Here is a 57,671-nt window from a genome sequence, read left to right on the forward strand (position 1 = left end):
ATGAAAAAAAGCACGTTAGCCGTCGCCCTCTCTGCAATATTCCTTTCCACATCCGTCCGGGCCGATCCCAGCATGAGCAGCATCGAAGCCCGCCTTGCGGCGATGGAGCAGCGCCTGCAGGCTGCCGAGCAGCGGGCGAATGCCGCGGAAAGCCGCGCAGAGGTCGCTGAAAAAAAGGCTCAGATGGCTGAAAGACAGGCTCAGCAGCTGGCAGCGGTGCAGCACCAGACCCAGACCTCTGCCGCTGAGGTCGCTCAGCGCACCGCGAAACCGGAACTAAAATCTGCCGATGAAGGTAGCTTTGAGTTCCACGGTTATGCCCGCTCGGGATTATTGATGAACAGCTCCGCCGCCAGAACACAGGGTGGCCCGACCGTAACACCGGCTGGAGAAACCGGCGGTCACGTCGGGCGTCTGGGTAATGAGCCGGATACCTACGTTGAGCTCAACCTTGAACATAAGCAGACGCTGGACAATGGTGCCACCACCCGCTTCAAAGCGATGCTGGCCGATGGACAGCGCACTTATAACGACTGGACGGCCGCCAGCAGCGATCTCAACCTGCGTCAGGCGTTTGTCGAGCTGGGACAGCTTCCCACCTTCAGTGGTGCGTTCGATAACGCAACGGTCTGGGCCGGTAAGCGTTTTGATCGTGATAACTTCGATATTCACTGGATCGACTCCGATGTGGTCTTCCTTGCCGGAACCGGTGCCGGTATCTACGACATGACATGGAGCGATCAGGCGCGCAGCAACATCTCGCTGTATGGCCGTACCTTTGGTGACATCGAAAACAATGAAAACACCGCGCAGAACTACATCCTGTCGCTGAATAACTTTGTCGGCCCGGTGCAGATGATGGTCAGCGGTATGCGGGCGAAAGATAACGACGATCGCCGGGATATCGACGGCCTCCGTGTCAAAAGCGATGCGGCAGAAACCGGCGTCCATGCGCTGCTGGGCCTGCATAACGACAGTTTTTATGGGCTGACAGAAGGCTCGTCGAAAACAGCCCTGCTCTATGGTCATGGCCTGGGCGCTGAGGTGAAGTCGATTGGTTCTGACGGCGCACTGCTACCGGAAGCGGATACCTGGCGGCTGGCGAGTTACGGTACAACGCCTCTTGGCGGTGGCTGGCACATTGCGCCCGCCTTACTGGCACAGCGCAGTGACGATCGCTATGTCAAAGGTGACAGTTACGACTGGGCGACAGTCAACCTCCGGCTGATTCAGGAGATCACGCAGAACTTCGAGATGCAGTATGAAGGCTCTTATCAGTACATGGATCTGCGTCCGGAAGGCTACAACAACCGTAACGCGGTCAGCGGCAGCTTCACCAAACTTACCGTTGCACCAACCCTGAAAGCCGGTGATGTCGGCGACTTCCTTAAACGTCCGGAGATTCGTCTGTTTGCCACCTGGATGAACTGGGATCACCGGCTGGATAACTATGCCAGTGACGACGCGTTCGGTAGCAAAGGCTTCGATGCCGGCGGCGAATGGAACTTCGGCGTGCAGATGGAAACCTGGTTCTGATCGGGCGGCCCCGGCTGCCGGGGCCTGAACGTCACGCGGATAAAAACATAACAAGAGTGAGGTATGTATGGACTATGTAAAAATATCGCGGGCCCTGCTGCCCCTGCTGGGTGGAAAAGAGAACATTGCCAGCGCGGCTCACTGCGCCACCCGACTGCGGCTGGTGCTGGCAGATGATGAGAAAGCGGACACCAACGCGATTGGCCAGATTGAAGGCGTTAAAGGCTGCTTCCGCAACGCCGGACAGCTTCAGGTTATCTTCGGCACCGGCGTGGTGAATAAGGTCTACGCCGCTTTTATCGCCGAGGCGGGCATCAGCGAATCAAGCAAGTCTGAGGCTGCTGATATTGCCGCCCGCAAGCTCAATCCTTTCCAGCGCATCGCTCGCCTGCTGTCGAACATCTTTGTGCCGATCATTCCGGCGATTGTGGCGTCAGGTCTGCTGATGGGCCTGCTGGGGATGGTTAAAACCTACGGCTGGGTCAATCCGGAAAATGCGCTCTACATCATGCTGGATATGTGCAGCTCAGCGGCCTTTATTATCCTGCCGATCCTGATTGGCTTTACGGCGGCCCGCGAGTTTGGCGGTAACCCGTTTCTGGGCGCGACGCTGGGCGGCATTCTGACGCACCCGGCGCTGACTAATGCCTGGGGCGTCGCCGCCGGTTTCCACACCATGAACTTCTTTGGCATTGAAGTGGCGATGATTGGCTATCAGGGTACGGTATTCCCGGTACTGCTGGCGGTGTGGTTTATGAGCATGCTGGAAAAGCAGCTGCGTCGGGTGATCCCGGATGCGCTCGATCTGATTCTGACCCCGTTCCTGACGGTGATTATCTCAGGCTTCATTGCGCTGCTGATTATCGGTCCGGCGGGCCGTATGCTGGGCGATGGGATCTCTTTTGTGCTCAGCACCCTGATTGCTCACGCTGGCTGGCTGGCGGGACTGGTATTTGGCGGGCTCTACTCGGTGATTGTTATTACCGGCGTGCATCACAGCTTCCATGCGATTGAGGCGGGACTGCTGGGTAACCCGTCTATCGGGGTTAATTTCCTGCTGCCTATCTGGGCAATGGCGAACGTAGCTCAGGGCGGGGCCTGTCTGGCGGTGTGGTTTAAAACCCGCGATGCGAAGATCAAAGCAATTTCGCTGCCCTCGGCGTTTTCAGCACTGCTGGGGATCACCGAGGCGGCTATCTTTGGTATCAACCTGCGGTTTATGAAACCCTTTATCGCGGGTCTGGTGGGCGGCGCGCTGGGCGGTGCCTGGGTGGTATCGGTCCATGTCTATATGACGGCGGTCGGACTGACCGGCCTGCCGGGCATGGCGATTGTTAAGGCGGGTTCTCTGCTCAATTATGTCATCGGCGTCGCCATCGCGTTCACCACCGCGTTTGTGATCTCTTATCTGCTCAAATACAAAACGGACTCTGAATAATGGCCTCATCAACACGTCTTGCCGCCATTCTGCAGGCGGTGATGCAGGGTATGCCAAAAGCGCTCAGCGACAGCCACTATCCCGGCTGGCATCTGGCACCGGTTACCGGACTGCTTAACGATCCCAACGGCTTCATCCATTTCGACGGTCACTATCATCTCTTCTACCAGTGGAACGCGCTGGGCTGTGCGCATCAGCATAAATGCTGGGGGCACTGGCGCTCAGCCGATCTGCTGCACTGGGAGCATCAGCCCATCGCGCTGATGCCGGATGAGGAGTATGACCGCAGTGGCTGCTACTCCGGCAGCGCGGTCGACGATAACGGCGTATTGACACTGATCTACACCGGCAACGTAAAATTCGATGATGGCTCACGCACGGCGTGGCAGTGCCTGGCGCAGCAGAACAGTACGGGCGGTTTTGACAAGCTCGGCCCGGTCATCGCCTTACCGGAGGGCTACACCGGCCACGTTCGCGATCCCAAAGTGTGGCGTTACGACGATCGCTGGTACATGGTGCTGGCGGCGCAGAATACGCAGCGGCAGGGCAGGGTGCTGCTGCTGCATTCTGACAATCTGCGGGAGTGGCAGAATCCCGGCGAGATCGCGGGCAGCGGACTGGGCGGGCTGGATGCCGCGGGTTATATGTGGGAGTGCCCGGACATGTTCACGCTCGGAGACAGCACCTATCTGATCTGCTGTCCTCAGGGTGTTGCGCCCGAAGAGAAGCGCTTTCTGAACAGTCACGCCTGTGCCTGGCTGAGTGGCGAGCTGAATTATCAGCAGCCTGCATATCAGCATGGCCCGCTGAACGAAATGGATGCCGGCTTTGAATTTTATGCTCCGCAAACCACGCTGACCGCGGATGGCCGGCGGCTGCTGGTGGGCTGGATGGGGACGCCGGACGGTGAAGAGATGGCCCAGCCAACCGTGGCGCAGGGCTGGATCCATCAGATGACCTGTCTGCGCGAACTGAGCTCACGTAACGGGCGGCTCTGTCAGCAGCCCATCGCGGAACTGCAGGCGTTGCGCGAGCACGAGCAGCACTATCAGGGCCACGCCGATGATGCGCCGCCGATTGCCGCCCAGCGGCTGGAGCTTGAGCTTGAGAGCCAGGGCGACATCGAGCTCAATTTCGCCGATACCCTGATCCTGACGTGGCAGCACAACGAACTGCGGCTTGCCCGTCGCAGCCTGGTGTCGGGTGAATGGACGTATCGTTACTGGACCGGGGCAGCCCGCCGGTTACAGATTCTGTGTGACCACTCCAGCGTTGAGATCTTCATCAACGACGGTGAAGGGGTGATGAGCAGCCGCTATTTTCCGGACCAGCCGGCGCTGCTGACTCTGCGCGGGCGCGCAGAACTGCAGGCCCGCTACTGGTCGTTACGTCGCTGCATGGTAGAATAAGCCCTTGTTTCACTAACCGATGTCTTGCCGTGAGAAAAACAAAACGCGTTACCATCAGTGATATCGCCGGGCTGGCCGGGGTTTCAAAAGCCACTGCCAGCCTGGTGCTCAACGGCCGTGGCGAAGAGTTGCGGGTCGCGAAGGAGACGCGTGAGCGGGTGCTGACGCTGGCCCGTGAACACCATTATCAGCCCAGTATCCATGCGCGGATGTTGCACGACGCCCGCAGTCATACGCTGGGGCTGGTGGTACCGGAGATCACCAACCACGGTTTTGCCGCTTTCTCTCATGCGCTGGAAAATCTCTGCCGTGCGGCGGGTCTGCAGTTGCTGATCGCCTGTACCGACGAAAATGCCGGTCAGGAACAGGTCGTGGTCAACAATCTGGTGGCGCGTCAGGTCGACGGCCTGATTGTTGCCTCCAGTATGCTGACTGACAGCGACTATGTCAGCCTCAGCGAACAGCTGCCTGTGCTGCTGTTTGACCGCCACATGAACAACACGACGCTGCCCTGGGTCATCACCGACTCCGTGACGCCCACCGCTGAGCTGGTTGAAAAGCTAGCGCGCGCCTGTCCGGAGGAGATCTACTTTATGGGCGGACAGTCCGATCTCTCTCCGACTCAGGATCGTCTGGCGGGATTCAGAGAGGGGCTGGCGCGGGCCGGTGTGAGGCTGCAGCCGGAGTGGATAATCCAGGGGAACTACCATCCCGGCAGCGGTTACGAAATGTTTGCCGCGCTATGTCAGCGGCTGGGGCGTCCTCCTAAAGCAATGTTCACTGCCGCCTGCGGCCTGCTGGAAGGGGTACTGCGCTACATGAGCGAACATCACCTGCTGACCAGCGATATCCGCATCGCCAGTTTTGATGACCACTATCTCTATGATTCACTCTCGATTCCTGTCGACACCGTAGAGCAGAATGTTCCGGCGCTCGCGCAGGCCTGTTTTTCTATGCTGACCACGATGATCGCCGGAAATGATCCAGCAGACAGCCAGCTGGTGCTGCCCGCCACGCTGCGCCTGCGCGGCTAATCGCCGGGCGCTTCTGGCCCTGGCGGCTTCACCACTCGACCGGCAGGGCGCTGACACCACGCAGGTTGGCTCTGTGATTGCGGCGAACCCCGGCGGTTACCGGCCGCATCGCTGGCAGGCGGGTCAGCAATACCTCCAGCGCCACCTCCATTTCCGCCAGTGCCAGCCGGTAGCCCATACAGTGATGTATCCCGCCACCGAATGCCAGGCAGCGTCCCTCATGTCGCCGGATATTGACCCGCTCCGGCGAGGTAAAGACAAGCGGGTCGTGATTGGCTGCGCCCAGACTCAGAAAGAAGCGCGTTCCGGGCGAAATGAGCTGGCCTGCCACCTCAATTTCTTCCAGCGTCGTGCGGTACAGCATCTGGACCGAACTGTCGTAACGCAGACACTCCTGAATGGCATCAGGTATCAGCGCATGATGATGTTTCAGGCAAGCCAGTTCCTGCGGATGGTCATGCAGGGCCAGGAGAGTATTGCAGAGCATATTTGAGGTGGTCTCATGACCGGCAATAAACAGCAGTATCACATTGGCGATGATCTCATCATGACTTAGCCGGTCGCCATCGCTGCTGCTGCGCAGAAAAAGGGACACCAGATCGCTGGCCGTGCTGTCACGGCGGGCGACGATCATTGCGCTGAAGTAACGCTCCAGGACGGCAAACGCATCGGCGGCTTCCAGCAGATCCGACTGGCTGATTTGCGGATCGAAAACTTTGACCAGTACTGACGTGAGGCGACCCAGTTCAGGCGCGTCAGACTCAGCGAGATCCAGCATCCTGCAGATAATGCGTACCGGTAACGGAAAGGCGAATGCCTGGGCCAGATCGCAGTCGCGGCGACCTGCCAGCGCATCAACCAGGTCATGAGCGACACTCAGCGCCATCTCCCGGAGTGGTTTAATTTCCCGGGCGCTGAATGCCTTCATAACCAGTCCTCTTAACCGGTTGTGATCCGGCGGATTCAGCACCAGAAACATTCTGCTGATGCCCTGAAACAGCGGCATGTCGGCGGCGGCATCACCAAATCTTAGCCTGACACTTTCCATATAATTCTTACCGACCCGCCGATCGTTCAGCAGTGCTTCCACCACCGCGTGGCTCCCGCTGATGATGATCTTATCCCCGGCTGGAATAAGCGGGCCCTGCCGATGCAGTTTTCGATAAAGGGGAAACGGATTGTCAGCGTAGTCGGGGTTCATCAGTTCATGAAGCTGCATAGCTCACTCCACAGCTTAAGGATTAATGTGAGCGCTGAATGCGTGCGAGAGAAGCGAAAAGGTTGTTTTTATCACTTCCGCTGAGGTGGGACGCCGTGAGCTGTGACATCAGATACGCTTTATCCTCCTGCGAGAAGCTGCCGGTCATCAGGCGCTGGCTGATCGCAGCCAGGAGCTGGGTATCCAGCCGTTCAATCTGCTGCCGGGTCCCGGCCAGATCGGTGACGGGTACGTCACTCTCCGGTGCTGAAAGCCAGTCAGCCCGATAGCGATACTGAATCGCTTTGCTGGCGTTCATCAGAGCATGGACAAAAGGCTCAACCGATTGAGGTTCAAGTCCTGCCTGCTGCGCGTTTTGCAGCATCTTTTCCAGAACAACCTGCTCACGAGGCAGATCCTCAACGGGTAAATGATGCTGCGCTTTATAACCCGCCACAGCCTTCATGACCTGCATGCGTTCATTCAATGCGGTGGAAAGAGCCTCGAGAGATACGGAAGAAACCGAACCTGCGAAAACGTTGCTGCACATGAACAGTGAAGAGAGAAAAACTGCCACATATTGCGTCATTGGTCTGCTCCATAAATGAAAACTGGCACTAATTTACACATGAAAAAATAACTAAGTGTGATTATTTTGTTTTCAAAATGTGAACAGGCAGGGGTATCCGCTTAGCGTTTTCAGGGAACTGATTCTGATGTGTTTTTTAACTTTTCGTTCATAAAAAATTCATATCAGCATGGAATTATGGCGGGTTAATTCAGGTTCAGCTTTGCGATGGCAGGCGCTTATCATCTGTCTTTCAGCGTCCGGGAATAAGTGGGATTTTGCCAGGATTCAGGAAGGGTCCCGCCGGGCGGCAGTGCCGCCCGAATCGGTTTATGTGTTTTCAGGGCACGAACACGGCGCGAACGCAGCCATCTTCTTTATGTTTAAACATCTCATAGCCTCGCGGGGCCTCTTCCAGTGGAAAACGATGTGTCGCCATAAAAGCCGGGTTCAGCTCATTTCTGGCAACATGCTCCAGCAGACGATGCATGTAGCGTTGCCCATGCTGCTGGGCGGTACGGATGGTCAGGCTCTTATTAATCATCAGCCCCAGCGGGAACTTATCCATCACGCCATACACGCCCAGAATCGCGATGTTGCCGCCTTTACGGCAGGCATATAACGCCTGGCGCAAGGCTGCACCGACATCCGTTTCCAGATGCAGCATCTGTTTGGTCTTGTCATAGACCTGACTCAATCCTTCACCGCGGGCTTCCATGCCGACAGCATCAATACAGCTGTCCGGGCCGCGCCCGCCGGTTAACTCCAGCAGCGCTTCGTTGACATCCACCTCGGTGTAATCCAGCGTTATGCTGCCTGCGAAGTCGCGTGCCATGGCCAGCCGTTCAGGATAGCGATCGATACCGATGACCTGATGTGCGCCCATCAGCCAGGCACTTTGCTGTGCCATCAGTCCGACACCGCCACAGCCCCAGACCACCACGGTGTCACCGGGATGAATATTACAGAAGTCGGCACCCATATAACCGGTCGGCGTCGCATCGGAGAGGAACAGCGCCTGCTCATCGGTTACGCCTTCGGGCACGACGAAGCAATCATTGTCGGCAAAGGGCACGCGAACATACTCTGCATGTGAGCCTGCATAACCGCCAAACGCATGACTGTAAGCGTAAATGCCGCCCGTGGCATGACCGAGCACCGTTTCACCTTTCTCCCACTGCGGATGCGTATTGTCACAGCAGGAGGGCAACTGATGCTGGCAATACCAGCAGGAACCACAGGAGATGAAAGAGGGCACTACGACCCGATCGCCACGCCGGATATTTTTTACCGCAGGGCCAACTTCAACCACCTCGCCCATAAATTCATGACCCAGGATATCGCCTTCCCGCATACTCGGGATCAGGCCGTCAATGACGTGCAGATCGGAGCCGCAGGTGGTGGTGAGCCTGACGCGAATAATGGCATCATGAGGATTGAGCAGACCGGGGTCGGCCACGGTTTCAACACTTAAATCGTTGACGCCATTCCAGCAGAGTGCGCGCATTTATTTCTCCTTATCCTGACGTCCGGCATGACGACCCGCAGGCTGCCCGTGCAGGGTAGGAATCTCACCGGTTTCAGCCAGACTTTTAAAGCGATGTAACGCTTTACTGGCCACCTCTTTTGGCAGCAGATCAAATAACGTCGTTACCTTTTTTCCCAGTGCGCCACCCGGCGGCGTGAACTGCAGAGTCAGAGCCAGCTCGGTGCCCCATTCCCCCGGTGCCGGGCGAAGGCGCAGTTCACCTTCGTTAGGAATGTCTGCATCCTCAAGCGAGCGCCAGGCAATCACTTCGCCTGGTTGTGCTTCGACAATGCGGGTATCCCAGCGATAGTGCTTACCCAGTGGGCCCTCAATCTGCCAGTGTGCATCGCTTTTATTGACCGGCGTCACGCTGGCAAAGTGGCTCATAATGCGGGGCAGGGTATCGGGCTCAAGCCACAGGTCAAAAAGCTCGGTAGCGGGAAGGCCCACAGTAATCCAGCGCCGTAGCGTGAGGGTATTGTCACTGGCGGTAGTCAGAGATGTTGTCGTCAAAACGTCCTCCGATAGTTCTCTCAGTGGAACAAAATCACTGATTCTGAGTTAAGAACAGCTGGCGGAATTTTGCGAGCGAAGCCGCGCCCTGCAGGTCATCTCTGCAAGGCTATAAAGCTTCTGCGATGCATGCCGGGTTATGCGCACAGTAAGGCGTCATGCCTGTCGGATAATCGGTATAATACGTGCCGCCGGTTTCATCATTTTTAGCAGCAAAAAGAGGCAGATATGTCTGTAACTGAAACGTCAGCCAGTGGTAAAAATGTCGCGGAACTCGTCGGGATCCTGGAAAAACAGGCGGCAAACCGTGCGGATGCCAACTGGCACAATGGTCTGAAAAGCAGCACCAGAATCGCACTGGAAAAAATTAATCATGCGGTTGAGGCAAAGTGGATCGGCGCAGAAGAGGGTCTGAACCTGAAGCAGCGCGTTTACAGCATTCAGGATGAATTGATAGAGCTGGCGCTGTGGTGATTTAAATTGCCCGGCGATCCGCCCGTAAATCAGCGGGGGTAAAAAAGTGATATTTCAGCACGCAGCGCCGTCCGGCATTTTGCGCGCTTCGCAGAGACGGCGTATTGCCGGGCAGAATGGTGCCGGTCAGCATCGCATCATGACCGCAGTAATGGTGAAGCTGCTGCAGCAAACGCTGCTGAGCGCGTGCAGCGAGTCCACGGCCCTGATACGCCGGCAAAATCACCTCATCCATGATCTGAAATCCCTCAATAAAGGCCAGTCGTCGTGGCACACAAATCATCAGCCCCGCCACCATGCCCTGCCAGAGGATCAGAAACACATGCCCCCCGGCAATATCGTCCCGTAATTCCTGCCTGCTGGTGGCCATCAGCTGATCCCGCAGATGCGGCAGCGTGTGCCAGCTTGCACGATAAGCACGGTTAATGGCGGAGCTACAGAGGGGATAATCTTTCCGGCAGGCGGTAATCAGCGAAATCTCGTCATCGTCAGACGCGGAGTGTGAGCCCGGAACGCTGAGGTAAATCAGCTGATCGGTTATACCAATATCAGGATCCGTGGCCGGCAGCAAAATACGCATCTTCAGCGGCCTGATCGTTTGCCACTCATGCATGATGGCGGCTGCAGCTGCGTAATCCAGTACGCCATCACGGGCCACGATCTCAATAAAAGGCTGAGCGGGGTCGCCCCCCAGATAGCGCGGGCCGGTGAGAAAACGCTGGCCGTTAATCGTCAGTTCGCGCTGCAAAAACGTGTGCTGGGGCAGGCCGGTTTCACGCCAGGGAAAGGCGGCAGAGAAGTGATGATCGTGGCACCGGGCCTGCTGCTGCGCCAGCCAGCGGGTAAGCCAGTCGCTGAGACATTCAGATGAGACGGGCACATTACGGTAGAGCGATACCATATAATTCAGCATAAGATTCCTTATTGCCCGCCGTCAGTAATCTCCTGCCTCTCTGCGTACACGACAGAACCATGCCGATAAGGCTGCTGAGAGTGTAAACGATGCGTTCGCTTTATGACCATCATCATCGCATCGGTCAGCACGAATATTTTGGCATTTCATAACGGTTCCGGTGCTGCCGCGCGCACGTTCTCATGCCTCAAATGCAGTCAGATAATCGTCATCCTCCTGTGCGCTTATTATCACCGCCGGCTTGCTGATTAAAAAAACAAAGAGCATTTTCCCGGCTTTTGGCACGTTACGCAAACATGGTCAAATTAATTGATGCAATAGGGCTAAGTTGCCCCAAAATTAAATGAAAAATAAAATATTCGTTTTTTACGAAAATATTACGGAATCAGATAATCGGCGGCCGGTAAATGTATTATGCTAAACAGGCTGTTCAATAATTATAAAATGCACGATCTTTTTAACACCCGGGGGTCACATGGTCCATATTGATTTATGTACCAAAGAGGGCGTGATGAAGGCTTATGCTTTCCAGACGCCCATGCAGGCGATGAGCCTGCTGGATAAAATTAAAGATGACGAATTTCAGTGGTTTAATCTGGAATGGGAAGGGTGTCGCTTTACCTGCCCGCATCAGTTTATTAAAAGACTCAGCAGCCGTTCTTATATTAAGTCGTTCTGGCGTTAATCCGACCGCAATGATTAATCCTGTGCCTGACTGCGTATTCATAACGCGGATTTAATTTAACTGTTTTACGGGCATTTCATTCATAATGATAAACGGGGCAGATTCTGCCCCGTTATTTTCTGTGTCTGCAGCACCTCATGCTGGCGCTCAGCGATAATAAGGCGTCTCACCTGAGCCGGTCACGGCTTAATCCGTTTCATTATTACGGCTTAATTATTTTCGGATGCTGTTTATCAGTGCCTGAGAAATGCTCAACAAGGCCTTATGCAAGCCCATAAGGATTTGTCCTGCTACCGGCAATGCAGTGTGATCCACTGTAAATCCTCTTCTGTTCTTCCCTTGACGTTAAGCATCAACTGTTACACTCAGGTGATACTTCATCCGGATCCCGACTGCAATGTTCCATGAAAAAATGCGCCTTCGTTCGCTGCTGACTTTGCTTTCCATTGGGGGCGTCATTCTGACCTCCGGTCTGCTGCTGAGTGCGCTGCTGCTGTTTCAGAAGGCCAATATTGAAGACAGCCTGCTTGAAGGAAACATTGCCTATGCCCGCAAACTGGCCGATACCACCGATCGTTACCTGACGACAGCACAACGGGAGCTGGCCTGGAGCGCATCGCAGATCAAGGGCCTTAGCGATCTGAAACAGCTAAAATCAGAAACCGATCGTCTGCGCATGCAGTCTGGCTTTTTCAACTCGGTGGTGGTGGTTAACCACGATGCCATTATTGCGGCAACTTCTCCGGATAGCCTGAATCTGATAGGCGTGAAACTTCACTCAGCAGCCAGTCTGCAGGCTATTGCCACCCGTAAGCCCTTTATCTCCGCGCCCTTTACCTCTGCCGCCGGAAACTATGTGGTGTTTTTATCTCAGCCGCTGTTCAGCGAAGAAGGGGGCTATCTGGGCTATATCGGCGGCACCATTTATCTTAAAAAACAGAGCATGCTGAGCGAAATCCTGAGCCAGCATTTTTATACCAAAGGCTCGACGGTCAGCGTGGTCAGCAATGAGGGGCTGATTATTTTCAGTCACGATCCGGCGCTCGTCGGAACGAAGATGCTGCTGAGCCTGGCGCTGCAGAAGCGTCTGTCCACTACGGAAAGTGGACATTTTACCCTGGAAAATGGGGGTCAAAACTTTCTGACCGGCTATGGCACGCTGCATAAAACCGGCTGGAATGTGTTTATTACCGGCACCTCTGAAACGGTCAGGCATATTCTGCTGCGCACGGCAGAAAGCGCCATCTGGTTCGTTCTGGGCATTATTCTCGTAACGGCCGGCGTGATTGCTTTTATGGCTGGACGGATTGCTTCGCCACTGGAAAAGCTGGCGGACAGGGTTCGGGATGGCGGCAGCGAAGCACAGGCGGAGTCACTCGCCACCGTCAAAACCTGGTATTACGAGGCTGACCGGCTCAAAGAAGCGGTGCAGGAGCATCGCCATGCCGTGGCAGGCCATCTGGCTGCGCTTAACGATGAAGCGATGACCGATCCGCTGACCGGGCTCTGCAACCGTCGCGGATTTTCGGCGCTGGCGGCGCAGGCAGATAGTGAGCATGAACAGTGTATCATCGCGATTGATATTGACCATTTCAAGAAGATCAATGACTGGTATGGGCATGACGCGGGCGATGCGGTTCTGGTGAGCCTGGCGGCGTTGCTCCGTCAGGCCTGCCGCACCGGCGATATCGTCAGCCGGTTTGGTGGCGAGGAGTTTATACTGCTGCTGCCGGACACGACGCTGGCCGATGCTGCCCGCACCGCGGAACGCATCCGCGAGACCGTCTGCGCCACCACCTTCCCGTTCGCCGGGACGATGACCATATCCGCAGGCGTGGCTTCACGGGATGACCAGAATCGCGATCGCGAGGCGCTGTTGCGCCGGGCGGATGAAGCGCTTTACGAGGCGAAAGCGGCCGGGCGCAATACGGTTATCATTGCCGGGCCGGACGGATTCAGTACGCCTGAGTCTGCCAGATAAGATTGCGGGGCAGGGAAGACAGAATCAGCACTTACTGCGTAATCGCCAGCCGAGCCACTCATCCAGCGCCGCTTCCGGCAGCGGCCTTGAGTAGAAAAATCCCTGAGCCTGGTCGCAGCCGAACTCGGTCAGCGCTGTAACGGTTTCCGCATTCTCCACGCCTTCAGCCAGCACCATGTAATCAAGGTCCTTGAGCATCGCAATGATACTGCGGGCAATGACGCGCGATGCGGTGTCAGACGAAATTTCACTGATCAGCGAGCGGTCCAGCTTTATCACATCCAGCGGCATGCGCCGCAGATAACTGATATTACTGTAGCCGGTCCCGAAGTCATCCAGTGAAATACCAAATCCCCGTAGCTTCAGCATCTCAAGCCCCTGCATCGCGGTGGGGCTTTCCAGAATCCGTTCTGTTTCCAGACACTCAATGCCCAGCAGCGAAACCGGCAGCTTCGCTCTTAGCATCTGTTCTTCCAGTTCATCAGCAAAACCGTCACGGGAAAAATCGCTGCTGCTGACGTTAATGGTGATGGGCAGTTGAATATAGCTGTCGCGAAGACGGGAGAGACGGGCGATGGCGTGCTCTGTGACCCAGGCGGTCAGCTCGGTAAGCAGTTGGGTTTGCCCGGCAACGGGCAAAAACTGCGCAGGTGAAAGCTCGCCGCGCTGCGGATGCTGCCAGCGGATCAGCGCTTCAAGTCCTATCGGCTTACCGCTGTGAAGGCAGATTTTCGGCTGCCAGGCGAGCCATAACCCTTTATCCTGGCGTATTGCAGTGGCCAGGTCATGCATCAGGGTGAAATCCTGAGTATGGCGCGTATCAGTGGCTTCACTGAACGGCATTGAGGCAACGTCGCGGGTAATGGCTTCGTGCAGCGCGCTGACTGCCCGCCGCAGAATCTCCTGAGCAGGCATCTCACCCGTGTTGAAACTTGCCTCACCGGTATGGGTCGTCAGCGCAACCGACAGCCCATCACCCAGATCGGCGCTGATCCCGGCCAGCTTATTGGCCACCCAGTTGGCAGTGAGCCTGCTCTCCTGCCGTGTCAGCAGGGCAAAGCGTCCGGTTGCTACGGTGTAAAGCATTTCTCCCGGGGCAGGGCGCAGACGCAGCGGCAGCAGTGTTGCCACATCCTTAAGCAGACTTTCAACCGGCCCCATGCCCATTGAGCGCGCCAGTTCGTAAGCACGCGGCATATCGATACAGTCAATCAGCACCAGCCGCCGTGGCGTGGTGTCTCCGGAGGCGGCAAGGAACTGCAGATCGCGGATCAGACGCTGACGATTGGGCAGGCCGGTTACCGGGTCGGCAAAGCCAGCTGAGTACCAGGCGTCAAGAAAGGACATCACCAGCGCGGCCAGCATTTTCAGCATCGCCACCTGATCGTCACTGAAGCGATGAGGTGCCGTGTCGGTCACGCAGAGCGTACCCAGAATCAGACCGGTACTGCTTTTAAGCGGTACGCCAGCATAGAAACGGATAAAAGGCGCGCCTGTAATCAGCTTATGGGCAGCAAAACGGCTATCCAGCAGGGTATCGGGCACCACTACCGTACTGTCGCTGTCCACGGCGTGCCGGCAGAGCGAGTCCTGTCGCGTGGATTGAGTCAGTGTGAAATTGTGCGCCGCTTTGACGTGCTGCATCTCATCATCCAGAACGGAGATAAAGCTGCCGGGAATGCCAATGGCCTGGCTGGCCAGCCGGACGAACTGTCGCAACACATCGTCACGACTCTCGTCGTTACTGCGCAGCGCGTGCAGGGTTCGCGTACGGCAATCTTCGCCGCCGCTAAGGCTCATAAGCATGGGTTCCTCCGCACCGGCTGGTTACGGAGCGAAACTAAACAGAAAAATTGAAGAGAATAGCGTCATGACTACAGGCTATTTCTGTAAAAAGAAAGAGCCATGACGATTTATTTTTTATTACATTGCCTGCCAGGCCTGAGCAGAATAGCAAATCCTTTTTCTTTAACGAAATATTTTATGAATGACGATTCTATTATTTTGTCGTTAAAAACTTTTAATTTCTGGAATACCCTGCCAGGATAGTAAGCATAAACATAGTACGCTATATAATAACGCATTAAAGTAGATGGCATAACTTATTTTTGTTTAATTTTAACTACACCAATGACAACACCGGGGAAAACCTCATGAACTCACTCAGGCATTTCACTATTCGCCGCGTTGTGCTGTGGATAATGATCGTCTCACTGGGCGTGGTCGCGCTCGCAGGTGGCTACAGCACTCAGATTGTGCGGGATATTTATCGTCAGACCGATGGCTCAGCTGTTCTGACGCAGCAGCTGAGTTTTCTTATGCACAGCGCTCTTGTTATGCAGGGCGGAACAGCCGCAGACAAAAACGCCCTGTTCGCCTCAACGCCAGCCAGTGCTGACTGGGATAGCTTTCGCGCAGCGCTTACGACCTCACCCTCAGAGTATTCAACGGTTACCCGTGCGAAGCTGGATAGCGTGACGCAGCAGCTGGCGCAAAGTCAGGCCGCTCTCAGCGCTGACCGGCGCCAGCTCGGGCACGTACTGCTGGCGGCACTGCTAGCAGCCTTCGCGTTGCTGCTATTTTGCGACCGCTATCTGGTCGTCCATCTGGTGCGTCCGGTGGGTAAAATTCGCGGGCATTTAAAAATTATTGCCGGAGGTGACCTGACGCGCGAGCCGGAAGATCTGGGTCGCAACTGCGTCGGGCAGCTGGTGCCGCTGGTTAAAGAGATGCAGCACAGTCTGTTGCAGACGGTCAGCGCTATCCACGACAACGCAGCCATTCTTCATCGTGAGGCTGGCGACATCGCGGCGGGTAACGCCGATCTCTCCGACCGGACCTCCACTCAGGCCGCTGCGCTGGAGCAGACCGCCGCCAGCATGGAAGAGATCACGGTTACCGTGCGTCACAATGCACAGAATGCCCGCGAAGCGCGTGAACTGGCCGCCAGCACCACGGATACGACCCATCAGGGCGTGGAGCTGGTTCAGCGGGTGTCGGCAGCCATCACCAGCATCGCGCAGGGATCAGAGAAAATCCGGCAGTTCACTGCTACCATCAATGGCATCGCATTTCAGACCAATATTCTGGCGCTCAACGCCGCCGTAGAAGCCGCGCGTGCGGGCGAGCAGGGCCGCGGTTTCGCGGTGGTTGCCAGTGAGGTACGTTCACTGGCCCAGCGAAGTGCTGCGGCCTCCAGAGAGATCGAAGAGCTGATAGCCGATACCGTGGCACGCGTGGATGATGGCCGGCGGGCGGCAGAGAGTGCCGGAACGACTATGGAAGCCGTGCTGCGCGGTGTCGGCGGCGTCAATGAACTGATTGGACAGATTGCGCTGGCCTCGGATGAGCAGAGCAAAGGAATTGCCCAGGTCACCGTGGCAGTGGCTGAACTTGACCGCGTTACGCAGCAGAACGCGACGCTGGTCCAGCAGGTTTCGGCGACGGCAGGCAGCCTTAGCGGACAGACTGAAACGCTGGGCAGCGTCATTACCCGCTTCACCCTGCCACCGCAGGTTGTCGGGATAGTGAACTGACATTTGTATCGATTAGACACACGTGGCCGTGTGGATTCCGGTCAGGCATAGCCTGACCGGATATTTTATTCATCTGCAGATAACGGCTCTGTAAAGTAAAATAACGGTTAATAATTACGCTCTTTTATTTCTGAATGAAAAAAGTCATCTTTTTCAGGCGGTGATGAATCTTAATCATTACCTGATCATTATCACTATTCAGAAGGGCGACGGTTATTTTCATCGGCGCAATAATTATCCGGTTCACGAATTAAATATAATTACAGTTAATCTCTGTGGTTTTACCTGAGCTTTACGCTTTCCTGACGATTACGGATCGCTGCGCATTTAAAACTTAACTCAAATTTATGTGTTGGCCACAGCGGATTCGGTTGTCCGGCCATCTCACCGGGGCACCGTATGCGGAGCGTTTCATATGGGAAATCAGATTTTACAGCGGCCTGTTGCCGTCCAGCGTAATGTACGTGAGCTGCGCCTTGCGGCGGGTCTTTCGCAGGAGATTGCAGCCGAACGTTTCGACCTTAGCCAGCGCGTCTGGCAGACCAAAGAAGCATCCAAAAATCCTGCGCTGCTCAGCCAGGGCGAATATGAACTGCTGATGCTGCTGGCGGGAGAGCATCCGCACTACGTACTGGTTCCAAAGCTTAAAAAGTAAGGCGTTCTGCCGCTATTTTCCCTGAAGTTAACATATTTCAGGCCGATATAAAGAGCTAAGCGAAGCGCATTAATTCGCGCGTCTTATCTGCTCTGGCAGGATTGTCCTGGCATGGTCCGCTATTAACCGCCGAACCGTCACGACCGCACTGCCCGACATAACGTATTAACCGGCATCCCGCTGTCTGCGATGCCGGCTTTATCGGGCTCGTTGCGGCTGGTTTTTGCTGCAGAGTTCACTGACGGGCCTTTCTTCCGGCAGCGGGTCGGCAGCCAGTTCTGCGCGTCCTGTCTGATTGAACGTGTCCTCTTCATGCTGCGTCATGCCGGCCACAGCAGATAACATCAGAGGGGATTTACGCTGAAACGTCCAGTTTATCATGATGCCGAGGCGGCTCGCCTTGATGCACTTAAGCAGTATCATCTGATGGATTCACCGCCGACCGATGCGCTGGATCGCCTTACCACGCTTGCCGCGCGACTGTTCCGCGTACCGGTGGCGTTTGTATCGCTTATCGATGAAAAGCGACAGTTTTTCGCTTCCCGCTACGGTCTGAACATTTCCGGTACGTCGCGCAACGTCGCCTTCTGCCACCATACGTTGGCGCAGGGCGATATCCTCTGCGTGCCCGATACGCTGAAAGATCCCCGCTTCCGCGACAGTCCGCTGGTTCATGGCTACCCCTTTATCCGCTTTTATGCCGGGATCCCGCTCTCGACGCCGGATGGTCATCACATTGGCACCGTCTGCCTGACCGACAGTCATCCGCGCGAGCCGCTGACTGCAGAAGATCGGAAGCATCTGACCGATATTGCTGCACTGGTGATGGATCGCATGGAGATGCATCGTCTGGAGTTACTGCGCTACACCAGTCAGCAGCGTCTTCAGGCAATCTCATCCACCTCACCCGACGCCATTGTCTGTACCGACCTGCAACGCGGCATCACCTTCTGGAATCCGGCAGCCACTGCTCTCTTCGGCTACAGCGCAGAGGAGATGAGAGGTCAGTATGTCAGCGAGCTGATCCCGGCGCGCTGCCAGACTGACTACCGTAACGAGCTGGCCCGGATTACCTCAGACGAAGCGGCTATCTCTCACCCTCGTTCGCTGCAGATATGGGGTGTGACGCGCGATGGCCGTGAATTCCCGGCAGAAGTCTCATTTTCGGGCTGGCGTGAAGAGGGCGAGCGGCTGGTGGGCATGATCATCCGCGACGTCACGGCACGCTATGAAAGTGAGGCGCGGCTCTGTGAGCTGGCTTCTCTGGATATGCTGACGCGACTCGCCAGCCGTAGCGCGTTCATGGATCAGGTCGGGCAGCTGACCAAAGCGGGCGTTCCCTACACCTTACTGATGACCGATCTCGATGGTTTTAAAGAGGTGAACGATACGCTGGGACATGCAGCTGGCGATGCGCTGCTGTGTCACGTGGCCGAGCAGATTCGTGCGGTGTGTGCCGGTGCCGTAACGGCTGCGCGGCTGGGCGGCGATGAATTTGTGATCCTGCTGGCGGGCGGCAGCGCTGAGGCAGCGATTACGGCGGAAAAACTGATTGTGGCCGTACAGACGCCGTTCCGCTATCACGACTCGCCGGTTGTGGTCGGTGCCAGTACCGGCATCGCTTCCTACCCGGAACACGGTCGCGACCCCTCTGCGGTGATGTCCGCTGCTGATCTGGCACTCTACCGTGCTAAAGCTTCAGGCAAAGGCTGCAGTATCCTGTTTATGCCTGCGTTTCGTGAAGCGGAGCAGCAGCGTCGCCGTTTTGAACGCGAACTGGAAACGGCGGTGCGGCAGCAGCAGTTCACGCTTTACTATCAGCCCCGCTTCGACGTGGAAAGCGGAAAACTGACTGGCTGCGAGACGCTGGTACGCTGGCAGCACCCGACACGCGGATTGCTGTTGCCTGCCGACTTCATCGGCATGCTGGTTAAAAGCCCGCTTTCCGTAACGCTGGGCGAATGGATCATCCGCAGTGCTCTGGCACAGGTCCGGCAGTGGCAGGTGCGATCGCCTGAGCTTCGTGTCAGCATCAATCTGTTTCCGCGTCAGCTGACAGGGAACAGCCTGGAAACCGTTATACGCGAGAGTGCTGGCGGCGATGCGGGTTTTGTTGAGCTGGAAGTGGATGAGCCTCTGCTGGCTGTGCTGGTGCAGGATATGCCGGTTCAGGTTGAAGCGGTGCGCCGGACCGGTGCCTCATTCATCATCGATCATTACGGACGCACGCTGGGGGCGATTAATCTGCTGCGCCACAGCTTTGTAGCAGGTTTTAAAATCGACAAGTCGCTGACGCACGAGCTGAACTCCAGCATGCGGGTGCGAATGATGTACCGATCTATCACGGCACTCGGCAAAAGTCTGGGTATTCGGGTAGCTGCTGAAGGGGTTGAAGACAAAGAGCAGATCGCTTTTGTCACGTCAGCCGGATGTCACATTATGCAGGGCAATGGCCTGTGCCGGCCACTGACACCAGCGGACTTTGAAGCAATGCTGTGCGGCGAGGAGCATTCTGCGCCCGCTGTTGCCAGCGGTTACGATGTCACATCACCCTGAACACTCTGACCCTGGCAGCCGAAGAGAGGGGACGATCGACGCCCGTCAGTCTGGCTGTCCGGGTCGGTAATCCTGTTTCAGCAATCCGAAAATCCAGTCATCCTGCCATTGACCATCGAGGAAAAAATTCTGCCGCAGAGTGCCTTCCTGAATAAATCCGGCGGAGAGCAGCGTGCGGCATGAGGCGACATTGCCTGCCGTCACCGTTGCGGTCATTTTGCGGTAACCCTGTTGCTCAAAGCAGAAGGCGATAATGGCATGCAGCGACTCGCTGCCGTAGCCTTTGCCCTGTGCGTGGGCAGCCAGAATAAAACCAAATTCCGCAATGCCCTCTCCGCGATCGATAAACCCGCAGAAGCCAGCCGGCAGACCCGTCGCTTTTTCCTCAATGACCAGGCACAGCCAGTGTGTGCAGCCTTTGTCCCAGGCTGGCAGGCGCACGTCGAATGACCGGGTTCGGATCTCTTCAGCGCTGCGCGGATTGCTGATGTACTTCATCACCGATCTGTCCTGACTGACCGCAAGATAAAAAGGCCAGTCTTCCTGACTCAGTGGCCGATAGGTCAGGCGCGGCGAGGTGACTTTAACGGGCATTTCTGGCCGGACTTCAGCGGGCTTCACATCAGACATAGTGCCATTCCCTGCGGATAAAACGGTAAGGTGATGGCGCAAAAATAGCACAGAGCGGCAGACTGGCGGGACACGCGTTCGCGACTTTGCGAGGCGTTCCGCAATCCCGCGGCTATCGTACTCTTCCGCGGTATCGCCCGGCGAGTCGCGGGTCATATTGTCCTGCCAGAGCGGGGCGGACAGGCCATCTGCTCACATCATTGCTACGCTTTTAGCCAGATGGCTGACATTGTCCCTGATGAGAGTAATTTCCAATGGATCTGAAAACCTTTGAAACAGCCAGCTGGGCAGCACTGGCAGAGGCTGCCGCCGATCCGCAGGCCGGATTTCGTTATCTGACGCTCGCTACCGTGGATGCTGCACAACGGCCTCAGGCGCGCACGGTGGTACTGCGCGAGTGCCATGACGTCCGCCGGATGCTGACCTTTCATACCGATGTGCGTAGTCCGAAGTGGCTGGAGATGGCGGCGAACCCCCAGGTTACCGTGCTGGGATATTGCCATGAGCGTCGCCTGCAGCTCCGGCTGGTGGGACAGGCTGAATGTTATGCCGCGGGAAGTGCAGTTGCCCGTGACGCCTGGCGCACTTTACCGCAGCACACGCGCCAGACGTACATCGGCGGGCCGCCGGGAGAAGCACTGGCCCCCGCTCACGAGACACCGGACGCGACGGCAACAGAAGCGGGCGAATCGCGTTTTGGCGTAGTGATTGTGCAGGTCAGCGTGCTGGATGCGTATCAGCTTCAGCGCAATGAGAATCAGCGTGCGCTGTTTCACTATTCCGCCCATGGCGAACGACAGGAAAGCGGATGGATCAATCCCTGAGATGAGGCACGTCAGGCGTGCTCACTGCCCGATCCCTTCTCTTTGGCTCACCTGAAAACAGAGATTTCACTGCTATTCACCCTGAGATCCTCTTTTTATCTGCCGCATCGCTTATCCGATTTTAGCGCCATGTTATCTTCACATCGCGGCATATTTCTGCTTTTTTCTTTCCTTTGTCATTGTTTGTGCCAGGCTTTAACTAACCCAAAAGCAGTCACTTATGCTCAAGGCCAGGGAAAGTACAAATGATCGCTCTGTATCACAGGCAGGTTAATCATGAACAATCAACCTCCTGAAAAACCAGGGTCAGAGGGTAGCGAGCAGGTCTTAAGTCTGGCGGAGGAAACCGTTGAGGTCTCGAAACAGCGGGTCATCGACGGTCATGTCAGGGTTACCCGCCAGGTCACAGAACATCAGCAGCAAATTGCGCTGATGCTCCGACAGCAGACGGCGGATATTCAACGCATTTCTAAATCGGAGCGGCTGACTGAGATGCCGGCGATTCGTGAAGAAAATGGCGTCCTGATTATTCCGATTGTCGAAGAAGAGGTCGAGATCGTCCGTCATCTGGTACTGAAAGAGGAGTGGCACATTCGCAAAGTGGTCAGCGAGGTAGAGACAGAACAGATTGTTTCCCTGCGCCGACAGCAGGCTCATCTGACCCGAATACCTTATTCAGAGCCGTCCGAATCCATCACCGAGGAACACAACATGGCGCGTGAAACAATCGTAACAATGTTCAGCAATATCTCACTGGCAGAAGGTGCAAAGCGTAACCTGATCAAGGCCGGGTTCCTGGATGATGACATTGATATCATCTCCGGTGAACGGCTGCGTACTGAAGGTCATGAAGCCCGTCATCCTGGTTTCTGGCAGCGCCTGTTTGGCAACACGCTGGAAGAGGATCAGGCCGAAGTTTATGAAGATGCGATGCGTACCGGCGGTGTGGTGCTGTCGCTGCGGGCCGATGAGGATGAGTTGCCGCGCGCACTGGGCATTCTGGATGCACATGAAGAGCTGACTGAGCGCAGTGCCGCGCTACCTGATGACTATGCGCCCGATGATGGCCTGACAGCACCCGCCAGCGGCACGCTTCAGGAAAACGGTGCCATCGATCCGCTGCAAACCGATTCTGCCCATCGCGGCACGGCGCGTACTGCGCTGACCGGTGATGAGAGTGACGAAGATGTGCTGCGTCTGGCCGAAGAGCGACTGGAAGTGGGTAAACGACTGGTCAGCGAAGGCTCAACCCGCGTGCGCCGCTACACTGTCACGGATCGGGTGTCTGAAAATGTTTCTCTGCATGAGCAGCATGCTGAAATTTTCCGTCGTCCGGTGAACGAAACGGGCTCACCGGACCAGGTTGACTGGTCCGAGAAAACGGTTGAAGTGGAAGAGACGCATGAGCAGCCGGTGGTCAATAAGACTGCGCAGATCATCGAAGAAGTGGTGCTCCGCAAAGAGGCCAGCGATCGGGTCGAAACCATCAATGACTCGGTGCGTCGTCAGGAAGTGGATATTGACCATGCCCGTGCCGACCATCTCAATGCAGATCCGGTGACCGGTAATCCTGCCGCGACCGACCCGCTGCTGGAAAGTACGCGTCAGGCGCGCGCTGACCACGACAGCCGTCCGGTAACGCCAGGCAGCGAACCCGCGCATAAAGAGGGTTTCGTGGAAAAAGCCGGGGATAAAATTGCTGAAGCTAAAGATAAGGTCGAAGACAAGTTTAAAAAGCCGTAACGCTGACTTTCATCTTTCAGGCCTGAAAAAACCCGTCGCTGACGGGTTTTTTTTGCGTGCAGAGCACGTTTTGAATGAAATCTGCGGCGCGGGATCGCCTTTCGGTTTTTTCGCCCGGAATGGCACTTATCTGTGCCGACCTGCCAGCGTAACGTTCATAACTGGATCTGAACACATGTACGCCATTCTTATGCTCATGTACTTTGTTTCTGCTGAGCGCTGACTCAGCCATCATCTTAAGGTAAAACGACGAGCGATTTCCCGTGCAGAGCACGGTTTCGATAAGATGCGTAAAAATGGCTAGCCTCCGCCAGCGCGAACATCGCAATGTCTGTGGTTAATAACACTTTACTCATAAACTATTTCTGAAAACAAAACATCTTGTCCTTGAAGTCCCATATCGGGACCGCTATATTAGTCCCAGTATGGGACAACAAGGAATGTCAGTGCGAATTATATCGATCGCGTCTCTCAAACGATTCTGGGAAGCCCATAATCAGGCGGAACAGCCGTTGAAAGCATGGGTAGATGAAGTGAGTAAGGCTCAGTGGAAAACGCCGCAGGACATTAAGGACAAGTACAGAACGGCAGATTTTCTGAGCAACAATCGGGTGGTGTTTGATATTAAAGGCAATCATTGCCGTTTGATCGTTGCGGTGGCTTACAGGTTTCAGGCGGTCTACATAAAGTTTGTAGGAACGCATGCTGAATACGACAGGGTAAATGCAAATACGGTGGAAATGTGATGACTTATAAAATCAAACCGATTCACAGTGAAGCAGATTATCAAGCCGCCCTGGCCGCCGTATCTCCCCTGTTCGACAATGAGCCAGAACCGGGAAGTGAAGCCGGTGACTTTCTGGAGGTCATGATCCTGCTTATTGAAAAATATGAACAGGAACATTATCCGATTGAGGCACCTGACCCGGTGGAGGCGATTAAATTCCGCATGGAACAGATGGGGCTGACACCGAAAGACCTGGTGCCGGCAATTGGACGCCCGAACCGCGTCTATGAGGTACTGAATCATAAGCGTGCGCTGACGCTGCCCATGATTCGGAACCTGCATAAAATGTTCAATATTCCGCTCGCATCACTCATAGGCGCAGCTCAATCCGAAAGGATAAGCGTCCGGTAACTAAAGCCCGCCTTGTGTGGGCTTTTTTATGTGCTGTTCTTTTTACTGTCCTGAATCAGCCGCCCCCGCGTTGTGCAGACTAAAATCCCTGACTACCCTTGCTGGTGTTTCTGTCCCGTAATGGGCCGGATAGCCCGAAAGCCGGGTCAGCCTCTGCAATTTTCAGTCATTAACGGCAGCTGATCGTTAATCTGCCGTGCATCATCAAACAGGGACATCATGACAGAACAAGATAACGCCCATACTTATCGCGCTGATGAGCACATCGATCCTTATGTGTCGGTGCAGGGTGCAAGAACACATAATCTCAAAGATGTATCACTGCGGTTTCCCCGTAATGCCATGGTGGTGTTCACCGGGGTTTCAGGCTCCGGGAAATCCTCACTCGCCTTTGATACGCTTTATGCAGAAGCCCAGCGCCGGTTTATCGAGTCGGTTTCACCCCATGCCCGTCGCCTGATCGATCAGGCCGCTGCGCCGGATGTGGATAACATTGACGGACTGCCGCCTGCGGTAGCACTTCAGCAGAGCCGGGCTGGCGTGCAGGAGCGTTCAACGGTAGGCAGCCTGACCCGAATTTCCGTCACGCTGCGCCTGCTGTTTTCCCGTGCGGGCACAAGGCCTGACGGTGTGCCGTTTATGACCGCCGATTATTTCTCGCCTAACAATCCTGAAGGTGCCTGTCCGCATTGCCAGGGGCTGGGACGGGTTCATACCGTCAGAACCGAGGCGATGGTGCCGGACAGGTCACTGAGCATCCGGCAGGGTGCCATAGCTTCATGGCCGCGGGGCTGGCATAACAAAAATCTGCGCAGCATCCTTGAGACGCTCGGCTACGATGTCGATGCCCCCTGGGATACGCTTTCAGCCCGCGACCAGCAGTGGATACTGCTGACTGACGAGCAGCCATCAGTGCCGATTTTTATGGGTCTGAACGCTGAACAGCGTGAAAAAGCACTGGCGGCTGGCGAAGAACCCGCTTATACCGGCACCTACACCAGCGCCGCAAAAATCGTATTGCAGAGCTATTCCGGTGGCAGCGAGACGACGAAAAAACGGCTGGCGCGCTTTGTCACGGTCACGCCCTGTTCAGTGTGTCATGGCAAAAGGTTAAACCGGAACGCACTGTCCGTGACCTTTGCCGGTTATGACATTGCCAGTCTGAGTGAGCTGTCGGTTTCTGAACTTACTGAACGGCTGAGGCCTTATGCAGACGGTTCATCATCAGATCTGCCTGCCGAGGCGGCGCTGCGGGAAGCCGTCATCCGGATGGCGTCAGATATCTGCATGCGGCTTGAACAGCTTGAGACGCTGGGACTTGGGCATCTGGCACCGGGACGCCGCACCACGCTGCTCTCCTCCGGCGAGTTGCAGCGCGTACGTCTGGCTACCCAGCTGATATCGCGGCTGTTTGGCGTGCTTTACGTGCTGGATGAGCCTTCAGCTGGTCTGCATCCTGAGGATGTCAAAGCGCTGCTCGCATCCCTCAAGAATCTTGTGCGTGCAGGTAACTCGCTGGTGGTCGTCGAACATAACCTCGACCTCATCGCCGAGGCTGACTGGCTCATCGAAGTCGGTCCCGGCCCGGGAACGCATGGCGGTGAGATCGTCTATAACGGTGAACCGGCAGGCCTTAAAGACGTCAGTGCCTCACCGACATCAGGCTATCTCTTCTCCCGCAGCTATACCGGGCTGCGCCAGCGCAGGCCCGCGGAGAGCTGGCTCAGGCTTGAACAGGTCCATTGCAACAATATTACCGGCGTGGATATCGCCATCCCGCTGGCGAGAATGACGGCAGTTACCGGTGTTTCCGGCTCCGGCAAATCGACGCTGCTGAATCGCGTACTTCCGGAAATGCTCGGACGTTTTGACAAAACATCTGACAGTGAAGAGGGTGAAGAAGAGGACCTGGTGCCGGACGTTAAGGGTCAGGTTATCAGCGGAAATGACGCCATTGGCCGTCTGGTCAGAATCGATCAGCGTCCTATCGGGCGGACGCCACGCTCCAATCTGGCCACCTATACCGGCTTTTTCGATATCGTCCGCCGGCTGTTTGCAGAGACCCCCGAGGCGAAAGCCCGAGGTTTCAGCGCCAGCCGGTTTTCCTTCAATCTGCCCGCGGGTCGCTGTCCTGCGTGCGAAGGTCAGGGACAGATTTCGATTGAGCTGCTCTTTATGCCCAGCGCCACCGCAACCTGCTCGGTCTGTGCGGGAAGCCGTTACAACCCCGAAACGCTGGAGGTGAAGTGGAACGACCTGACCATAGCGGATGTGCTTGCTCTTACCGTAGACGATGCCACCAGGGTGTTTGACGGGTACGACGGGATCCAGCGTTCACTGTCGGCACTGCGATCTCTGGGGCTGGGATACCTGACGCTGGGTCAGCCCGCCACGGAACTCTCTGGCGGTGAGTGTCAGCGCGTCAAGCTCGCCTGGGAGCTGCAACGCGTCCAGCGCACAGCCACGCTCTATCTGCTTGATGAACCGTCAACCGGGTTGCACCCATCCGACATGGACAAACTGCTGATTGTGCTGAATGAACTGGTGACGCGCGGTCACACCGTCGTGATGGCGGAACATACAATGCGCATTGTGGCAGAGGCGGACTGGGTGATTGACCTGGGGCCCGGTTCGGGGCTGAAGGGCGGAAGGATTGTCTCGTCCGGTACGCCGGAAGCGGTCAGCACATCCGCAGAGAGTCTGACTGCGCCATGGCTTTCCGCACAGCTTGAAAAGAGGGCGGGCGATCCGGCGTAACAGGATTGCGGTGGATGACGACGCCGCTGAAACAGGCGCACGATAAGGGCTCAGGGGTAAACTCCTGAGCCCGTCAATAATGATAGCGGCATGAGGCGATTAATAAAGCGTCTTCACTGACTGCATAAACCAGCCGATGTTCTGCCGTAATTCTGCGTGACCAGAATCTTGCAAGATTATGCTTTAATGGCTCGGGTTTTCCCTTGCCTTCAAAGGGCGTCCTGCTGGCCTCTTTTAGCAACGCATTAATCTTTTTGACCGTTTTTTTATCGGTATCCTGCCAGTAGAGATAATCTTCCCAGGCTTCTTCGGACCAGGTCAGCTTCACTCAATAATATCCCTTTCAGTACCGTTACCGCTTTGCAGACTTTCGATGGAATCCATTAACCTGCGAGCATTCTTAGGTGACCGCAGCAGGTAGGCTGTCTCTTCCAGTGAGTTATATTCTTCAAGCGACATCAGCACGCAGGATTCACCGTTCTGGCGGGTGATTAGTACCGGCGCTTTATCTTCAACCGTCTGAACCATAGTGGCAGACAGATTTTGTCGGGCTTCGCTGTAACTGATTGCTCTCATAGAACCTCCACAGAGTAAGTAATACAAATCATTGTACAATGATAAGCTTTGACAGGGAAGCCTGGTGAAAAGACCGGAGATACCATCATCGACGTGTTTTCTTTTGAGAAACTGATGGTACGGTGTTTCTCGTAGAGAAACAGGCAGTCAGATATCCCATCAGCGCAGCGGCGTATTAACCTGCAACGCATCCAGCTCGCGCGCATCGTGACTGCAGAAAAAGGTGATTTCGCCGCCGCGCTGGCAGGAGAGCTCACGCAGTCGCTGCTGGTTGTGCCGTCTGGCTTCGTTATCCATGCCCATCATCCACTGGTAAAAGCGCAGTCCCGGCGTGCAGTGGCGCGTCGGCTGCCGCATTTCGCCGCGGTAGAACCAGGCGTCGCCGCCGTGCAGCAGCCAGCCATCGGGCTGCTGAATCGCAATGCCCGCGTGACCCGGCGTATGGCCCGCCAGCGGCACCAGCAGAATCTCCGGCGGTAAGTCACGCAGGCGATTAACCGCCTCAAAACCAAACCACGTTTCCCCCTGCGGCTGATAGGTTTCCCAGTTGCCGATCCCGCCCCATTGTCCGGGACGATAGCGCTCACGCGACAGCCAGCTATGACGCTGGTGGGCGGTATCGACCTCCTGCTGCAACAGATGGATGCGCGCCTGCGGAAAATCGGTCAGTCCGCCAGCATGATCAAAATCGAGATGGGTCAGAATAATATGCCGCACATCGTCAGCCCGAAAGCCCAGCGCCTTCACCTGTGACAAGGCGGTGAGATCGTCACGCCGCTGAATATTGTTTAAGGCGCGGAAAAAGCCCGAGAGGCGACTGCCGGGCGTATGGATATCCTGACGACCAAAGCCGGTATCAACCAGCACCAGCCCGTCGCGGTCTGTTTCAATCAGCAGGCAGTGACAGACCAGGTGCGCCTTCAGGCCTTTACTGAATCCATCATAGAACGCGCCGCCCAGCGGGCACATACAGCCACAGTTAAGGTGGTGAATTTTCATCGGGCCTCCATAGGGTCATCGGCAAAACTCTGAGAGACTACGGCCTGTCCGGCGCGCAGCACATCAGCCTGGCTATAGAGTGTAGAGCGGGTTGCAACAACAGGCGGAGCGATGAAGCGGATAACCGGGCAAAAAAAGCCGGTTATCCGCCAGAAAGCAGAGAATTAACTGTGGAACAGCGGGAAAGCACCGGTCAGCAGACCGCCCGCCATCAATACCAGACTGACCAGAATGCCCCACTTGATGGCAAAACGCTGGTGGTCGCCGATATCGACTTTCGCCAGGCCCACCAGCAGGTAGACTGACGGCACCAGCGGGCTCAGCAGGTGGAACGGCTGACCGACAATGGAAGCACGGGCAATCTCTTCTGCGGTAATGCCGTAGCTGGCCGCCGTCTGTGCGATAACCGGCAGGATGCCGAAGTAAAACGCATCATTCGACATAAAGAAGGTGAACGGCAGGCTGACCAGCGCGGTAAACACCGCCAGGTAAGGTCCGAAGCTGGTTGGGATCACGGCCAGCAGACTCTTCGCCATGGCATCCACCATGCCGGTGCCGGAGAGAATACCGGTGAAGATACCGGCGGCAAAAATCAGCGCGGTCACCGCCAGCACGTTACCGGCATGCGAGCTGATACGCGCTTTCTGCTCCTCCAGCGTGGGATAGTTGAGCATCACCGCAATGGCAAACGCCAGCATAAACAGGATCTGAATCGGCATTAAACCAATTACCAGCAGCACCAGCAGCACGGTGGTCAGGATAAAGTTAGGCCAGAACATCTTCGGACGGCGGTTGGCAGCGCACTCTTCGGCATCGCCCAGACCCAGCTCGATGTTGTCGAGATGATGATCTTTCATGGTCATCACGCCTAACCGTTTACGCTCACGCAGGCCAAACAGGACCGCCATCGCGACCAGACTGACGCAGGCGAGCAGCATCGCTGGCAGCATAGGAATAAAGATGTCGAGCGCATCAATGCGCAGTGCCGCAGCGGCACGTGCCGTCGGGCCACCCCAGGGAGAGAGGTTCATGATGCCGCTGGCGAGGTTGACCAGACAGGTCATCATCAGCACGTTCATGCCCAGCCGATGGTAGAGCGGCAGAAACGCGGCGATAGCAATCATGTAAGTGGTGGAGCTGTCACCATCCAGCGAAACCAGCAGCGTCAGCACCGCGGTGCCGACCAGTACTTTCAGGGGATCGCCACGCACCAGCCGGAGAATAAAGCGTACCAGCGGGTCAAACAGCCCGGCATCGATCATCAGACCAAAATAGAGAATGGAGAAGGTCAGCATCACACCGGTCGGAGCCAGCTTTTTGACGCCATCCAGCATCATGGCACCCAGTCCGGCATAAAATCCGCCAATCAGCGCAAATATGGTTGGTATCAGGATCAGCGCAATTAAGGCTGACATGCGTTTGGTCATGATCAGATACATGAAGCAAACAACCATGGAAAAACCCAGTATCGTCAGCAAAATAGCAGCCCTCACATTGGCGTAAAAGTAATGAAAAAGTTACATGAAGCCAGGAAAATTCAGGTAATTAGTTAGCGTGGTAACGATTAACCTGTTGTTTTATTTAACCCTGCACTGCAGGATGATAGTAAATAGTTGTCAGGATTTAGCATTTCTTTAACAAGGAAGGGTGATCGCGATCATCTTTAAACGAATCTTAAACGAGTTTGTGTGACTGAGATCAACAGGCACGAAAGTGTAACCCGGCATTTCGGACCACAGCAGGCCTCAGGCACAAAGAGATTGGGTAGCAGGACAAAAGGAGTAAGGGCTAAGCCAGGCGGCTTAGCCGGTGAAAGGTATTAGCTGCCGAGCAGCTGGATGATCATCTCAGGGGTTTTATTGGCCATCTTGCTGACGGCTGTCTGTCCCTGCTGGATAATCTGGCTACGCGCCAGCTGACTCGCTTCTTCAGCATAGTCTGCATCCTGAATACGGCTGCGAGCCGCAGAGGTATCCACACCCTGTTGTGACAGCACATTACGGTTTGACTCGTAACGATTTATCTTTGCGCCATAGAGCGACTGATAGCCGCTGATCTTCTCCAGCGCCTTATCCAGCGCCTTCATGGTGGTGGAGATGTCACCACTGGTCAGCAGAGTGGTGTTGTTCAGTCCCAGCGTTTTAGTATCTGACGGCGTAGCGGGGATGCTATCCGACTGTATCGGCTGACCATAGTCGGCGCTGGTGATCACTTCGAGAGGACGACTCTCATGTGGCGGCGTTGCAGGCACGCTCTTGGGCTCCGGCAGGTTTCCCCAGGTCAGACTACCGGTGAAGGAGCCGTTGCCCACCACCACCACGATCAAATCTTCGGTGACGGTGTCCAGCGTGATGCGCTCCAGCCGGGTACCGGTATTGGTGCCGTTGTTGAAATCGCCGCTGGCGACATCTTCATAGCGGTCGCCGTCGCCGCTGTAGGTGATGTTCATCCCGTTGTAGCTGCTGCTGTTACTGCCCGCCAGCGCCCAGCTCGGGCCGCCTTCCAGTAGCTGAGAGCTGTCATAAGTTGCGCCAGTAGCAAAACCGTTTTTACTGGTCAGCAGGCGCGAATCTGCGGTCGCTGCATCCGTAATGCCTTTGCTGGTCCAGGTGTAATCAGGTGCACTGCCGTCCAGCGGCGTACCGGCCAGATGCTTGCCGTCGCGGGTAAACAACTGGAGATCGTCATCCTGACCCAGTGAATCGATGGTAATGCTTATCGACGTTGAGCCTGCCGGGATATAGGCCAGCGGGATCACACCCGAGGTAAACGAGTAACTCTTGCCCGGCACCGGGAACTTAACGTTGATAGGGTCAACGTTACCCAGTTTCGCCGGCGGCAGATCGGGATTATCCGTTGCCAGCGGATAACGCCCGAAAATCTCGGTGTGATCCGCAACTTCGTTGATGCCGGCCAGAATTTGCTGATACGCACCGTTGACACTCTGCCGATCCGCGTCTGACAGCGTGCCGTTAGCGGCCTGCACCGACAGCGTACGCGCCTGTATCAGCAGATCGACGATGGTGCCCAGGCCGCCACTGGCGGTCTGGGAATAGCTGATGGCATCATTAAGGCCGCGTGCCACTACCGCATCGGCGTTGACATTGGCCGTCATACGATTGGCAATCGCCTGACCTGCCGCATCGTCTTTGGCACTGTTAATCCGCATCCCTGATGATAGCCGTTCAACCGTTCGTCCCAGAACGGAGTCAGTACCGTACCGCAATTTGTTCGTAATGGCGGCGGTTTCGTTATGGTTGATCGTTAACATGGTCGCTTCGAACAGGGAGAGGAGTCTCTGTTTTATCGGCAGGGTGATAAGCAGCTTTAATCTCTGCGGCGACAAAAACTGAGCAAAAACGGGGTCAGGAGGGCAACCGGCTGATGGGTAACCGCTTTTCAGATAAAATAAATTAACGGTTCAATCCGGTCTTGAGAAAAGCCTGCTGCGCAGAGACGCAGCAGGCGAGAGCAGATCAGTTAAACACCATGCCGCCGTCAATTAACAGCGACTGGCCGGTCATATAATCGGAGTCGGGGCTGGCGAGGTAAGCGACGCAGGCGGCTACATCTTCCGGCTCAGAAAGCCGTCCCAGCGTAATGCGTTTTGCAAACTCTTCGGTGCCGTAACCGGCGGGTTTTCCGGCGGCTTCAGAGATCTGCCGGTCGATCTCTTCCCACATCGGGGTTCTGACAATGCCCGGGCAGAAGGCGTTGACCGTGATACCGGCGGGTGCCAGATCGCGCGCGGCGGTCTGCGTCAGGCCGCGCACGGCAAACTTACTCGAGCTGTAAACCGCCAGCTCCGGATTGCCGACGTGACCCGCCTGCGAACAGGCGTTGATGATTTTGCCGCCGTGGCCTTCTGCAGCGAACGCTTTAATTGCGGCCTGCATGCCCCAGATGACCCCTTTGACATTAACGTTATAGACCTTGTCGACCACCTCTTCGGTGATCTCAGCAATCGGCGTGGAGGGAGCAATACCGGCGTTGTTGACGATGACGTCAAAACCGCCCAGCGTACGACGCGCCTCTTCTACGGCATCCATCACCTGATCGCGCTGTGAGACATCGACTTTCAGGGCAATCGCTTTGCCACCCTGCTGGTTAATCTTCTCCGCGACCTGGCGGGCGGTCTCCTGATTGAAATCGGCGACGGCCACTGCCAGTCCATCTTTTGCCAGACGCAGGGCGATCGCTTCACCAATGCCCTGGCCTGCGCCGGTTACCAATGCCACTCTGTTTTTCATCATGATCTCCTTATTACGAAATTAAAGAAGCTGGCTCAGATGCAGCTGACCCATCAGCAGCGGGTTGTCGGCGTAATCGACCGGCACAGCCACCACGGCAGGACCCTGAACATCCATCGCTTTACGCAGCGTCGGCTCCAGCTCTGCCGCGCTGGTCACCGCAAAGCCCGCAGCGCCAAACGCTTCGGCGTAGGCTTTGAAATCGACCGGGCCAAAATTGACACCGGAGACGCGGTGATATTTTTTCTCTTCCTGCATTGCCACCATGTTGTAGGCGTTATCGACCCAGACGATGTGCAGGATATTGGCTTTTAACCGGACGGCCGTTTCCAGCTCCATGCTGGACTGCAGGAAGCCACCATCCCCTGAAACCGATACCACTTTGCGCTGCGGATCGACCAGCCAGGCACCAATCGCCCACGGCAGCGCCACGCCCATGGTCTGCTGACCGTTGGAGATCATGATCTGGCGGGCACGGAAGCTGTAAAGATAACGGGCGATCCAGATGTGGAAGCTGCCCATATCGACGGTGAGGCTGACATCGCTGTTAATGATGTCCTGCATGGCGCGCACGATGCGCAGCGGATGCAGGGCAAACTGATTGAGGCTGGCACCCTGCATCGCCAGCAGTTTGCGCTGCTGCTGACGATCTTCAAGGATGCTGGCGGCTTCCGCTGTCAGCTGCAGCGGCGCGGTAATGTGTGCTGCCAGTTTTCGCACCGTGGCGGCGATATCGCCCACCAGCTCGGCGTCCGGCAGGTAGCGGTTGTCGGTCTCTGCCGGAATCACATCGATGTGAATCAGTGTGGCGTTACCGCTGTTCCACATCGCCGGTTCATATTCTACCGGGCTGTAACCGATGGTGATGATCAGGTCAGCCTGTTGCAGCAGCCGGTCGCCCGCCTGGTTGTTAAACAGCCCGACGCGTCCGGCGAAGCGTGAGAAGTGATCCTGTCTGATCGCGCCTGCCGCCTGATAGGTGCTGGTGACCGGAATATGACTGCGGCTCAGCAGATCGTGAATCGCTTCGCTGTTTTCCGGCTGGCTCGCCATTAATCCCAGCAGGATGACCGGATTTTTCGCCCCGGCTATCGCCTGGCTGACCGTGTCGATCATCGCGTCTGGCGCGGCACCCAGCACAGGACGGCCCTTGCTGCTCAGTGCCTTGCCGGTCACCGGCTGGTCGACAATATCCTGCGGCAGGCTGATAAAGGCGCCGCCGCCGCGACCATGCTCGGCGTGACGAAACGCATTCGACAGACATTCAGAGAGCGCTGAGGGATCGGTCACCTCAACCGCATATTTAGTGACCGGGCGAAACATGGACACGGTATCCATGCTCTGGTGAACCTGCTTGGCGCTGTCCGAGCGTTTCACCTGACCGCCGATGGCGACCACCGGATCGCCTTCGCTGGTGGCGGTGGCCATGCCGGTGATCAGGTTGGAGCAGCCCGGCCCGGACGTGACCAGTGCCACACCGGCATTGCCGGTCAGCCGGCCCACTGCGGCGGCCATAAAGGCGGCATTGGCTTCATGACGAACCGGGATAGTCTGGATTGAGGAATCCAGCAGGGAGTCAAAAACCTTGTCGATCTTTGCGCCAGGGATGCCAAAAACATGCTGAACGCCCTGCGCCTCAAGCTGTGCGACCACCAGGTCAGCGCCGCAGGTCCAGAGTGTGGTATCGGTTGGAGTTTTCATCGTCATTCCTCTGATTAGCTTTCTACCGCACGGATCGCGGCGTCAAGATTGGCGGGGTTCAGGTCGGCATTAAGAAAGTCACTGTCCTGCGGCAGATCCACGACCAGCTTGCTGATGGCACCAAAGGTCAGGGTGCCCTGTTCCAGCGCATAATCGAGAATGTGGCCGCCGCCTTCGCGGTCGTCGGTAATAAAGTGTTCGTGATAGCCCGCTACGTTAATGCCCTGCATATACTGCGGCGTGCGGAAGCCAATCAGCTCGCCCGCGCGCTGGCTGAAGGCAAAGGTCGGCTGATCGCCCAGCACTTCCGGCATGGAGCGGTAGGGACGGCACTGACACGGCACGGTGCGGGTGTCGACGCGGCTGAAACGACCGCTGATGCGCAGCGCGCAGAACTGGTTATCGGAGGTGATTTCGCTGTCGATCACCCGATGGATATCCTCGCGCGACATGGGCCGGTCAAACTCAAACAGGTGCTGCGGCCTGAAAAAGGTCATCACCGCAAACGGGGTTTTCTGTGCCGGATCGGCCGGATGCGCACTGCCATCTGAGTGCAGCTGATAGACCTTGCTGTCGAACGCAATCATCTCGCCATCCAGCCGGTTAAACGTGCCCAGGCCGAAATCCCCTTTGCGCAGCAGGTCGGCGATGCGCACGTTGCCGTCGTAGACGCCGCTCAGCAGCGCACTCATTAAAGAGGTCTGATAGATAACGCTTTCTGGTGCATTCTGGGAAAGCGTTAAGACAGTATGTTTTAGTTGATCCTCACAGGAACAATCAGTTACACAATTGCTCATTTCATGCCTCATCGATTAACCGTTAAGCCGTGTTAACCTAATGGTGAACCGATTCAATCGGTGGGTCCAATAGCGAAACCTGTTAACTTTGAGACGTTTTTGATATGGAACTGCGCCACCTGCGTTATTTTGTTGCCGTAGCCGAGACGCTTCACTTCACCCGGGCCGCTGAAATGCTGGGGATTTCTCAGCCGCCGCTGAGCCAGCAGATACTGCGGCTGGAGCAGGAGATTGGCACACCGCTGCTGAAGCGGCTGACGCGCGGCGTGGAACTTACTGAAGCGGGGGAAGCGTTTCTGGCCGATGCCCGGCAAATTGTCCAACTGGCCGATCAGGCACTGGAGAACGCGCGCGGGATTGCCCGCGGGATCAGTGGCCAGCTGTCGCTGGGGTTTGCCAGCTCGGTGGCGTTTAATCCGCGCATCTTCACCCTGATCCGTCAGTTTACGGAACGCTATCCGGCGATGGAGCTGCTGACGCGTGAAGAGAATATGTCGCTGCTGATGCAGGATCTGCAGGAGGGGTTGCTGGATGCTGCCTTTATCCGGCTGCCGTGCGAAAGCAGCAAAGCCTTTAATCTGCGCGTGATCTCCACCGAAAAGATGCTGATTGCGCTGCCGCGCTGCCATCCCCTCAGCGGCACGCCGACAGTCGCGTTGTCCGCGCTGGCGGATGAAACCCTGATAATTTTCCCGCGCGACGTTTCGCCAAGTCTCTATGAGCTGATTGTTACGGCCTGCCTGCGGGCCGGCTTTTCACGCCACACCTTCCAGCAGGCACCACAGATCACCACATCGCTGGGCATGGTGGCGGCAGGCTGCGGGATTGCGCTGGTGCCGGAGTCGCTGCGCTGCGTCGATAACCCGGAGGTCAGCTTCTGCGATATCGAAAACAACACCCTGTTTACTGATGTGGCGTTTGCCTGGCGTCGGCATCATCCATCAAAAGCGGTGCTGCATCTGCTGGCGCTGCTGGCCGAACCACCTGCGACGCCAGGCGAAGCGGGTTGATAAGCGCCAGCTATTGTACTGAAAACAATAACCAACTGGCGGCGGCGGGGCCGGGATGCCAATAATCGGTGCATGACTACATACCGCGTAAGAGTCGGGTATCACAACCCGTCAGCCCTGACATTCAGGCAACTGGATGAAATTCTGGAGCCGCAGCGATTCTGGAGAACAGATTCGGCGGGCGGCCAGTTCCGCTATTTCATGGAGTATGAGTACCAGTCTGACGTGCGCGACCTCTGTTCGGTCTGCTCGCTGGCCTACAGTCAGGCCTGCAAAGTCAGAAAGTGCCCACTGATTCTGGTCGAGGTGATGAACTGAACGTGTCCGGCGATCCCGCTGCTCTCAGCACGGGGTCGCCGGGCGTTTTAATACGAACTGCTTTAACCTGAACGTCGCTGCATCAGCAGACTTAACGCGGCGGGCAGCACCGTGAGCGTCACCAGCGTGCCGCTGACCAGACCACCAATAATCGCCAGCGCCATCGGCCCCCAGAACACCTGATGGGCGATAGGGATCATGCCAAGTATCGCGGCACAGGTGGTCAGCAGGATGGGACGCGCCCGGTGATGGGCGGCCTGCCGTATAGCGTCACCGGCAGGCAGTCCGGCGCGGCTGTTCGCATCCACTTCACTGATCATAATCACCGCGTTGCGGATGATGATCCCCGCCAGCGCAATAATCCCCAGCAGCGCGACAAACCCCAGCGGTGTGCCCGCCGGCAGCATCGCGGAGACGATGCCGGGCAGGCCAAACGGCGCCATGCTCAGCGCCAGCAGCATGCCGGAGAAGCGTTGCAGCTGAATCATCAGCAGGACCAGCATGGCGCAGATCGTCACCGGCAGCAGGGCAAACACCGAACCATTGCCTTTGTCCGATTCCGCCGCTACGCCACCTTCTTCAATACCGTATCCGGCTGGCAGTGAGGCGCGCAGGGCGGCGACATCCGGCGCGAGCTGTTGCGAGACCTGTTCTGCCCGCTGACCGGGCGCGATATCGGTCTGCACGGTGATGTAAGAGAGCCGCTGACGGCGCCAGATCACCGGATCATCCACGCCCCAGTTCAGGGTCGCTACCTGGCGCAGCGGAATTTTCTGTCCGCTGGCGTTGGTGATCATCAATCCTTCCAGCGTCTCCGTGTTCTGCCGCTCGGCGTCATTGCTGCGTAGCACCACGTCAATCAGCCGGTTGCGATCGCGCAGAGTAGTCACCACGCTGCCGGACATCAGGGTGTTCAGCGCAGAGGCGATGGTGTCGGACGATAGTCCGGCGGCGCGGGCGGCGGTCTGGTTTACCGCCAGCGTCATGACCCGCTCCGGCTCCCCGGCGGTGAGATTGACCTCGCGGGTCAGCGGAGAACGGGCGAGCAGCGCTGCCAGCTCACCGGCAGCCTGCCGCACCCGGCCATTGTCCGGGCCGGTGATGCGATATTTCAGCGGCCAGCCCACCGGCGGACCCAGCTCCAGCGGCGAGACCCGCGTCGTGATATCACTGAAATCCGCGGCCAGTTTCTTCTCCAGCCTGCTGCGCAGCCGATCGCGTACCGCCAGATTTTTCGCCACCACCACCAGCTGTGCGATATTTTCATTATCCAGCAACACATCCATCGGCAGATAGAAGCGTATTGCGCCAGAGCCGACGTAACTGGTGAAGTTCGCCACATCCCGATCGTTGCGCAGCATCTGTTCCAGCTGAGCGGTACGGCGCGTGGTTTCCGCCTGGGCCGCACTGGCGGGCAGCGTCAGGCTGACCAGCAGTTCAGGGCGGTCTGACGCCGGGAAAAATTCACCCTGCATAAAGGTGGTGGCGTACAGGCTGACCAGCAGCACTGCCAGCGCTGCCCCAATCGTCATCAGCCGGTGGCGCAGAATGACCTCCAGCAGCCCGTGATAGCCGCGCGTCAGTAAGCCCGGCGGCTGGTGGGCTTTGATGCGCTTCGCTGACAGCAGCCAGCAGCCGGTGAGCGGCGAGAAGATGACCGCAACCCCCCATGAGCAGAGCAGCGCCAGCGTAATCACCACAAACAGCGAGTAGCAATACTCCCCGGCACTGGAGGCGGCGAATCCGACCGGGATGAACCCGGCGATCATCACCAGCGTACCGGTCAGCATCGGAAAGGCGGTGGTTCTGAATGCATACGTCGCGGCCTGCCACTTGCTGTCGCCCGCTTCAAGTCGTGCCACCATCGCCTCGACGGTGATCATGGCGTCATCCACCAGCAGCCCGAGCGCAATAATCAGCGCGCCCAGTGAGATGCGCTGCAGTCCGATGCCCGCCAGCAACATGCCGGTAAAGGTCATCGCCAGCACCAGCGGTATAGCCGCCGCTACCACCAGACCGGCACGCAGTCCCAGCGAAACAAAGGAGACGGCTAACACGATGACGACCGCTTCGCCCAGTATCCGCACAAAGCCGCTAACCGCTTGTTTCACCAAGGAAGACTGATCGGCGACGCGGGTCATGGTTATGCCGTGCGGTAGCTGACCGGCCAGCGTCTGCATGCGCTGTTTAAGCTGTTTACCGAAATCGAGCATGTTGCCGCTGGCGGCCATGGAGATTGCCAGCCCGATAGCTGGGACGCCGTTAACCCGGAAGGTGGGTGCCGGCGGTTCAGCAGGTTGCAGGCTGATGGTCGCCAGATCGGTCAGCGGGATGAAACGCTCCCCGATATGCAGGGTAATCGCCTGCAGGCTTTCGACCGAGGTCAGGGTGCCGCTGACCCGCAGCGCGATATTTTCGCGGTCGGTACGCAGGCTGCCAGCGGGCACCACATCGTTCTGCGCTTTGATGGCGTCGCTGACCTGCTGTAAATCGAGCCCCATGCCGTTCAGCTTGCGCGGGGAAAAGGCAATAACCACCTGCTGCTCCTGTACACCCAGCAGACTGGTTTTGCCAATGTCAGGCAGACTGGCCAGGCTGCGGCGCAGGTTATCAACCCGATCGCGCAGCTCTCTGGCGGTAAAGCCATCCGCTGTGAAGCCGTAAATTGTGCCGAAGGTGTTATCAAACTCGTCGTTAACCGCCGGACCCTGCACGCCCTGCGGCAGGGAAGACGTCACATCATGCATCTTTTTCCGCAGCTGATACCAGATACCAGCCACCTCAGACGGCGGCGTGTCATCGCGCAGGTTGACATAAATAACCGTCTCTCCGGCGCGGGTCTCGCTCTCAACCGCATCCAGCGACGGGATCTCCTGCACCTTCTGTTCCAGCACGTCCGTCAGCAGTTGTACGGTGGTGTTTACGTCAGCGCCGGGCCACCGGGCAGAGATCACGGCGGTTTTGATGGTAAACACCGGGTCTTCATTACGTGACAGGCGTTCATAACTCAGCACACCCGCTGCCATCACCAGCAGCATGAAGAAGATGACCAGCTGCTGATGCGCCAGCGCCCAGCCGGAAAGGTTAAAGCCAGTCAGTTTTTTCATGAACCCTCCTGCGCCAGCGTCACTTTTTCACCGGGCTGCAGGGTGCCGACACCGGCGGTAACCACGCGCTCGCCTGGCCGGATCCCGGCAGAGACAAAGATTTGCTGTGCGCTGAAGCGGGCCAGCACCACCGGACGAAGCTGTAAGCGTGATGCCGCATCAACCACCAGCAGCGCGGGCTTGTCTGCGAAGCGGGTCAGGGCGCTGGCGGGCAGGGCGATGACCGGCGGTTGCGCATCGGGAAGCGTGACGGTGACGGTGGCACCCAGTGCCATCGCCTCGGGTGGCTGATGCATTGAGATGCGCAGCCGCCAGGTACGGGTCTGTGAATCGGCCTGTGGACTGATGTCACGTATCGTGCCACTGGCCTGGATGTCCGGGTCGGCGAGCAGCGTCACCTTCAGCGGAGTCTGGTCGTCAGCTCGCAGCAGAGCAGGCGTTGTCAGATCAAACACCGCATCGCGTGCATCACCGGCTGCCAGCGTCATCACAGTCTGTCCGGCGCTGACCACCTGGCCGTGCTGAACCGGGAGGGCGGTAATCCGGCCTGCGGCGGGCGCAATGAGCCGGGTCCAGCTGAGATTATCCTGGGCATTTTTCAGCGCCGCTTCGCTGCTGAGACGGCGGGACTGCGCGCTCTGCCAGTCCGCCTGGGCGCTATCCAGCTGGCTGCGGGCGATGGCACCGCCGGGCATCAGCAGCCGCATCCGGTGGAGGTTAAGCGCAGCGACGCGTTCGGCGGCGCGGGCGCTGTCGAGATCGGCTTGCGCGCTGCTCAGCTGATTACGTGACTGATCGTTTTCCAGCGCGGCCAGGGGTTGCCCGGCGGTGACGCGATCGCCCAGCTCAACCGCGCGGCTCACCACCCGGCCATCCAGCCTGAAGGCCAGTGCAACCTCTTCATGGGCGCGGATTTCACCGGTCAGCACGCTTGACGCGTCACTGCTGAGCGGCGGGGCAATCACCGTTTTGACCGGACGGAGCGGGGCGGCGGGCGGGGCAGCATTGTTGTCCCGGCAGCCGGTCATGATGAATACGCCGAGCAGCACGAACACGATCGGCGCGAAGATATGAACACTGAAGAGATGACGCCACACCTGGCGGGCAGCATCCGATAAGAAGTCTGTCATAACCGGGTTCCTTTAATGAGTTGTGCTCATTGAACCCGGCCTGTGTCCAGAAACGTTCCATGAACCATCAAGAAATGGTCAAGTCAGAAAATTTATCCCGCCGGTAGCGTTATCCCAATCAGCAGACCACCCTCGGCAGGCAGGGTGGCGTGCAGCGATCCGCCGTGCGCCTCGATAATCGCTTTGGCGATCGACAGCCCCAGCCCGCTGCCGCCGGAGTGGCGGGCGCGTGAGGAGTCAGCCCGGGTAAAGCGGTCAAACAGCTGCGGCAGGAAGTCTGGCTCTACGCCCTGACCGTAATCACGGAAAGTCAGCGTGGTCGCCTTATCGTTCTGGCTGGCGGTGATCAATAGTACGCCACCGTCGGCGGCGTAGCGCAGCGCATTTTCACAGAGGATGGTTATGACCTGACCCAGGCGAAAGGTGTCGGCGCAGAGCAGCAGATCGCCGGGTGCCATTACGCTGATGACGACACCCGACTCTTCTGCCTGTGGCAGCAGCCAGCCTGAACGCTCGCGCAGTAACTCAGAGAGATTAAATCGCTCGCGGTTGAGGGTAAGCTGCCCGGCATCTGCCAGTGACAGCAGATGCAGTTCATCGGTCAGGCTACTCAGCTGCGTCAGTTGCTTCATGATCATCGCCAGCTGCTGCGGCTCGGCAGGAAAAACGCCGTCCAGAATGCCCTGCAGGCGGCCCATCGCTGCTGTCAATGGCGAGCGGAGTTCGTGTGCCATCGCCACATGCGAGGTGCGCAACTCACGATCGTAGCGCGCCAGCTGTTGTGTCATCTGGTTAAAATCGTCGGTAAAGCGCACCAGCTCCTGCGGGGCTTCTTTCACTACCGCTGCCGTCCGGCCAAATTCCCCTTTCGACACCGCACGCGCCGCCGTCGCCAGCTGGCTGAACTGCGCCGACAGCGGACGGGCGAAACGCAGCGCCATCATCACCATAAACGGGATGGTGACCACGACCAGGACCAGCACGGTCAGCCAGTCAGATGATGCCAGCGAGGGATCGGAAAATTTGATCCCCCACCACTGATCGACAATCTGATGAAAGCGCGCCGGATCGCTGGCGGGATGATGACGCAGCTGCGTGAACTCATCGAGCAGCGCGGGCGGCATCCGGTAGTAGACCCAGAACGCCTGCACCGCAAAGCGCAACCACATACAGGCGGCGATGAGGATCACGCTGCCGATGGCCAGAAACAGCACCCGGATGCAGATCCAGCGCCACAGTGAAGTGTGCGTATCGTTCTTCATGGCTGTCTGAACCGGTAACCGACGCTGCGTACTGCCGGTAATACATCAGAGATGCCCGCGGCTTCCAGCTTGCGGCGAAGGTTATAGACGTGGGTATCGACCACCCGTTCCAGCGCATCGCTTTCCGGCAGGCAGTGCTCCAGCAGAAACAGGCGAGTAAAAGGCCGCGTCGGGGCACGCATCAGCGTGACCAGCAGAGAAAATTCGGTGGGCGTCAGATCCAGGCGGCGCGGTGCATCACTGTCACTATCAACCACGGCGGTAAGTGCCAGCGGATCAACCACCAGACCCGCCCAGCGCAGCGATTCTGCGGCGGGCGCGTGACTCTGGCTGCGGCGCAGCACGGCCTGAACGCGCGCCACGACTTCGCCCGGATGGTAGGGTTTGACCACGTAGTCATCAGCGCCGTAGCGTAGCGCGCCGATGCGGTCCGGCGCGTCACCCATCGCCGTCACCATAATTACCGGGGTATCGTCACGCCGACGCAGCGCGGCCAGCACTTCGGTGCCGTTCATGCCAGGCAGCATGATGTCCAGCAGGATCAGATCGGGCTGCCAGCGTCCTGCGGTTTCCAGCCCGCCGGGTCCGTCACCGGCAATCATGACCTCATAGTTTTCACGTTTCAGGTAGGCCTCAAGTACACCCGCCGCATCCGCGTCATCTTCAATAATCAGTACACGTTTTGACTGCATTTTCGGATCACCTTGACTGTTTCTTCATAAATCCCTGGTCGTTCATTGACACTCGCCTCGCATACTCCGGCCAGTGACGCGGCACTGAATCCCTCAGCTCCGCACCTGATGTGATAATGAGGAAACGTGATGATAACCGGAAAAATAACGCTTCACATGGTCTGTTTTTCGCTGGGGTTAAGTGCCGCTACTGCTATGGCTGATGAGAGTGCCACGCCACCGCCCAGCCTGACGCTGGGCATTGCGGGCATTAATGCACCGCGTTATAGCGGCGCAGATAAGCAGCACTGGCAGCTGATGCCGGTTATTCAGGCGCGCGACGGCGCATTCTTTTTCGACTCGCAAAAAGGCATTGGTTATGACCTGCAGGCGGATAACGGGCTGTATCTGGAACATACCCTAGGCTACGGACTGGGTCGCTCTGACCGTAACTCATCGTGGCGCGACGGTGATGATCGGCTCAGAGGCATGGGGAATATCGACTCAACGGTTAACACCGCGCTGGCGGTGGGCTGGTCGGTTACCCCGTGGTTTGTGGTTGAGGGTAAAGCGACGCTGCCATTAAGTGATAGTCAGGGCGTGCAGTACCGGACGTCTGTAACCCTGATTCCCTGGCAGACCCAGGACGATACGGTGGCACTGCAGGTGGCAGGTCTGGCTGGCGATGCGCGTTATATGAATACCTGGTATGGCGTGAGCAGTGAGCAGAGTGCTCGTAGCGGGTTTAAACGCTATAACACCGCGGGGGGATTTTATGGCACAGACACCAGCCTGACATGGAGTCACCAGTTCACGCCCGCCTGGGCTGCCAGCGTGATCGGCGATTACACCTGGCTGGATAAGCATGCTTCAGATAGCCCCATCGTCGCCCGGTACAATGGCGCTTCGGCCACGCTGGCATTGAGCTACACCTTCTGAATAGCATCATGAAGAAAAGTGAGATGCGTAGCCATCGATGGTTGCTGGCTGCGCTGATTCTGTTCTATCTGCTGGTTTATACCCTTCTCGTTGTGGCGCTGAGTCTGTTTGATGCGCCGTTACAGGGATAAGGACATCAATAATAATCACTGCAGGGCTTACAGTTATTAAGTCATCCTGTTACCGAATAAATCAATGCTGATATAGCGGCTGGCAGGAAATAGAAATACATTGCTAGTGAATGTAATATTGCTAATTAACAGGCGTGATTAATAAATTTAAACTGAGCCGGTTTATCCTTGGTAAATTGTGCTGAAAAAACAGGTGATTCAGGCGATAATCTTTTTTATAATTCGTAATCACTTGTTTATTCCGGTTGGGATATTGTTAATGGATATATAAAATCATGATTTCTGTTAGCTTATTAATTTCTATCTTGCTGTTCTTTAAGGTATTTATCTGTGGATATTAAGGGGTTGCTTATTTTGGATGTATTCGTTTTACTTTTAAATATTTCAGTTAACCCAGCATAGATGTAGTGCATTTTAATTCACAGATAACACAGCGATAATATTGCCATCCGGCCTGGATAAACCACTCTTCCCTGAGCTATCAGTATGTGAACCTTATAGAAAGTAAACCGATGAGAAAGAAAAAAAGCCCTGTACCCCATGACGCGACATTCCGACAGTTTCTGGCAAATCCGGATGTTGCCAGAGATTTTATGCAGCTGCATCTTCCTGAAGAACTGCGTAAAATCTGCGATCTCGGCACACTTAAGCTTGAATCCGGCTCCTTTGTTGAAGACGATTTGCGGCAATATTTTAGTGACGTCCTTTACAGTCTTAAAACCTCAGCCGGGGACGGCTATATACACGTTCTGATTGAACATCAATCTACACCTGACAGACATATGACGTTTCGCCTGATGCGTTATGCGATTGCCGCTATGCAACAGCATCTTGCAGCCGGTCATAAAAAGCTGCCTCTGGTGATACCTGTATTGTTCTACACCGGTAAGCGCACGCCCTATCCTTATTCGACCCGCTGGTTCGACGAATTTGATGATCCGGCTGTGGCAGAACAACTCTATGGAAGTGCTTTTCCGCTGGTGGACGTCACGGTTATTCCTGATGACGAAATCATGAAGCACCGTAGCATGGCCGCACTGACGCTGATGCAGAAGCATATTCATCAACGTGATATAGCTTCCATCATTGACCGTCTGAGTACCTTACTGATGGCCGATTATCTTTCTTCACCCCAGGTATTGGCGCTGATACACTATTTAATGCAGGCAGGTGAATCAGCTGATCACGAAGCTTTCGTTCGCGAACTGGCACAGCGGGTGCCGCAACACGGAGATGCACTGATGACTATTGCACAGCAGCTTGAGCAAAAAGGTATCGCAAAAGGTATAGAAAAGGGTATAGAAAAAGGCCGCGCTGAAGGTATTGAGCTGGGCGAACAGCGTGGAATGGAGAAAGGCCGCAGTGAAGGTAAGCGCGAAGCCACTCTGGAAATCGCTCGCGTTATGTTACAGCGCGGCCTTGAACGTAAAACCATCATGGAAATGACAGGTCTTTCCTCAGACGATCTGGCTAACATCCAGCATTAAGCCTCTGCGGATAAGACCTGATGACAATTTTTCACTTCAGGGAAAGCAAAGCTCTCAGGTCTTATTGCCCGCCGGCTGGCGCTGCAGGTAATTCCAGGCTGCGCCCAGCATGCCGGAGTCGTTACCGTAGGTTGCGGCATCTATGCGGATATCAGGATCATATTTTGCCAGCTGCTCTCCCAGTTCCTTGAGGAAGGGTTCGCGCTCAGTAATTCCCCCGCCAATAAATACCCTCTGTGGGTCGAACACGCTGAACAGGTTATATAAGCAGGCCGCAAGATCCGCATAAAATTTATTTACCACCTGCTGCGCGGCGTCTTCATTACGATCGTATGCGTCAAAGACATCTTTACCACTGACATCGTCGGCAGGCTTATCAATAAGCTGGCTGTAATTCTCCCGCAGCGCCGTCATGGTACAGCTCTGGCTCATGGTGTGGCGTTCTATATTGCCGCTGGTGGGACGCGACGTCAGCAGGCAACCAAACTCGCCAGCCCGGTTGCGTCCACCCCGAATCAGTGCGCCATTGCAAAAGGCCGCTCCGCCTAACCCGGTGCCTATCGTCAGCATCAGGAAATCGTTGAGCTTTTTCGCTTTTCCCAGCCACTTTTCCGCCAGCAGCGCACAGTGTGCATCGTTTTCGACGGTAGCAGGCAGGGACGTTTTTTCTGTCAGCCACTGGCTCAGATGAAACTGGTCAAAGTCACGTATGGTGCCGCCCATGGCAATATAACCAGCGTCAGCATCAATATAACCGGGTGTGCTGACGGCAATACCAGCACAACCGGGATTTTTCTCCAGCCAGGCCAGGATTTCATCAAGTATTTTATCGCGTGCATTATGGGAAATATCAGCACTATCGCTGGTCAGAATATTTCCCTGATCGTCAATCACACCCATTTTTAAAGAGGTACCACCAATATCGAAAGCTGCAATTTTCATCAACGTTCTCTGAAGTTGTTTTCATTCGATTAATTGTAGTGCTGAAAGAAAAGGGCAGACGGCCAGGCGACGGCAATTTTGTCAGGAAAGGTACAGATTTATAAAGCTGATGCTGAAGGGCTGAAGACCGGCGGCACACAGGTAATAACAGAATGCGCTGTATAGGCTGGATGGTGATGTGATCAGCGACGCTGCCAGTATATCCGGCAGCGCCGATTGAGTCGTCAATATGCCGACATTACCACTTACGTAGCAGAATAGTGGCATTGACGCCGCCAAAACCAAATCCGTTCGACATGGCATAGTTCAGCGCCGCAGGTCGGGCTTTAAGCGCCACCAGGTCAAGACTGCCTGCTGCTTCATTGGGATGATAAAGATTCAGTGTTGGCGGAATAAGCTGATGGCGCAGGGCCAGCAGTGTGAATATCGCCTCAACGCCACCCGCCGCACCCAGCAGATGACCGGTGGCGGATTTGGTTGATGAGATCGCGACCGGCGAATCATCGCCAAAAACGGCGCGAATAGCGGACAGCTCACCGTGATCGCCGACCTGAGTCGAGGTTGCATGAGCATTGATATGCTGAACGTCATCCGGGCTGATCCCCGCCTGTCGCAGAGCTAACCTCATCGCCCGCGCAGCGCCACTGCCATCCTCCGGACCCGCCGTAAGATGGTAAGCATCAGCGCTGGTGCCGTAGCCGACAATCTCCGCCAGCGGCGTCGCTCCGCGTGCCTCTGCATGGGCCAGCGACTCAATGACCAGCAGGCCGGCGCCTTCGGCCATGACAAAGCCGCTTCTGTCCCGATCAAACGGACGTGAGGCGTGGTGCGGCTCATCTTCATATCCTGCGCATAGTGCGCGCGCGGCTGCGAAACAGCCCAGCGTCACGCGATCCAGCGCCGCTTCGGTGCCGCCACAAATCGCAATGTCCGCTTCACCACTTCTGATTAATCTTGCAGCGTCACCAATAGCCTGTACGCCTGCTGCACAGGCAGTAACAGGCGCGCCGAGCGGGCCGGTGAAACCGTGTTTAATTGAGATATGACCGGCTGCCATGTTCGCCAGAAACGAGGGTGCAGTAAAAGGTGAGAGCCTGCGCGGACCACGCGCGTCGGTCGTGCGCACTGCGTCGGCAATCGCACCAAAGCCGCCAACGCCAGAAGCAATGATCGTAGCCGTGCGTTCACGCGCAGACGCATCTTCAGGATGCCAGCCTGCCTGCTTCAGCGCTTCTTCCGCTGCCAGCAGGGCAAACTCAATAAACCGCGACATCTTTTTTCGCTCTTTTGGCGCAATGAACGACGCCGGGTCATATCCGGCCAGCGGATCGTCTTCGATGCCGGGCACGCTGCCCCCCACTGAAATACCGGTTCCTGCGGTGAGCGTATCGGGCAGAACGCGAATACCCGATTCACCCGCCGTTAATCGCTGCCAGACGGTTTCAACGCCACAACCCAGCGGCGAGACGATACCCGCGCCAGTGATGACGATGCGTTGAGATAAGGTTGAATGACTCATGCGGTTGCTCCCGTAGTCAGTCCGGACAGCGAATAAAGTACTGCCGCAGAAAGTTGATGCGCGCCTGAAGCGCGATTAACGAGACCCTTAGCAGAAGGGTGCGATGTGCGAATGCAGGTATGAAAGTGAACAGACAAAGATAAGCTTAGCAGCATCAGGATCCTGAGCGATAATCAGACAGGCCGTTATCTTTGCCTTTGTGACCAATTAAGTCAATAGTCACTTCATTCAGGGCGCAAGACTGCGTAATACCAGTGCGGCCAGCTGCGTGGAAGCGGCCTCAGCCTCATCGAGGCTGTATTGCAGTAGCACCGGGCTGACATAGGGTCTGATTACCCGATAGATAGCTTCTGCCGCGTCGTCAGCCGGAGTTTTACGCTCAAACTCACCCATTTCACGACCCCTGCGAAGGATCTGCTGAATCAGATTCAGAATCCGCTTTTCGTAAGCCATGGCAGAGGGCCAGCGGTCGCGCGACGCGACAGCGGCAATGTCATAGAGTTTACGTTCGTGAAAAAATAGCTCAGTACTGGTGGCGGAAAGCGTCTGAAACAGCCGCCGCAGTTGTTCTGATGCGCCTGGAGCATCGGCGATCGCGGTTTCAGCACGTTCCATGATCATCGCCAGCCGGTTTGAACAAATCACTTCGCCAATCGCCTGTTTCGATTCAAAAAACTTGTAGATATAGGCTTTGGAAAAGCCGATAGCCCGGGCGAGATCTGAGACGGTGGTTTTTTCGTAGCCGTAATGCGCAAAGTGCTGCATGGCAGCCTCGACAATCTGGTCACGCACATTGTGATCGGCAGGACCGCGCGTTCCACTGTCCGTTACGGATTGGGTCATTATGATAGCCTGACAAATTGAAGGTGGGTGATAAATTCAGTGACCACTGTTATGGGTGGTCACATTTTAAGTCCTGCTGCGGCGAAAAGCTATGAATTGCCGCGTAAGAATTGTTCTTGCAGGCCGCCAGGCCAGTTACTGCGTTTAAGATTAATTTACTGACGCAGTGTGTCGATGGCGATGTTCCATTGATTGAGCTTGTTGTACAGCGCCGTACGTGAAATACCCAGTAGCTTAGCAGACTGGCGCATATTTCCGCCCTGAGCGCGCAGTGTCTGCAGGATACAGGCTCGCTCATTATCCTGCAGCAGACTGCTGGCAGACGTATGGTTTTCAGCATCACTGCGGGTCACCATCGCTGGCGGCAAATCGGCGAGGTCGATAATGTGGCTCTGGCAAAGATTAACGATTCGCTCGACCAGATTTTCCAGCTCACGCACGTTGCCAGGCCAGTGCCAGGCCTCAAGAGCGTTCATTGCTTCAGGACTGACCTGCGGAGGCAGTTTATTCAGCCGCTGACACAGCGTGCGGATAAAGGTATTCACCAGATCGGGAATATCGCTTTGCCGTTCACGCAGGGCGGGGATGGTCAGCGAAATGACATTCAGGCGATAAAACAGGTCACGCCGGAAGGCACCCTGTTCGACTGCGCTTTGCAGATCGCAGTGGGTCGCCGCGATAATACGGACATCCACTTTTACCGGATGCGCCGCCCCGATGCGCAGTACTTCACTCTCCTGCAGTACACGTAGCAGGCTGGTCTGCGCCTCCAGCGGCATCTCGCCAATCTCGTCCAGAAACAGTGTGCCCCCGTCGGCCAGTTCAAACTTGCCTGCCGATCCACCGCGCCGTGAACCGGTAAAGGCGCCATCGACGTAGCCGAACAGCTCGCTCTGTACCAGATCACGCGGCAGTGCGCCGCAGTTGACGGCGACAAAGGACTCATGTGCCCGGCTACTGGCGTTGTGGATCGCCTGAGCAAACAGTTCTTTGCCGGTTCCGCTTTCACCGGTCAGCAGAACGGTACTGTCACTGCGACTGCTGGCGCGGGCATCCTGAAGTGCCTGCTGAAGCGTAGGGGCCTGACCGCGTATCATATCAAAGGTATAACTGGCGCTGACGCCGAGAACCCGTCGCGTAATGGCGCGAATGCGCTGGTTTTCCCGAAGCGAGAGGATACGCCCGCCGTCCGGGGCCGGCATCAGCGAGACCAGACAGGAGACGCTGTGCCTGCCATCAGGGCGGAAAACCATCTCACGGTCATTGCAGCAGGGCAGGGTAAGCAGCGAACCAGATTGGGGTTGCAGCAGCTGGTCAATCGAAGCGTTACCGGCATCAAGACCGGCAAAGATCTGACGCGCATAGCGATTCAGCGTTTTGATACGTCCCTCGCGGTCACAGACCACCACGCCTTCATTCAGGTTTTCCAGTATCGACTGCTGCTCGGCCAGCAGGCGGCGCAGCGTCAGCTGCTGGCCGATCGCTTCTGCGGCGGCCTGTACCGTTCCCAGCGTATGAGCATTGAAGTTGTCAGGAGTGGCGGTCAGCGTCAGCACGCCAGTCATCTGACCGCTGGCATCCCGGATGGGCGCTGCGGCACACTGCCGGTTACGTTTACGCAGTGCGATTTTCCAGTTTTCCCCACTCAGCACGTATACCAGCCGCTGCTCGCGCAGGCAGCGCGCTGTGCAATTCGTGCCCAGAATTTCCTCACGCAGAACGCTGCCAACCGGCGTCAGGTCGCTGCCGCAGAAGCTCAGCACTACGCCCTGAGCATCGGTCAGATTAATGTGTCCATCGGGATTATAGGCCAGCAGATTCTCCATCACGCTATGAGCCACGGCGATCAGCTCGCTGTTATGACTCAGGATAGCGGCCAGCTCTGACGGATCGGTCGGGGTGTAGCAGAAGTGCGTTGGATCGATGTGATGCTCGCGGGAGCGTGCCCAGGATTGCAGAATACTGCGGCGGATCCAGTGTGGCTTTTCACCCTGGAGAAACGCCTGCCAGCCGCGCACAAGCTGTGTTTCCCACTGTGCCGCGTCACTGCCGTCCGGCAGGCTGAATATGGCGTCGCTCTCTTCTTTATTTGGCAATAAATCATGCAGCGATTGCATCTCACTCTCCCGACGTCGATGAAATGTCCATTTTAATGACATGTTAAGTTGACATGTACATTTTACTTTCAGTTATGAAGAGGCTTCTGCGAGCGCGTTCACAGAAACACCTGCTTAAAAACTGGCATCCGCTTTGCAACGCTGTTGATAACGCTCACCGGTTAAAAACAACCTGAAAGTTAAGCGGTTATGCGTGAACAAAATCTGAAGTTACTGCTGTTTATCTGACTTACGGCCTCATGGAACGGCGTGATCTCCGGCTCTGACATCCCGATGTTGTCCGGCGTCACTGAGTCCTGAACGAAACATCTGGCACTGACGGGCCGGCAAAGTGGATGGCGCATTTTGCCGGAACATGCTGAGCCCATGATGCGTTCAGAATCTGGTCGTTTTGCTGCTGAAGTGCAGGCGAACTCCGAACCCTACCCAGCTCTGACGGGCTGACAATAAATCACAGGAGCAGTTATGAGTCTTAAAACGGTACGAGTGGGATTGATTGGCGCTGGCCGCATGGGGAGTTTTCATGCAGAAAACCTGGCGCTGCGGGTGCCCGGCGCCCGGCTGACAGCCGTTGCCGATCTGCAGCCTGGCGCAGCGCAGCAACTGGCGGATCGGCTGGGAGTGGAGAAAGCCTATACCGATATCCAGGCGTTACTTAATGACAGTGAAATCGATGCGGTTGCTATTGCTACACCTGCCCGCACGCATGCTGAACTGGTGATCGCCGCCGCGCAGGCGGGCAAACATATTTTCTGCGAAAAACCGATGGCGGTGACGCTGCAGGAAGCCGATCGGGCTATCAATGCCGCTGAGGACGCGGGCGTCGTGTTGCAGGTCGGGTTCAATCGTCGGTTCAGTACGGGCTTCGCCGCAGCCATTGAAGCGATCAGAGCGGGCACCAATGGCACCACCCAGTTAAGCCGCTCTGTGACCCGCGATCCAGGCCTGCGCGATCCGGCCCCGATCCCGCAATGGACCATCTTTCTTGAAACCCTGATCCATGATTTTGACACTCTGCTGCACTTTAACCCGGGGGTGCGACCTGTCGAAGTCTATGCGCTGGCTGATGCGCTGGTACGGCCTGATTTTAAAGATAAAGGGTTACTTGATACCTCGGTGGTGACAATTCGCTTTGATAACGGAGCGATAGCCACGGCGGAAGCCAGCTTCCAGGCCGTTTACGGCTATGACGTTCGCGGCGAAGTGTTTGGCAGTAAAGGCATGCTGCAGACAGGCAATATTAATCAGGATAACTGCGTACGCTATCACGCCGACGGTATTGCAATAGCGACCTCCCGGCTGGATACCGATCTGCTGCGCGAGGCATATGTCGCTGAAATGACAGAGTTTGCGCGCGCAATTCTGCACGGTGATAAACCGCGTGCGACCGGCACCGATGCGCGCAACGCGCTGGAAATTGCGCTGGCCTGTATTGAATCAGTCAGACAACGTAAACCCATTCTGCTGGGAGCACGCTAATGGCCGGTTATCAGCTCTCAGTCTGTGCCGAGATGGTGTTTCTCGATCTGCCCATTATCGCGCGCGTGGAAAAGATCCATGCGCTGGGATTTGGGGTGGAGATCTGGAACTGGGCTAATAAAGATATCGACGCGCTGGTGGCAACAGGCGCGCGTTTTACCTCCATGACAGGCTACCTCAGCGGAAACCTGACCGATGACGATGAGATTGCGCAGCTACTGCAAAGCGCGGAAACCTCACTGGCGGTTGCAGAACGTCTGAACTGCCCGCGCCTGAATCTGCACGGCACCGGACTGGATGCCAGCGGCCAGGCGGTTCGTCCGGTTGAGGTAGTGACCGGCGAGATGTGGCTTAAAGCGGCCGATACCCTGCGCCGTGTGGCTGCACTGGGCGAACAGGCCGGTCGGGTTTTTACCCTCGAAAACCTCAATCTGGCGGTCGATCATCCGGGTACGCCCTTTGCGAGAGCTGCCGATACGCTGGCTCTGGTCGAAGCGGTCAGCAGCCCGGCTCTGAAGATGAACCTTGACCTCTATCATGCGCAGATTGGAGAGGGAAATCTGATCGCGCTTATCCGCCGCTGTGGTGACGCCATCGGAGAGATTCAGGTAGCCGATGTGCCGGGCCGGATGCAGCCGGGCACCGGAGAAATTAACTATCGTGCCATCGCCCGTGCGCTGAATCACATGGGCTACAGCGGCGTTATTGCGCTGGAAGGCTGGGCCGCAGGTGACAGCGAAACCGCGCTGGCGCAGTTCCGCGATCATTTTACGTTATAAGCGATTCCACCGGGTATTTGCCTGTTGCCCGGCGGTTTACTCAATAAAAATTACCCTACAGGAACACACGATGAAAACCAGAATGTTAGCACTGCTGCTCAGCCTGCTGATTAGCGTTACTGCCTGGGCGAAAACACCGAAAATCGGGGTTGCACTGGCGAATTTCGACCTTAACTTCGTTTCAATTCTGCGCACACAGATGGTGGGTGAGATAAAGGCGCTGAATATGGAGGGGCAGTTTGTCGATGCCAAAGGTGATGTTGCGCTTCAGGTTCAGCAGGTTGAGGATTTTATCAATCAGGGCGTGGACGCAATTATTCTTAATCCGGTCGATACGCAGGGCGTACTGCCGATGGTGAAAGCGGCAGAAGCCGCAGGCATTCCGCTGGTGTTTGTTAACCGCAAGCCGGAAGTGAAACTGCCGGTCAATATGGCCTATGTCGGTTCGGACTCTGCTCTGGGAGGTGAGATGCAGATGGAGGCGCTGGCAAAACAGATGAACTACCGTGGCAATGTCGCTATTTTAATGGGTGCATTATCAAACGAAGAAGCGCGTGAACGGACACGCGCTGTTGAAGCCGTAATCGCTAAATATAAGCAGATGGCGGTGATTGAAAAACAGACCGCACGCTGGCAGCGCAATGAAGCGGTAGACGTGGTGTCGGGATGGCTGCTTAATCAGCGACCCATTGATGCGATTGCCGCTAATAATGATGAAATGGCCATCGGCGCGATCATGGCGCTGAGTCAGGCGAAAAACAGTCACATTCTGGTCGCCGGCATTGATGGTACGCCCGACGGTCAGCAGTTTGTTAAAAATGGAAAGATGACGCTGACCATTTTCCAGGATGCTAAGGGGCAGGCGACGGGAGCGGTTAAGATCGTTAAGGCGTTGCTGGATAAACAGAAAGTCGACCCGTTGAACTGGATCCCCTACAAGACCATTACGCAGGCTAATTACCCGGCGTTTGTCGCAGAGAATCAGCCCTGAAAGCTGGATTTAATCACGAGAACGGTGCGGCAGGCTGCGAATCCTCATGCCTGTCGCATTTTAATGCCAGTTAAACGTCACCTCTGTGCGTTGGCTGATTCAGGACTCATTCGTGCTTCTTTAGATCAGCTGAATTATACTGTCAGAAATGAGCGCAAATTCAGTGATTTCTTAATGATTTACATTATCGATGACCAGGTTACCTACAATTCGGATGATTGTACGCTGAGCCATATTCCTACTCAGGACACGCTGAGTCTGAGTATTTCATCGGGCCGGCTGTTTGAGCAGTTACTGAATTCCCAGGGAGAAATACTGGCGCGCGAAACCCTGCTGACCGAAGTCTGGGATAAGTATGGGCTGCGCGGATCAAACAGCAATCTGAACCAGTATCTGAGTATTCTGCGCAGAGCGCTTGCGGCTTATGGTTGTGAAAACCTGATTATCACCATTCCAAAAATTGGTATCCGGCTTAATACCGAAATCAAAATTGAACGCGAAGCTTCCCCGGTTTTTGTTACGGCGGCAGATCAGCCAGATGAGATACCAGAAGAGAATGCTGCTTCCGTACAGAACAAACAGGCCGTTCAGCCTGAACCTGCCGCTGCAGATAAGGTTGCTGAAAAGCGCTCATTCACCATCAGGCAGCTCATATCGGCGATTGTCATACTGATGTTGCTGGGAACGGCTTTCGGGTACTTCACTGCACGTGAGTCTGCTGAAAAGAGTTCCACGATGAGTATCATCAAACCAGAAGGCGGCTGCGAGGCGGTGATTATACCGGGGCTGGATGTTTTTGAGCAAAAGTCACTGGATAAGCAAATTCTTGAAATTCTGAAAGAGAATAATCAATCCTGCACGCCCGGACGACGCATCTATTTTGATAAACACACGTCTGTGACCACCACAAATTATGGCAGAACGATTCTCTCCGCCTGCAACCTTAACAGCAGTGGCCATACCGTTTCCTGCGACAACTTCTATTATTTTGACTGGAGAATGAATTGAAACGGCGCGCCACCCTTACTCTGACGATAACGCTGGCTGCCCTGTTGCTGGTTATTTTTGCCGGCATTAATTATTTCAGGCATCAGGCTGACGAGCTCCCATTTCGCTGCTCAGCATTTAGTCGCTACGATCTCAGCCGCCACGATGCTAAAAGAACAGAGTTTACTGTTTCGCAGGATTTGCGTTTTATCGACCTGAACTCAGGATATTTGTTGCTAAACGGGCAGGTGACGTCGGGTGAAGAGGTTACAACGCTGAATCGACGTATTGCGTTGAGCGAAGGGCATAAAATTGATAGTGATACCTATCGCTATAAAATCAGAACGATTATTACTTCAACAAACGATACAACGCCGGATGCGCTGTTTAATCTGCTGCTGGCAGAAATCACGCTCGACCCTACGTATCTGCAGCTGGATATCACGCAGGTTGATAACAAGACGTATCTGATCGGCGGACCGCTCTCCTATCTGTTTACCTGTCAGAGATACTGATCCACCAGATCCAGCAGGCATGAAACCGGAAAGGGATCATGCCTTTGCTGGTTAACTACTCCAGTGTCGTCTCTGCGTCATCGCGCCGTTCTGCCTGACTAAATAGCTCCTCAGCCGTGACCTCGCTGAGTACGCCGTTATTTAACCGGACAATTTTATCTGCACTGCGGATCGTTTCCGGGCGGTGCGCGATGATGATTCTGGTGATCTTCATCTGACGGATTGCGTTATTAATTTGCGCTTCGTTATAGATATCCAGATGACTGGTCGCTTCGTCCAGCACCAGAATCTGAGGTTCGCGATACAGCGCGCGTGCCAGCAGAATTCGTTGCAGCTGACCACCCGACAGAAAAGATCCCATATCGCCTACCAGACTTTGATAGTTCATCGGCATTTTCATAATGTCGGCGTGAATTTGCGCCAGGCGTGCGACGCGGGTGATTTTGGCGTGGTCGGGTTCGTTATCAAAAAAGCTGATGTTCTCGCTGATGGAGCCTGAAAACAGAATGTCATCCTGCATCACACAGCCGATGCGGTTACGATGATGTTCGAGTCCGGTCTGGGTGATATCCATGCCACCTACGGTGATAGTGCCGCTTTCCGGGTGCAGCAGACCCAGAATGATTTTAGCCAGCGTCGTTTTTCCCTGACCGGAAGGGCCAACAATTGCCAGGCTCTCACCGGCTTTAATTTCCAGACTGGCATCCGCGACAACCCAGGGCTCTGTCGGGGCATATCGAAAATAAATGTTTGTCAGTCTGATATCCTGAGGTCTATCCATATCTTCGTGCATTTCATTGCTTATCAGACCCGCATGCATTTCTGAGCTGGCTTCCGTCTCTGACAGGACAATGTCAGCCAGACGCTCACCGTGCATACGCAGCATTCTGAAGTCGATAATAGCGTTGATCAGGCCTGCACCCCGGCTCAGAAACTGATCGGAGAAACTGATAAACGCGGTGAGCATCCCCGCAGAGAAATTGCCATCCAGCACCTGGATCGCGGCCAGCCAGACTAATATTACCCGGCCTACCGAGGTCAGCAGTCCCTGAGCTGAACCAAACAGAATATTCAGCTTCTGTATGACGATGCCTTTGTTGGTGGAGTCCACCAGAAAGTTCATATAAGCCGCGAGGCGGGGAACCTGTTTGTTATTGGTTTTAACCGCCTGAATACCCCGTAACGTTTCCAGCAGTGAAGACTGCGTTCGGGCTGAACTGATGATTTGCTCTTCGTTAGCACGTCGCACCGGATCGTAAGCCACAAAGCGCAGCAACGCATAAGCGATGAAAAGCCCGATAACCAGCCAGGCAAGCTGTGCGTTATAGATGAAGAGCATCACAACCGTCACAATCGACATGACCCCATCTAATACGGTACTGATGAAGCGGGTGGTCAGCGTACTCTGAATGGTGTTGAGCGAGCCGTAACGGGAGAGAACGTCACCCACATGACGTGATTCAAACCACTCCAGTGGCAGTTTTAACATGTGATGACAGACGTTAACCGTCCATTGCACACTTAGCTGACTTGAAAACCAGCTCATCACCCACGATCGTAAAGCGGTCACAATAGTCTGGAATATCGCAATCATGATAAAACCGACCCCAAGCAACGTCAGTAATGAGTAGTCGGCGGAGACCAGCACCATATCCATCACCCACTGCATAAAGAAGGGGGTCAATACGCCAAAAAATTCCAGGGCGACCGACAGGATGAGAACCTGGGCAAACGCAGATTTCACCCCGGTTACGCTTCCCACCAGCTTCATCATCGAGATGCTTTCTTTTTCCTCTTTGACTTCAAAACTGGATGAGGGAACCAGCTCCAGTGCTACGCCGGTGAAGGCAGTTGAAGCCTCTTTGAATGTCAGCTCGCGCACACCGCGTGCAGGATCGTGAATCGTGATTTTATTGCCACGTACTCTCTTCAGTACGACGAAATGATTGAGTTCCCAGTGAAGAATGCAGGGCATACGTAATTTAGACAGCTCTTCCATGTCGAC

General features: G+C 56.0%; 48 protein-coding genes (1 of these 48 running past the window's edge). 24 read left to right on the forward strand and 24 right to left on the reverse strand.

The window, feature by feature from the left end:
- The 4 genes from EGO56_RS21500 to EGO56_RS21515 all read left to right on the forward strand — a co-directional run bounded on the left by EGO56_RS21500 (position 1) and on the right by EGO56_RS21515 (position 5,417).
- Positions 1 to 1,536, forward strand: coding sequence for a carbohydrate porin (locus EGO56_RS21500; protein ID WP_135911050.1), 1,536 nt, complete (start codon positions 1 to 3; stop codon positions 1,534 to 1,536).
- Positions 1,537 to 1,603: 67 nt separating this feature from the next.
- Entirely contained in the window at positions 1,604 to 2,974 is a 1,371-nt protein-coding gene (locus EGO56_RS21505) for a sucrose-specific PTS transporter subunit IIBC (protein ID WP_135911051.1), read from the forward strand.
- Positions 2,974 to 4,383 (forward strand): sucrose-6-phosphate hydrolase, encoded by a 1,410-nt coding sequence (locus EGO56_RS21510; protein WP_135911052.1) that lies wholly within the window; start codon positions 2,974 to 2,976, stop codon positions 4,381 to 4,383. The genes EGO56_RS21505 and EGO56_RS21510 overlap by 1 nt, the downstream gene beginning before the upstream one ends.
- A gap of 29 nt (positions 4,384 to 4,412) precedes the next feature.
- Entirely contained in the window at positions 4,413 to 5,417 is a 1,005-nt protein-coding gene (locus EGO56_RS21515; protein WP_135911053.1) for a substrate-binding domain-containing protein, read from the forward strand.
- A gap of 28 nt (positions 5,418 to 5,445) precedes the next feature.
- Here EGO56_RS21515 and EGO56_RS21520 read toward each other — a convergent pair whose 3' ends face one another.
- From EGO56_RS21520 to EGO56_RS21535, 4 genes are all read right to left on the reverse strand, one after another.
- Positions 5,446 to 6,636 carry a cytochrome P450 gene (locus tag EGO56_RS21520; RefSeq protein ID WP_135911054.1) on the reverse strand — a complete coding sequence of 397 codons (1,191 nt, stop codon included), beginning with the start codon at positions 6,634 to 6,636 and terminating at the stop codon, positions 5,446 to 5,448.
- Between the two features lie 22 nt (positions 6,637 to 6,658).
- Positions 6,659 to 7,204 (reverse strand): chorismate mutase, encoded by a 546-nt coding sequence (locus EGO56_RS21525; protein WP_135911055.1) that lies wholly within the window; start codon positions 7,202 to 7,204, stop codon positions 6,659 to 6,661.
- 319 nt (positions 7,205 to 7,523) lie between these two features.
- A complete protein-coding gene (locus tag EGO56_RS21530; protein ID WP_135911056.1) occupies positions 7,524 to 8,690 on the reverse strand; it encodes a zinc-dependent alcohol dehydrogenase in 1,167 nt (388 codons plus the stop codon).
- Positions 8,691 to 9,224, reverse strand: a complete 534-nt coding sequence (locus EGO56_RS21535) for an SRPBCC family protein (protein ID WP_135911057.1) — start codon at positions 9,222 to 9,224, stop codon at positions 8,691 to 8,693.
- Between the two features lie 228 nt (positions 9,225 to 9,452).
- On the opposite strand from EGO56_RS21535, the gene EGO56_RS21540 reads away from it, so the two are divergent.
- On the forward strand, positions 9,453 to 9,698 hold the full coding sequence (locus EGO56_RS21540; protein WP_135911058.1) for a hypothetical protein: 246 nt from the start codon (positions 9,453 to 9,455) through the stop codon (positions 9,696 to 9,698).
- Between the two features lies 1 nt (position 9,699).
- Here EGO56_RS21540 and EGO56_RS21545 read toward each other — a convergent pair whose 3' ends face one another.
- On the reverse strand, positions 9,700 to 10,611 hold the full coding sequence (locus EGO56_RS21545; protein WP_135911059.1) for a GNAT family N-acetyltransferase: 912 nt from the start codon (positions 10,609 to 10,611) through the stop codon (positions 9,700 to 9,702).
- Between the two features lie 475 nt (positions 10,612 to 11,086).
- On the opposite strand from EGO56_RS21545, the gene EGO56_RS21550 reads away from it, so the two are divergent.
- Together EGO56_RS21550 and EGO56_RS21555 are read left to right on the forward strand one after the other, a co-directional pair.
- The gene (locus EGO56_RS21550) at positions 11,087 to 11,296 is read left to right on the forward strand and encodes a hypothetical protein (protein WP_033735123.1); all 210 of its coding nucleotides are present in this window, start codon (positions 11,087 to 11,089) and stop codon (positions 11,294 to 11,296) included.
- Between the two features lie 397 nt (positions 11,297 to 11,693).
- The gene (locus EGO56_RS21555) at positions 11,694 to 13,277 is read left to right on the forward strand and encodes a sensor domain-containing diguanylate cyclase (protein WP_135911060.1); all 1,584 of its coding nucleotides are present in this window, start codon (positions 11,694 to 11,696) and stop codon (positions 13,275 to 13,277) included.
- Positions 13,278 to 13,301: 24 nt separating this feature from the next.
- On the opposite strand, the gene EGO56_RS21560 is transcribed toward EGO56_RS21555, so the two are convergent.
- Positions 13,302 to 15,083 (reverse strand): GGDEF and EAL domain-containing protein, encoded by a 1,782-nt coding sequence (locus EGO56_RS21560; RefSeq protein ID WP_135911061.1) that lies wholly within the window; start codon positions 15,081 to 15,083, stop codon positions 13,302 to 13,304.
- Positions 15,084 to 15,430: 347 nt separating this feature from the next.
- Between EGO56_RS21560 and EGO56_RS21565 the strand changes: the two genes are divergently transcribed.
- The 3 genes from EGO56_RS21565 (at position 15,431) to EGO56_RS21580 (ending at position 20,024) form a co-directional block, all read left to right on the forward strand.
- Positions 15,431 to 16,813 carry a methyl-accepting chemotaxis protein gene (locus EGO56_RS21565; RefSeq protein WP_135911062.1) on the forward strand — a complete coding sequence of 461 codons (1,383 nt, stop codon included), beginning with the start codon at positions 15,431 to 15,433 and terminating at the stop codon, positions 16,811 to 16,813.
- A gap of 415 nt (positions 16,814 to 17,228) precedes the next feature.
- Positions 17,229 to 17,468, forward strand: coding sequence for a transcriptional regulator (locus tag EGO56_RS21570; protein ID WP_135911063.1), 240 nt, complete (start codon positions 17,229 to 17,231; stop codon positions 17,466 to 17,468).
- 426 nt (positions 17,469 to 17,894) lie between these two features.
- Positions 17,895 to 20,024: a putative bifunctional diguanylate cyclase/phosphodiesterase gene (locus EGO56_RS21580; RefSeq protein WP_135911065.1), complete on the forward strand. Its 2,130-nt coding sequence runs from the start codon at positions 17,895 to 17,897 to the stop codon at positions 20,022 to 20,024.
- Positions 20,025 to 20,069: 45 nt separating this feature from the next.
- Here EGO56_RS21580 and EGO56_RS21585 read toward each other — a convergent pair whose 3' ends face one another.
- Positions 20,070 to 20,654, reverse strand: a complete 585-nt coding sequence (locus EGO56_RS21585; RefSeq protein WP_135911066.1) for a GNAT family N-acetyltransferase — start codon at positions 20,652 to 20,654, stop codon at positions 20,070 to 20,072.
- A 254-nt stretch (positions 20,655 to 20,908) separates the two neighbouring features.
- Between EGO56_RS21585 and EGO56_RS21590 the strand changes: the two genes are divergently transcribed.
- From EGO56_RS21590 to EGO56_RS21615, 5 genes are all read left to right on the forward strand, one after another.
- The gene (locus EGO56_RS21590; protein ID WP_135911067.1) at positions 20,909 to 21,478 is read left to right on the forward strand and encodes a pyridoxamine 5'-phosphate oxidase family protein; all 570 of its coding nucleotides are present in this window, start codon (positions 20,909 to 20,911) and stop codon (positions 21,476 to 21,478) included.
- 276 nt (positions 21,479 to 21,754) lie between these two features.
- Positions 21,755 to 23,221 (forward strand): YsnF/AvaK domain-containing protein, encoded by a 1,467-nt coding sequence (locus EGO56_RS21595; protein ID WP_135911068.1) that lies wholly within the window; start codon positions 21,755 to 21,757, stop codon positions 23,219 to 23,221.
- Between the two features lie 446 nt (positions 23,222 to 23,667).
- Positions 23,668 to 23,967, forward strand: coding sequence for a type II toxin-antitoxin system HigB family toxin (locus tag EGO56_RS21605; RefSeq protein ID WP_135911070.1), 300 nt, complete (start codon positions 23,668 to 23,670; stop codon positions 23,965 to 23,967).
- On the forward strand, positions 23,967 to 24,359 hold the full coding sequence (locus tag EGO56_RS21610) for a helix-turn-helix domain-containing protein (RefSeq protein ID WP_135911071.1): 393 nt from the start codon (positions 23,967 to 23,969) through the stop codon (positions 24,357 to 24,359). Before EGO56_RS21605 ends, EGO56_RS21610 begins: the two co-directional genes overlap by 1 nt.
- A gap of 219 nt (positions 24,360 to 24,578) precedes the next feature.
- Positions 24,579 to 27,116, forward strand: a complete 2,538-nt coding sequence (locus EGO56_RS21615; protein WP_135911072.1) for an excinuclease ABC subunit UvrA — start codon at positions 24,579 to 24,581, stop codon at positions 27,114 to 27,116.
- Between the two features lie 73 nt (positions 27,117 to 27,189).
- Here EGO56_RS21615 and EGO56_RS21620 read toward each other — a convergent pair whose 3' ends face one another.
- The 8 genes from EGO56_RS21620 to budA all read right to left on the reverse strand — a co-directional run bounded on the left by EGO56_RS21620 (position 27,190) and on the right by budA (position 35,439).
- Positions 27,190 to 27,444: a Txe/YoeB family addiction module toxin gene (locus EGO56_RS21620; protein WP_135911073.1), complete on the reverse strand. Its 255-nt coding sequence runs from the start codon at positions 27,442 to 27,444 to the stop codon at positions 27,190 to 27,192.
- Positions 27,441 to 27,692 carry a YoeB-YefM toxin-antitoxin system antitoxin YefM gene (gene yefM / locus EGO56_RS21625; protein WP_135911074.1) on the reverse strand — a complete coding sequence of 84 codons (252 nt, stop codon included), beginning with the start codon at positions 27,690 to 27,692 and terminating at the stop codon, positions 27,441 to 27,443. Before yefM ends, EGO56_RS21620 begins: the two co-directional genes overlap by 4 nt.
- Before the next feature lie 159 nt (positions 27,693 to 27,851).
- Positions 27,852 to 28,691, reverse strand: a complete 840-nt coding sequence (locus tag EGO56_RS21630) for an MBL fold metallo-hydrolase (RefSeq protein WP_135911075.1) — start codon at positions 28,689 to 28,691, stop codon at positions 27,852 to 27,854.
- Between the two features lie 164 nt (positions 28,692 to 28,855).
- Positions 28,856 to 30,169 (reverse strand): CitMHS family transporter, encoded by a 1,314-nt coding sequence (locus tag EGO56_RS21635; RefSeq protein ID WP_033785223.1) that lies wholly within the window; start codon positions 30,167 to 30,169, stop codon positions 28,856 to 28,858.
- A gap of 341 nt (positions 30,170 to 30,510) precedes the next feature.
- The gene (locus EGO56_RS21640; RefSeq protein WP_135911076.1) at positions 30,511 to 31,962 is read right to left on the reverse strand and encodes a flagellin N-terminal helical domain-containing protein; all 1,452 of its coding nucleotides are present in this window, start codon (positions 31,960 to 31,962) and stop codon (positions 30,511 to 30,513) included.
- Positions 31,963 to 32,167: 205 nt separating this feature from the next.
- Complete coding sequence (locus EGO56_RS22415; protein WP_185948896.1) at positions 32,168 to 32,941, reverse strand: (S)-acetoin forming diacetyl reductase; 774 nt, start codon at positions 32,939 to 32,941, stop codon at positions 32,168 to 32,170.
- Between the two features lie 21 nt (positions 32,942 to 32,962).
- Entirely contained in the window at positions 32,963 to 34,642 is a 1,680-nt protein-coding gene (gene alsS / locus EGO56_RS21645; protein WP_185948895.1) for an acetolactate synthase AlsS, read from the reverse strand.
- 14 nt (positions 34,643 to 34,656) lie between these two features.
- Entirely contained in the window at positions 34,657 to 35,439 is a 783-nt protein-coding gene (gene budA / locus EGO56_RS21650; RefSeq protein ID WP_135911077.1) for an acetolactate decarboxylase, read from the reverse strand.
- A gap of 104 nt (positions 35,440 to 35,543) precedes the next feature.
- Between budA and EGO56_RS21655 the strand changes: the two genes are divergently transcribed.
- Both EGO56_RS21655 and EGO56_RS21660 read left to right on the forward strand, forming a co-directional pair.
- On the forward strand, positions 35,544 to 36,449 hold the full coding sequence (locus EGO56_RS21655) for a LysR family transcriptional regulator (protein ID WP_135911078.1): 906 nt from the start codon (positions 35,544 to 35,546) through the stop codon (positions 36,447 to 36,449).
- A gap of 72 nt (positions 36,450 to 36,521) precedes the next feature.
- Positions 36,522 to 36,767: a hypothetical protein gene (locus EGO56_RS21660; protein WP_013356609.1), complete on the forward strand. Its 246-nt coding sequence runs from the start codon at positions 36,522 to 36,524 to the stop codon at positions 36,765 to 36,767.
- A gap of 62 nt (positions 36,768 to 36,829) precedes the next feature.
- Here EGO56_RS21660 and EGO56_RS21665 read toward each other — a convergent pair whose 3' ends face one another.
- From EGO56_RS21665 to EGO56_RS21680, 4 genes are all read right to left on the reverse strand, one after another.
- Positions 36,830 to 39,874: an efflux RND transporter permease subunit gene (locus EGO56_RS21665; protein ID WP_135911079.1), complete on the reverse strand. Its 3,045-nt coding sequence runs from the start codon at positions 39,872 to 39,874 to the stop codon at positions 36,830 to 36,832.
- Positions 39,871 to 41,004 carry an efflux RND transporter periplasmic adaptor subunit gene (locus EGO56_RS21670; RefSeq protein ID WP_135911080.1) on the reverse strand — a complete coding sequence of 378 codons (1,134 nt, stop codon included), beginning with the start codon at positions 41,002 to 41,004 and terminating at the stop codon, positions 39,871 to 39,873. The genes EGO56_RS21665 and EGO56_RS21670 overlap by 4 nt, the downstream gene beginning before the upstream one ends.
- A 92-nt stretch (positions 41,005 to 41,096) precedes the next feature.
- Positions 41,097 to 42,266 carry a sensor histidine kinase gene (locus tag EGO56_RS21675; protein WP_135911081.1) on the reverse strand — a complete coding sequence of 390 codons (1,170 nt, stop codon included), beginning with the start codon at positions 42,264 to 42,266 and terminating at the stop codon, positions 41,097 to 41,099.
- Positions 42,263 to 42,958 (reverse strand): response regulator, encoded by a 696-nt coding sequence (locus EGO56_RS21680; protein ID WP_033785233.1) that lies wholly within the window; start codon positions 42,956 to 42,958, stop codon positions 42,263 to 42,265. The genes EGO56_RS21675 and EGO56_RS21680 overlap by 4 nt, the downstream gene beginning before the upstream one ends.
- A gap of 129 nt (positions 42,959 to 43,087) precedes the next feature.
- Here EGO56_RS21680 and EGO56_RS21685 point away from each other — a divergent pair, with 129 nt between their 5' ends.
- Positions 43,088 to 43,876 (forward strand): MipA/OmpV family protein, encoded by a 789-nt coding sequence (locus tag EGO56_RS21685; RefSeq protein WP_135911082.1) that lies wholly within the window; start codon positions 43,088 to 43,090, stop codon positions 43,874 to 43,876.
- Between the two features lie 643 nt (positions 43,877 to 44,519).
- Entirely contained in the window at positions 44,520 to 45,494 is a 975-nt protein-coding gene (locus EGO56_RS21690; protein WP_135911083.1) for an Rpn family recombination-promoting nuclease/putative transposase, read from the forward strand.
- A gap of 54 nt (positions 45,495 to 45,548) precedes the next feature.
- Here EGO56_RS21690 and EGO56_RS21695 read toward each other — a convergent pair whose 3' ends face one another.
- From EGO56_RS21695 to EGO56_RS21710, 4 genes are all read right to left on the reverse strand, one after another.
- Positions 45,549 to 46,436: an ROK family protein gene (locus EGO56_RS21695; protein WP_135911084.1), complete on the reverse strand. Its 888-nt coding sequence runs from the start codon at positions 46,434 to 46,436 to the stop codon at positions 45,549 to 45,551.
- Positions 46,437 to 46,674: 238 nt separating this feature from the next.
- Complete coding sequence (fabF, locus tag EGO56_RS21700; RefSeq protein WP_135911085.1) at positions 46,675 to 47,955, reverse strand: beta-ketoacyl-ACP synthase II; 1,281 nt, start codon at positions 47,953 to 47,955, stop codon at positions 46,675 to 46,677.
- 228 nt (positions 47,956 to 48,183) lie between these two features.
- Complete coding sequence (locus EGO56_RS21705) at positions 48,184 to 48,798, reverse strand: TetR/AcrR family transcriptional regulator (RefSeq protein WP_013356598.1); 615 nt, start codon at positions 48,796 to 48,798, stop codon at positions 48,184 to 48,186.
- Positions 48,799 to 48,953: 155 nt separating this feature from the next.
- Positions 48,954 to 50,915: a sigma-54-dependent Fis family transcriptional regulator gene (locus tag EGO56_RS21710; RefSeq protein ID WP_135911086.1), complete on the reverse strand. Its 1,962-nt coding sequence runs from the start codon at positions 50,913 to 50,915 to the stop codon at positions 48,954 to 48,956.
- A gap of 465 nt (positions 50,916 to 51,380) precedes the next feature.
- Here EGO56_RS21710 and EGO56_RS21715 point away from each other — a divergent pair, with 465 nt between their 5' ends.
- The 5 genes from EGO56_RS21715 to EGO56_RS21735 all read left to right on the forward strand — a co-directional run bounded on the left by EGO56_RS21715 (position 51,381) and on the right by EGO56_RS21735 (position 55,666).
- Positions 51,381 to 52,394: a Gfo/Idh/MocA family oxidoreductase gene (locus EGO56_RS21715; RefSeq protein WP_135911087.1), complete on the forward strand. Its 1,014-nt coding sequence runs from the start codon at positions 51,381 to 51,383 to the stop codon at positions 52,392 to 52,394.
- Positions 52,394 to 53,173, forward strand: a complete 780-nt coding sequence (locus EGO56_RS21720) for a TIM barrel protein (protein ID WP_135911088.1) — start codon at positions 52,394 to 52,396, stop codon at positions 53,171 to 53,173. Before EGO56_RS21715 ends, EGO56_RS21720 begins: the two co-directional genes overlap by 1 nt.
- A gap of 70 nt (positions 53,174 to 53,243) precedes the next feature.
- Positions 53,244 to 54,164, forward strand: a complete 921-nt coding sequence (locus EGO56_RS21725; protein ID WP_135911089.1) for a substrate-binding domain-containing protein — start codon at positions 53,244 to 53,246, stop codon at positions 54,162 to 54,164.
- 63 nt (positions 54,165 to 54,227) lie between these two features.
- Complete coding sequence (locus EGO56_RS21730; protein WP_135911090.1) at positions 54,228 to 55,172, forward strand: transcriptional regulator; 945 nt, start codon at positions 54,228 to 54,230, stop codon at positions 55,170 to 55,172.
- Entirely contained in the window at positions 55,169 to 55,666 is a 498-nt protein-coding gene (locus EGO56_RS21735) for a FidL-like protein (RefSeq protein ID WP_135911091.1), read from the forward strand. Before EGO56_RS21730 ends, EGO56_RS21735 begins: the two co-directional genes overlap by 4 nt.
- A gap of 55 nt (positions 55,667 to 55,721) precedes the next feature.
- Here the strand turns inward: EGO56_RS21735 and EGO56_RS21740 are convergent, their stop codons facing one another.
- Positions 55,722 to 57,671, reverse strand: the 3' portion of a protein-coding gene (locus tag EGO56_RS21740; RefSeq protein ID WP_135911092.1) for a peptidase domain-containing ABC transporter. Its footprint extends 234 nt past the window's final position; 1,950 of the gene's 2,184 nt are visible here — the last part of the coding sequence; the start codon falls outside the window, past its right edge; its stop codon occupies positions 55,722 to 55,724.

It is taken from the genome of Pantoea vagans (assembly GCF_004792415.1).
Taxonomy (GTDB): domain Bacteria; phylum Pseudomonadota; class Gammaproteobacteria; order Enterobacterales; family Enterobacteriaceae; genus Pantoea; species Pantoea vagans.

Coding starts and splice junctions, on each gene's coding strand:
- EGO56_RS21500 (WP_135911050.1), top strand. CDS start 1: ATGAAAAAAAGCACGTTAGCCGTCGCCCTCTCTGCAATATTCCTTTCC.
- EGO56_RS21505 (WP_135911051.1), top strand. CDS start 1,604: ATGGACTATGTAAAAATATCGCGGGCCCTGCTGCCCCTGCTGGGTGGA.
- EGO56_RS21510 (WP_135911052.1), top strand. CDS start 2,974: ATGGCCTCATCAACACGTCTTGCCGCCATTCTGCAGGCGGTGATGCAG.
- EGO56_RS21520 (WP_135911054.1), bottom strand. CDS start 6,636: ATGCAGCTTCATGAACTGATGAACCCCGACTACGCTGACAATCCGTTT.
- EGO56_RS21525 (WP_135911055.1), bottom strand. CDS start 7,204: ATGACGCAATATGTGGCAGTTTTTCTCTCTTCACTGTTCATGTGCAGC.
- EGO56_RS21530 (WP_135911056.1), bottom strand. CDS start 8,690: ATGCGCGCACTCTGCTGGAATGGCGTCAACGATTTAAGTGTTGAAACC.
- EGO56_RS21540 (WP_135911058.1), top strand. CDS start 9,453: ATGTCTGTAACTGAAACGTCAGCCAGTGGTAAAAATGTCGCGGAACTC.
- EGO56_RS21545 (WP_135911059.1), bottom strand. CDS start 10,611: ATGCTGAATTATATGGTATCGCTCTACCGTAATGTGCCCGTCTCATCT.
- EGO56_RS21550 (WP_033735123.1), top strand. CDS start 11,087: ATGGTCCATATTGATTTATGTACCAAAGAGGGCGTGATGAAGGCTTAT.
- EGO56_RS21555 (WP_135911060.1), top strand. CDS start 11,694: ATGTTCCATGAAAAAATGCGCCTTCGTTCGCTGCTGACTTTGCTTTCC.
- EGO56_RS21560 (WP_135911061.1), bottom strand. CDS start 15,083: ATGCTTATGAGCCTTAGCGGCGGCGAAGATTGCCGTACGCGAACCCTG.
- EGO56_RS21565 (WP_135911062.1), top strand. CDS start 15,431: ATGAACTCACTCAGGCATTTCACTATTCGCCGCGTTGTGCTGTGGATA.
- EGO56_RS21570 (WP_135911063.1), top strand. CDS start 17,229: ATGGGAAATCAGATTTTACAGCGGCCTGTTGCCGTCCAGCGTAATGTA.
- EGO56_RS21580 (WP_135911065.1), top strand. CDS start 17,895: ATGGATTCACCGCCGACCGATGCGCTGGATCGCCTTACCACGCTTGCC.
- EGO56_RS21585 (WP_135911066.1), bottom strand. CDS start 20,654: ATGTCTGATGTGAAGCCCGCTGAAGTCCGGCCAGAAATGCCCGTTAAA.
- EGO56_RS21590 (WP_135911067.1), top strand. CDS start 20,909: ATGGATCTGAAAACCTTTGAAACAGCCAGCTGGGCAGCACTGGCAGAG.
- EGO56_RS21595 (WP_135911068.1), top strand. CDS start 21,755: ATGAACAATCAACCTCCTGAAAAACCAGGGTCAGAGGGTAGCGAGCAG.
- EGO56_RS21610 (WP_135911071.1), top strand. CDS start 23,967: ATGACTTATAAAATCAAACCGATTCACAGTGAAGCAGATTATCAAGCC.
- EGO56_RS21615 (WP_135911072.1), top strand. CDS start 24,579: ATGACAGAACAAGATAACGCCCATACTTATCGCGCTGATGAGCACATC.
- yefM (WP_135911074.1), bottom strand. CDS start 27,692: ATGAGAGCAATCAGTTACAGCGAAGCCCGACAAAATCTGTCTGCCACT.
- EGO56_RS21630 (WP_135911075.1), bottom strand. CDS start 28,691: ATGAAAATTCACCACCTTAACTGTGGCTGTATGTGCCCGCTGGGCGGC.
- EGO56_RS21640 (WP_135911076.1), bottom strand. CDS start 31,962: ATGTTAACGATCAACCATAACGAAACCGCCGCCATTACGAACAAATTG.
- EGO56_RS22415 (WP_185948896.1), bottom strand. CDS start 32,941: ATGAAAAACAGAGTGGCATTGGTAACCGGCGCAGGCCAGGGCATTGGT.
- alsS (WP_185948895.1), bottom strand. CDS start 34,642: ATGAAAACTCCAACCGATACCACACTCTGGACCTGCGGCGCTGACCTG.
- budA (WP_135911077.1), bottom strand. CDS start 35,439: ATGAGCAATTGTGTAACTGATTGTTCCTGTGAGGATCAACTAAAACAT.
- EGO56_RS21655 (WP_135911078.1), top strand. CDS start 35,544: ATGGAACTGCGCCACCTGCGTTATTTTGTTGCCGTAGCCGAGACGCTT.
- EGO56_RS21660 (WP_013356609.1), top strand. CDS start 36,522: ATGACTACATACCGCGTAAGAGTCGGGTATCACAACCCGTCAGCCCTG.
- EGO56_RS21665 (WP_135911079.1), bottom strand. CDS start 39,874: ATGAAAAAACTGACTGGCTTTAACCTTTCCGGCTGGGCGCTGGCGCAT.
- EGO56_RS21670 (WP_135911080.1), bottom strand. CDS start 41,004: ATGACAGACTTCTTATCGGATGCTGCCCGCCAGGTGTGGCGTCATCTC.
- EGO56_RS21675 (WP_135911081.1), bottom strand. CDS start 42,266: ATGAAGAACGATACGCACACTTCACTGTGGCGCTGGATCTGCATCCGG.
- EGO56_RS21680 (WP_033785233.1), bottom strand. CDS start 42,958: ATGCAGTCAAAACGTGTACTGATTATTGAAGATGACGCGGATGCGGCG.
- EGO56_RS21685 (WP_135911082.1), top strand. CDS start 43,088: ATGATAACCGGAAAAATAACGCTTCACATGGTCTGTTTTTCGCTGGGG.
- EGO56_RS21690 (WP_135911083.1), top strand. CDS start 44,520: ATGAGAAAGAAAAAAAGCCCTGTACCCCATGACGCGACATTCCGACAG.
- EGO56_RS21695 (WP_135911084.1), bottom strand. CDS start 46,436: ATGAAAATTGCAGCTTTCGATATTGGTGGTACCTCTTTAAAAATGGGT.
- fabF (WP_135911085.1), bottom strand. CDS start 47,955: ATGAGTCATTCAACCTTATCTCAACGCATCGTCATCACTGGCGCGGGT.
- EGO56_RS21705 (WP_013356598.1), bottom strand. CDS start 48,798: ATGACCCAATCCGTAACGGACAGTGGAACGCGCGGTCCTGCCGATCAC.
- EGO56_RS21710 (WP_135911086.1), bottom strand. CDS start 50,915: ATGCAATCGCTGCATGATTTATTGCCAAATAAAGAAGAGAGCGACGCC.
- EGO56_RS21715 (WP_135911087.1), top strand. CDS start 51,381: ATGAGTCTTAAAACGGTACGAGTGGGATTGATTGGCGCTGGCCGCATG.
- EGO56_RS21720 (WP_135911088.1), top strand. CDS start 52,394: ATGGCCGGTTATCAGCTCTCAGTCTGTGCCGAGATGGTGTTTCTCGAT.
- EGO56_RS21725 (WP_135911089.1), top strand. CDS start 53,244: ATGAAAACCAGAATGTTAGCACTGCTGCTCAGCCTGCTGATTAGCGTT.
- EGO56_RS21730 (WP_135911090.1), top strand. CDS start 54,228: ATGCCAGTTAAACGTCACCTCTGTGCGTTGGCTGATTCAGGACTCATT.